The 54,367-nt window shown below is 68.3% G+C and carries 55 protein-coding genes and 12 pseudogenes; 32 read left to right on the top strand and 35 right to left on the bottom strand.

Features of this window, described 5'->3' with window-relative positions; translation table 11 throughout:
- Positions 1-121: 121 nt before the first annotated feature.
- From M2157_RS01165 to M2157_RS01155, 3 genes and pseudogenes are all read right to left on the bottom strand, one after another.
- Positions 122-223: pseudogene (locus M2157_RS01165) on the bottom strand (GNAT family N-acetyltransferase); the annotation flags it as partial.
- A gap of 202 nt (positions 224-425) precedes the next feature.
- Entirely contained in the window at positions 426-659 is a 234-nt protein-coding gene (locus M2157_RS01160; RefSeq protein ID WP_280859908.1) for a hypothetical protein, read from the bottom strand.
- 340 nt (positions 660-999) lie between these two features.
- A complete protein-coding gene (locus M2157_RS01155) occupies positions 1,000-1,434 on the bottom strand; it encodes an Rrf2 family transcriptional regulator (RefSeq protein ID WP_280859907.1) in 435 nt (144 codons plus the stop codon).
- A 128-nt stretch (positions 1,435-1,562) separates the two neighbouring features.
- Here M2157_RS01155 and M2157_RS01150 point away from each other — a divergent pair, with 128 nt between their 5' ends.
- Both M2157_RS01150 and M2157_RS01145 read left to right on the top strand, forming a co-directional pair.
- Positions 1,563-2,312: an SDR family oxidoreductase gene (locus M2157_RS01150; protein WP_280859906.1), complete on the top strand. Its 750-nt coding sequence runs from the start codon at positions 1,563-1,565 to the stop codon at positions 2,310-2,312.
- A 416-nt stretch (positions 2,313-2,728) separates the two neighbouring features.
- Positions 2,729-2,935 (top strand): annotated as a pseudogene (locus tag M2157_RS01145) (helix-turn-helix domain-containing protein); the annotation flags it as partial.
- A 113-nt stretch (positions 2,936-3,048) separates the two neighbouring features.
- On the opposite strand, the gene M2157_RS01140 reads toward M2157_RS01145, so the two are convergent.
- A complete protein-coding gene (locus M2157_RS01140; protein WP_280864087.1) occupies positions 3,049-4,182 on the bottom strand; it encodes an extracellular solute-binding protein in 1,134 nt (377 codons plus the stop codon).
- Between the two features lie 114 nt (positions 4,183-4,296).
- Between M2157_RS01140 and M2157_RS01135 the strand changes: the two genes are divergently transcribed.
- Positions 4,297-4,803: a MarR family winged helix-turn-helix transcriptional regulator gene (locus M2157_RS01135; RefSeq protein WP_280859904.1), complete on the top strand. Its 507-nt coding sequence runs from the start codon at positions 4,297-4,299 to the stop codon at positions 4,801-4,803.
- A 132-nt stretch (positions 4,804-4,935) separates the two neighbouring features.
- On the opposite strand, the gene M2157_RS01130 is transcribed toward M2157_RS01135, so the two are convergent.
- Positions 4,936-5,753, bottom strand: a protein-coding gene (locus M2157_RS01130) for an IS5 family transposase (protein ID WP_280864086.1) whose coding sequence is annotated in 2 segments (ribosomal slippage) — positions 4,936-5,402 and positions 5,402-5,753 — 819 coding nt in all. Because the reading frame shifts where the segments join, the coding sequence is not laid out codon by codon here.
- A 453-nt stretch (positions 5,754-6,206) separates the two neighbouring features.
- On the opposite strand from M2157_RS01130, the gene M2157_RS01125 reads away from it, so the two are divergent.
- Positions 6,207-6,386 carry a hypothetical protein gene (locus M2157_RS01125; protein ID WP_280864085.1) on the top strand — a complete coding sequence of 60 codons (180 nt, stop codon included), beginning with the start codon at positions 6,207-6,209 and terminating at the stop codon, positions 6,384-6,386.
- A gap of 44 nt (positions 6,387-6,430) precedes the next feature.
- On the opposite strand, the gene M2157_RS01120 is transcribed toward M2157_RS01125, so the two are convergent.
- Complete coding sequence (locus tag M2157_RS01120) at positions 6,431-7,801, bottom strand: APC family permease (RefSeq protein ID WP_280864084.1); 1,371 nt, start codon at positions 7,799-7,801, stop codon at positions 6,431-6,433.
- Entirely contained in the window at positions 7,798-8,676 is an 879-nt protein-coding gene (locus M2157_RS01115) for a carbon-nitrogen hydrolase family protein (protein WP_280864083.1), read from the bottom strand. The genes M2157_RS01120 and M2157_RS01115 overlap by 4 nt, the downstream gene beginning before the upstream one ends.
- 193 nt (positions 8,677-8,869) lie before the next feature.
- Here M2157_RS01115 and M2157_RS01110 point away from each other — a divergent pair, with 193 nt between their 5' ends.
- Complete coding sequence (locus M2157_RS01110; protein ID WP_280859901.1) at positions 8,870-9,766, top strand: LysR family transcriptional regulator; 897 nt, start codon at positions 8,870-8,872, stop codon at positions 9,764-9,766.
- A 207-nt stretch (positions 9,767-9,973) separates the two neighbouring features.
- Entirely contained in the window at positions 9,974-11,899 is a 1,926-nt protein-coding gene (locus M2157_RS01105; RefSeq protein ID WP_280864082.1) for a hypothetical protein, read from the top strand.
- 342 nt (positions 11,900-12,241) lie between these two features.
- On the opposite strand, the gene M2157_RS01100 is transcribed toward M2157_RS01105, so the two are convergent.
- The 6 genes from M2157_RS01100 to M2157_RS01075 all read right to left on the bottom strand — a co-directional run bounded on the left by M2157_RS01100 (position 12,242) and on the right by M2157_RS01075 (position 16,313).
- The gene (locus M2157_RS01100; RefSeq protein ID WP_280864081.1) at positions 12,242-12,958 is read right to left on the bottom strand and encodes a UbiX family flavin prenyltransferase; all 717 of its coding nucleotides are present in this window, start codon (positions 12,956-12,958) and stop codon (positions 12,242-12,244) included.
- Between the two features lie 89 nt (positions 12,959-13,047).
- Entirely contained in the window at positions 13,048-13,242 is a 195-nt protein-coding gene (locus tag M2157_RS01095; RefSeq protein ID WP_280864080.1) for a hypothetical protein, read from the bottom strand.
- Positions 13,243-13,405: 163 nt separating this feature from the next.
- Positions 13,406-14,644, bottom strand: coding sequence for an aminotransferase class I/II-fold pyridoxal phosphate-dependent enzyme (locus M2157_RS01090; protein ID WP_280864079.1), 1,239 nt, complete (start codon positions 14,642-14,644; stop codon positions 13,406-13,408).
- A gap of 82 nt (positions 14,645-14,726) precedes the next feature.
- Positions 14,727-15,032 (bottom strand): hypothetical protein, encoded by a 306-nt coding sequence (locus M2157_RS01085; protein ID WP_280859817.1) that lies wholly within the window; start codon positions 15,030-15,032, stop codon positions 14,727-14,729.
- 278 nt (positions 15,033-15,310) lie between these two features.
- Positions 15,311-15,715: a hypothetical protein gene (locus M2157_RS01080; RefSeq protein WP_280864078.1), complete on the bottom strand. Its 405-nt coding sequence runs from the start codon at positions 15,713-15,715 to the stop codon at positions 15,311-15,313.
- A complete protein-coding gene (locus M2157_RS01075; RefSeq protein ID WP_280864077.1) occupies positions 15,708-16,313 on the bottom strand; it encodes an XRE family transcriptional regulator in 606 nt (201 codons plus the stop codon). The genes M2157_RS01080 and M2157_RS01075 overlap by 8 nt, the downstream gene beginning before the upstream one ends.
- A gap of 153 nt (positions 16,314-16,466) precedes the next feature.
- Here M2157_RS01075 and M2157_RS01070 point away from each other — a divergent pair.
- The 3 pseudogenes from M2157_RS01070 to M2157_RS01060 form a co-directional block, all read left to right on the top strand.
- A pseudogene (locus tag M2157_RS01070) lies at positions 16,467-16,853 on the top strand (pyruvate dehydrogenase); the annotation flags it as partial.
- A 351-nt stretch (positions 16,854-17,204) separates the two neighbouring features.
- Positions 17,205-17,694: pseudogene (locus M2157_RS01065) on the top strand (XRE family transcriptional regulator); the annotation flags it as partial.
- Positions 17,695-18,293: 599 nt separating this feature from the next.
- Positions 18,294-18,619: pseudogene (locus M2157_RS01060) on the top strand (ATP-binding protein); the annotation flags it as partial.
- A 14-nt stretch (positions 18,620-18,633) separates the two neighbouring features.
- Here the strand turns inward: M2157_RS01060 and M2157_RS01055 are convergent.
- The 3 genes from M2157_RS01055 to M2157_RS01045 all read right to left on the bottom strand — a co-directional run bounded on the left by M2157_RS01055 (position 18,634) and on the right by M2157_RS01045 (position 20,935).
- On the bottom strand, positions 18,634-19,017 hold the full coding sequence (locus tag M2157_RS01055) for a nuclear transport factor 2 family protein (protein WP_280864076.1): 384 nt from the start codon (positions 19,015-19,017) through the stop codon (positions 18,634-18,636).
- Positions 19,018-19,703: 686 nt separating this feature from the next.
- Entirely contained in the window at positions 19,704-20,465 is a 762-nt protein-coding gene (locus M2157_RS01050; protein WP_280864075.1) for a metallophosphoesterase family protein, read from the bottom strand.
- A 71-nt stretch (positions 20,466-20,536) separates the two neighbouring features.
- Entirely contained in the window at positions 20,537-20,935 is a 399-nt protein-coding gene (locus M2157_RS01045; protein ID WP_280864074.1) for a hypothetical protein, read from the bottom strand.
- 144 nt (positions 20,936-21,079) lie between these two features.
- On the opposite strand from M2157_RS01045, the gene M2157_RS01040 reads away from it, so the two are divergent.
- From M2157_RS01040 to M2157_RS01025, 4 genes and pseudogenes are all read left to right on the top strand, one after another.
- Complete coding sequence (locus M2157_RS01040; protein ID WP_280864073.1) at positions 21,080-21,271, top strand: hypothetical protein; 192 nt, start codon at positions 21,080-21,082, stop codon at positions 21,269-21,271.
- Between the two features lie 354 nt (positions 21,272-21,625).
- Complete coding sequence (locus tag M2157_RS01035; RefSeq protein ID WP_280859898.1) at positions 21,626-22,030, top strand: hypothetical protein; 405 nt, start codon at positions 21,626-21,628, stop codon at positions 22,028-22,030.
- Positions 22,031-22,107: 77 nt separating this feature from the next.
- Complete coding sequence (locus tag M2157_RS01030) at positions 22,108-23,016, top strand: MerR family transcriptional regulator (RefSeq protein WP_280864072.1); 909 nt, start codon at positions 22,108-22,110, stop codon at positions 23,014-23,016.
- Positions 23,003-23,223 (top strand): annotated as a pseudogene (locus M2157_RS01025) (hypothetical protein); the annotation flags it as partial. The gene M2157_RS01030 and the pseudogene M2157_RS01025, both read left to right, overlap by 14 nt.
- A gap of 385 nt (positions 23,224-23,608) precedes the next feature.
- On the opposite strand, the gene M2157_RS01020 reads toward M2157_RS01025, so the two are convergent.
- Positions 23,609-23,917, bottom strand: a complete 309-nt coding sequence (locus tag M2157_RS01020; protein WP_280864071.1) for a DUF4429 domain-containing protein — start codon at positions 23,915-23,917, stop codon at positions 23,609-23,611.
- A 198-nt stretch (positions 23,918-24,115) separates the two neighbouring features.
- Between M2157_RS01020 and M2157_RS01015 the strand changes: the two genes are divergently transcribed.
- Together M2157_RS01015 and M2157_RS01010 are read left to right on the top strand one after the other, a co-directional pair.
- Positions 24,116-24,613, top strand: coding sequence for a hypothetical protein (locus tag M2157_RS01015; protein ID WP_280864070.1), 498 nt, complete (start codon positions 24,116-24,118; stop codon positions 24,611-24,613).
- A gap of 438 nt (positions 24,614-25,051) precedes the next feature.
- Entirely contained in the window at positions 25,052-26,038 is a 987-nt protein-coding gene (locus tag M2157_RS01010) for a cellulase family glycosylhydrolase (protein WP_280859895.1), read from the top strand.
- 113 nt (positions 26,039-26,151) lie between these two features.
- On the opposite strand, the pseudogene M2157_RS01005 reads toward M2157_RS01010, so the two are convergent.
- Positions 26,152-26,711, bottom strand: a pseudogene (locus tag M2157_RS01005) (enolase C-terminal domain-like protein); the annotation flags it as partial.
- A gap of 217 nt (positions 26,712-26,928) precedes the next feature.
- Positions 26,929-27,927, bottom strand: a complete 999-nt coding sequence (locus tag M2157_RS01000; protein ID WP_280859894.1) for a hypothetical protein — start codon at positions 27,925-27,927, stop codon at positions 26,929-26,931.
- 346 nt (positions 27,928-28,273) lie between these two features.
- On the opposite strand from M2157_RS01000, the gene M2157_RS00995 reads away from it, so the two are divergent.
- Positions 28,274-29,086, top strand: a complete 813-nt coding sequence (locus M2157_RS00995; RefSeq protein ID WP_280859893.1) for a G1 family glutamic endopeptidase — start codon at positions 28,274-28,276, stop codon at positions 29,084-29,086.
- Between the two features lie 240 nt (positions 29,087-29,326).
- On the opposite strand, the gene M2157_RS00990 is transcribed toward M2157_RS00995, so the two are convergent.
- On the bottom strand, positions 29,327-29,575 hold the full coding sequence (locus tag M2157_RS00990; protein ID WP_280859892.1) for a hypothetical protein: 249 nt from the start codon (positions 29,573-29,575) through the stop codon (positions 29,327-29,329).
- A gap of 451 nt (positions 29,576-30,026) precedes the next feature.
- Between M2157_RS00990 and M2157_RS00985 the strand changes: the two genes are divergently transcribed.
- The 5 genes and pseudogenes from M2157_RS00985 to M2157_RS00965 all read left to right on the top strand — a co-directional run bounded on the left by M2157_RS00985 (position 30,027) and on the right by M2157_RS00965 (position 31,921).
- On the top strand, positions 30,027-30,560 hold the full coding sequence (locus tag M2157_RS00985) for an RNA polymerase sigma factor (RefSeq protein WP_280864069.1): 534 nt from the start codon (positions 30,027-30,029) through the stop codon (positions 30,558-30,560).
- Positions 30,557-31,054, top strand: coding sequence for a transmembrane transport protein (locus tag M2157_RS00980; RefSeq protein ID WP_280864068.1), 498 nt, complete (start codon positions 30,557-30,559; stop codon positions 31,052-31,054). Before M2157_RS00985 ends, M2157_RS00980 begins: the two co-directional genes overlap by 4 nt.
- Before the next feature lie 51 nt (positions 31,055-31,105).
- The gene (locus M2157_RS00975) at positions 31,106-31,243 is read left to right on the top strand and encodes a hypothetical protein (RefSeq protein ID WP_280864067.1); all 138 of its coding nucleotides are present in this window, start codon (positions 31,106-31,108) and stop codon (positions 31,241-31,243) included.
- 39 nt (positions 31,244-31,282) lie between these two features.
- A pseudogene (locus M2157_RS00970) lies at positions 31,283-31,660 on the top strand (transposase); the annotation flags it as partial.
- Between the two features lie 60 nt (positions 31,661-31,720).
- The gene (locus M2157_RS00965; protein ID WP_280868147.1) at positions 31,721-31,921 is read left to right on the top strand and encodes an HAD family hydrolase; all 201 of its coding nucleotides are present in this window, start codon (positions 31,721-31,723) and stop codon (positions 31,919-31,921) included.
- 3 nt (positions 31,922-31,924) lie between these two features.
- Here the strand turns inward: M2157_RS00965 and M2157_RS00960 are convergent, their stop codons facing one another.
- Complete coding sequence (locus M2157_RS00960; protein ID WP_280864066.1) at positions 31,925-32,536, bottom strand: dihydrofolate reductase family protein; 612 nt, start codon at positions 32,534-32,536, stop codon at positions 31,925-31,927.
- 73 nt (positions 32,537-32,609) lie between these two features.
- Positions 32,610-33,452, bottom strand: a complete 843-nt coding sequence (locus tag M2157_RS00955; protein WP_280864065.1) for a helix-turn-helix transcriptional regulator — start codon at positions 33,450-33,452, stop codon at positions 32,610-32,612.
- A 269-nt stretch (positions 33,453-33,721) separates the two neighbouring features.
- On the opposite strand from M2157_RS00955, the gene M2157_RS00950 reads away from it, so the two are divergent.
- From M2157_RS00950 to ugpC, 4 genes and pseudogenes are all read left to right on the top strand, one after another.
- Entirely contained in the window at positions 33,722-34,993 is a 1,272-nt protein-coding gene (locus M2157_RS00950; RefSeq protein ID WP_280864064.1) for an ABC transporter substrate-binding protein, read from the top strand.
- Positions 34,990-35,944: pseudogene (locus M2157_RS00945) on the top strand (sugar ABC transporter permease). The gene M2157_RS00950 and the pseudogene M2157_RS00945 overlap by 4 nt, the downstream one beginning before the upstream one ends.
- Positions 35,944-36,777, top strand: coding sequence for a carbohydrate ABC transporter permease (locus M2157_RS00940; RefSeq protein WP_280864062.1), 834 nt, complete (start codon positions 35,944-35,946; stop codon positions 36,775-36,777). Before M2157_RS00945 ends, M2157_RS00940 begins: the two are co-directional and overlap by 1 nt.
- A gap of 90 nt (positions 36,778-36,867) precedes the next feature.
- Entirely contained in the window at positions 36,868-38,055 is a 1,188-nt protein-coding gene (ugpC, locus tag M2157_RS00935; protein WP_280864061.1) for a sn-glycerol-3-phosphate ABC transporter ATP-binding protein UgpC, read from the top strand.
- 348 nt (positions 38,056-38,403) lie between these two features.
- Here ugpC and M2157_RS00930 read toward each other — a convergent pair whose 3' ends face one another.
- Positions 38,404-38,916: a helix-turn-helix transcriptional regulator gene (locus M2157_RS00930; protein ID WP_280864060.1), complete on the bottom strand. Its 513-nt coding sequence runs from the start codon at positions 38,914-38,916 to the stop codon at positions 38,404-38,406.
- A 1,050-nt stretch (positions 38,917-39,966) separates the two neighbouring features.
- Here M2157_RS00930 and M2157_RS00925 point away from each other — a divergent pair.
- Complete coding sequence (locus M2157_RS00925) at positions 39,967-42,141, top strand: bifunctional polysaccharide deacetylase/glycosyltransferase family 2 protein (protein ID WP_280864059.1); 2,175 nt, start codon at positions 39,967-39,969, stop codon at positions 42,139-42,141.
- A gap of 292 nt (positions 42,142-42,433) precedes the next feature.
- Complete coding sequence (locus M2157_RS00920) at positions 42,434-43,951, top strand: hypothetical protein (protein WP_280864058.1); 1,518 nt, start codon at positions 42,434-42,436, stop codon at positions 43,949-43,951.
- 312 nt (positions 43,952-44,263) lie between these two features.
- Here M2157_RS00920 and M2157_RS00915 read toward each other — a convergent pair whose 3' ends face one another.
- The 3 genes from M2157_RS00915 to M2157_RS00905 all read right to left on the bottom strand — a co-directional run bounded on the left by M2157_RS00915 (position 44,264) and on the right by M2157_RS00905 (position 47,009).
- Positions 44,264-45,136 (bottom strand): transposase, encoded by an 873-nt coding sequence (locus M2157_RS00915; protein WP_280864057.1) that lies wholly within the window; start codon positions 45,134-45,136, stop codon positions 44,264-44,266.
- A 572-nt stretch (positions 45,137-45,708) separates the two neighbouring features.
- On the bottom strand, positions 45,709-46,137 hold the full coding sequence (locus tag M2157_RS00910) for a nucleoside deaminase (protein WP_280863670.1): 429 nt from the start codon (positions 46,135-46,137) through the stop codon (positions 45,709-45,711).
- On the bottom strand, positions 46,134-47,009 hold the full coding sequence (locus M2157_RS00905) for a TIGR03619 family F420-dependent LLM class oxidoreductase (protein WP_280864056.1): 876 nt from the start codon (positions 47,007-47,009) through the stop codon (positions 46,134-46,136). Before M2157_RS00905 ends, M2157_RS00910 begins: the two co-directional genes overlap by 4 nt.
- A 95-nt stretch (positions 47,010-47,104) precedes the next feature.
- Here M2157_RS00905 and M2157_RS00900 point away from each other — a divergent pair, with 95 nt between their 5' ends.
- The gene (locus tag M2157_RS00900) at positions 47,105-47,575 is read left to right on the top strand and encodes an Lrp/AsnC family transcriptional regulator (RefSeq protein WP_280859877.1); all 471 of its coding nucleotides are present in this window, start codon (positions 47,105-47,107) and stop codon (positions 47,573-47,575) included.
- A 57-nt stretch (positions 47,576-47,632) separates the two neighbouring features.
- Positions 47,633-48,089, top strand: a pseudogene (locus M2157_RS00895) (terminal protein); the annotation flags it as partial.
- A 76-nt stretch (positions 48,090-48,165) separates the two neighbouring features.
- Here M2157_RS00895 and M2157_RS00890 read toward each other — a convergent pair.
- From M2157_RS00890 to M2157_RS00880, 3 genes are all read right to left on the bottom strand, one after another.
- Positions 48,166-48,348: a hypothetical protein gene (locus M2157_RS00890; protein WP_280864055.1), complete on the bottom strand. Its 183-nt coding sequence runs from the start codon at positions 48,346-48,348 to the stop codon at positions 48,166-48,168.
- Positions 48,349-48,402: 54 nt separating this feature from the next.
- The gene (locus M2157_RS00885; RefSeq protein ID WP_280864054.1) at positions 48,403-48,801 is read right to left on the bottom strand and encodes a nuclear transport factor 2 family protein; all 399 of its coding nucleotides are present in this window, start codon (positions 48,799-48,801) and stop codon (positions 48,403-48,405) included.
- 81 nt (positions 48,802-48,882) lie between these two features.
- Positions 48,883-49,506, bottom strand: a complete 624-nt coding sequence (locus tag M2157_RS00880; protein WP_280864053.1) for an NAD(P)H-binding protein — start codon at positions 49,504-49,506, stop codon at positions 48,883-48,885.
- A gap of 105 nt (positions 49,507-49,611) precedes the next feature.
- Here M2157_RS00880 and M2157_RS00875 point away from each other — a divergent pair, with 105 nt between their 5' ends.
- Positions 49,612-49,995, top strand: a complete 384-nt coding sequence (locus tag M2157_RS00875; protein ID WP_280859872.1) for a helix-turn-helix domain-containing protein — start codon at positions 49,612-49,614, stop codon at positions 49,993-49,995.
- A gap of 18 nt (positions 49,996-50,013) precedes the next feature.
- Here the strand turns inward: M2157_RS00875 and M2157_RS00870 are convergent, their stop codons facing one another.
- From M2157_RS00870 to M2157_RS00860, 3 genes are all read right to left on the bottom strand, one after another.
- On the bottom strand, positions 50,014-50,298 hold the full coding sequence (locus M2157_RS00870) for a hypothetical protein (protein WP_280864052.1): 285 nt from the start codon (positions 50,296-50,298) through the stop codon (positions 50,014-50,016).
- A gap of 264 nt (positions 50,299-50,562) precedes the next feature.
- Positions 50,563-51,402 carry an NAD(P)H-binding protein gene (locus M2157_RS00865; RefSeq protein WP_280864051.1) on the bottom strand — a complete coding sequence of 280 codons (840 nt, stop codon included), beginning with the start codon at positions 51,400-51,402 and terminating at the stop codon, positions 50,563-50,565.
- Complete coding sequence (locus M2157_RS00860) at positions 51,399-51,827, bottom strand: nuclear transport factor 2 family protein (protein ID WP_280864050.1); 429 nt, start codon at positions 51,825-51,827, stop codon at positions 51,399-51,401. Before M2157_RS00860 ends, M2157_RS00865 begins: the two co-directional genes overlap by 4 nt.
- A 91-nt stretch (positions 51,828-51,918) precedes the next feature.
- On the opposite strand from M2157_RS00860, the gene M2157_RS00855 reads away from it, so the two are divergent.
- Positions 51,919-52,521, top strand: coding sequence for a helix-turn-helix domain-containing protein (locus M2157_RS00855; RefSeq protein WP_280864049.1), 603 nt, complete (start codon positions 51,919-51,921; stop codon positions 52,519-52,521).
- Between the two features lie 28 nt (positions 52,522-52,549).
- Here M2157_RS00855 and M2157_RS00850 read toward each other — a convergent pair whose 3' ends face one another.
- Positions 52,550-52,690 carry a hypothetical protein gene (locus tag M2157_RS00850; RefSeq protein WP_280859867.1) on the bottom strand — a complete coding sequence of 47 codons (141 nt, stop codon included), beginning with the start codon at positions 52,688-52,690 and terminating at the stop codon, positions 52,550-52,552.
- Positions 52,691-52,941: 251 nt separating this feature from the next.
- On the opposite strand from M2157_RS00850, the gene M2157_RS00845 reads away from it, so the two are divergent.
- Positions 52,942-53,673, top strand: a complete 732-nt coding sequence (locus tag M2157_RS00845; RefSeq protein WP_280859866.1) for a DUF4232 domain-containing protein — start codon at positions 52,942-52,944, stop codon at positions 53,671-53,673.
- A gap of 42 nt (positions 53,674-53,715) precedes the next feature.
- Here M2157_RS00845 and M2157_RS00840 read toward each other — a convergent pair.
- Together M2157_RS00840 and M2157_RS00835 are read right to left on the bottom strand one after the other, a co-directional pair.
- Positions 53,716-54,027: pseudogene (locus M2157_RS00840) on the bottom strand (transposase); the annotation flags it as partial.
- Position 54,028: 1 nt separating this feature from the next.
- Positions 54,029-54,174, bottom strand: a pseudogene (locus M2157_RS00835) (transposase); the annotation flags it as partial.
- Between the last annotated feature and the right edge of the window lie 193 nt (positions 54,175-54,367).

The following is a 54,367-nucleotide window of genomic DNA, read 5'->3' as shown; positions in this document are numbered from 1 at the left end:
CAGTCACATCGCCGACGGACGGAAGTTCACCGGGAACCTTCACACCTCAGCACGGGAACCCCACACAACACGAGCCACGTTTCCGCAGGTCAGCGAATCCCGTCGTTAGCCCAGCTGAGCCGCCCTGCCACGGGGTCCCTGCCACCCAGGCGATCTCGGAGATATGACCGTGGCCGGAGGGGCTGATCGTCGCCTGGACGGTGCCCATGAGGCATGCCTCGTCAGGCCCGGTGCGTAACGATGCCCCCGACCAGGACCCCGATCGTGGCGGACAGCGCCCCAGCGGCTGTTGTCACCAGTGTGTCCAGCAGTGCCACCCCAGGCCCCATATTCCCCATCGCTCGAACAAAGGCGGATCGAACTTACTGGTGACCAGCCACTGATGACAATGCTCAACTGCGGGGCGCATGAGCCAGAGCGGCGGGTCACGCGAGCAGGATCATGATCGTGACGTTGCGGATGCGGTCGGCGGCGAGGTTCACAGCCAACGCTACGTCGAATGCCCGGCTGCGAGGGGTGGGCCGTGGCAGCTGATCGGTCGGGTGCGCCATCTGCCCGGCCAGTCCGCACAGTCGGTCCTTGATCGGCACGTTCACCGTCCGCTCATTCTCGCCGTCGTCGCGGCCTTGCGGCATCCACCTGGTGATCAGGCGGGCCACATCCGTGGACTACATCGCAGGGATGCCAGCGGTCAGCCTCGTCCCGACGCGGTACGGGGAATGCCTCCCGCGGCGGACGCACATGCCCGGCGGCGCCCGTAGCGTCGACCAGGCCATTTGGGGCCATCAGGGAGACGACCATGACCACACCGTTGATCGAACTGCGCGATGTGAGCCGCCACATCGGTCACGCCGGACCAGAGCACTTCAACAAGATCAAGTGACGAGTTCGTAGGAAACGGCTGATGCTGCAACGGTCTTCGGCGCGACTGGATGCCAGGCTGTTCGCCGGCTTGGGTTCAGACAGGGATCTTGGTGATGTCAGGGCGTAACGGAGAGGCTAGTGAGGTGCCGCGAGTACGTCCCGGAGTACGTTCTCGAGCGTGACGCGGGCCAGCTCGTGTCTCAGGGTCTCCTCGATGCCCTCGTAAATGCTCTGCATTGCCGGCTGGATGCCGTGACCCACCACGCATTCCTGGTCGGGGGTGGTGCGGTGCATTGCGAACAGCGGGCCGGGTTCCACTGCCTCGTACACGTCGAGCAGGGTCATCGACTCCAGCTCGCGTGCCAGCGACCAGCCTGCGCCCGCGCCCCGCCGGGAGTCCACGAGCCCGGCCCTGCGCAGCTCGCCGAGCAGCCGTCTGATCACCACTGGGTTGGTGTTCGCGCTGGTCGCGATCTGCTCGGAGGTGGCGACCTCATGGCCCTGGCGCTGGTAGAGGCCGATCCAGGCCAGCGCGTGGGCGGCGATGGTCAGCCTGCTGTTGGCGCTCATGGACTCCTCCTCTCGGCTGCAACGCTTCATGTTACGACAGCTTTGTCGTAACAGTGAATGTTGCAACAGCCTGTCGTAACAATTAACGTTGCGACAGCCGGAAAGGGTCAATCAACGAGGTGAGAAGAATGAGCAAGCCACTCACGGGCAAAGTCGCCCTGGTCACCGGGGGGTCGCGCGGACTGGGAGCCGCGACCGTACGACTGCTGGCCGAGCAGGGCGCCGACGTCGCCTTCACCTACGTCAGCTCCGAGACACAGGCGCAGGCCGTCGTCGACGAGGTGCACGGCAAGGGAGTCAAGGCCGTCGCTCTCCAGTCCGACCAGGCGGACACGAGTCAGGCGCCGGCGCTGATCGACGACGTGGTCGCGCACTTCGGCGGTCTGGACATCCTCGTCAACAACGCGGCGATCTCCGTGGCCGGCACAGTGGACGACCCGGACGCCGACACCGCCGCACTGGACCGGATGCACGCCACCAACTACCTCGGCGTGATCGCCGTCATCCGGGCCGCCTCCCGAGTGCTGCGCACGGGCGGCCGCATCATCACGGTGAGTTCCGGACTGGGCTCCCGGGTCGGAGCCCCCGGCCTTGCCGACTACTCGGCGACCAAGTCCGGGATCGAGAGGTACACCATGGGCGTCGCACGCGACCTCGGGCCCCGCAACATCACGGCCAACGTCGTAGAGGCCGGACTGATGGAGGGCGGCATGCAACCGCCGGACCCCGAGACCCTCAATGCCCTGGTCAGCTCGCTGTCCCTGCAACGCATGGGGCACCCTGACGAAATCGCAGCGGCCATCGCCTTCCTGGCGAGCCCCGCCGCGTCGTACGTCACGGGCGCGGTGCTGGACGCCCACGGCGGTTACAACGCCTGAACCCGAACCCCTGCCGCACGCCCCGAAGGGCATCGCGCCTTCGGGGCGCGCACCGCCAACGACCCGCGCGTGCGTGGACACGCCTCAAGAAGCCCGGATCGTGATCGTGTTACGACCTCGAAGTGGTCAACTCTCGAAATTCTTCGGGGGTTGACTCAACGATGGGTGCCGTGCCAGGGGGCGGGGAGGATGCCTGGACGGTGCGGCGGAACTCGCGTGTGGGATAGGGCCTTTTCGGTGGTCGGGGTGGGCTGTCGGGTCTGTCCTACCTGGATACCCCGGCCTTTGGGCCGGGGAGGAGTCGAAGCTTCTGCGGGGCAGGGCAGGGGTAGCCGGTTCGCCGCCGGGGCGGACCGGCGTCCACCGCCCAGCGTTCGACATCCGCCGCTTGCACCGGAGCTGATGGGTTGTGAGGTATAGCGGAGCAGGTCAAGCGGGCGTTCAGGTACCGCTTTTACCCCACCGGCGAGCAGGCGGCCGAGCTGTCGCGCACGTTCGGCTGTGTCCGCCTCGTCTACAACAAGGCGCTGGAGGAGCGCACCCGTACCTGGTACAGCGAGCAGCGCCGCATCTCTTATGTGCAGTCCTCCGCCGCGCTCACGGAGTGGAAGAAGACCGAGGAACGGCGACACTTGGACCCCCTGTCGTACAACGTCAACAGCTTATGAGCCGCCGGAGCTGGGCCCGCCGTTGCTGTCGTGGCGGACCCGCTCGCGGGACTCGTGTATCGAGTGGGTCAGAAGGCGCCGGGGTAGCGGCCGAGGGTGCCCTGGGGGTCGCCGGGGTCCGCTCCCTTGACCTGGCCGAAGTAGAGCTCGACCTGGGATCGGAAGCGTTCGACGGCGTCACGGTCCGCCATGAACTGCGCAAAGGCCTTCGGATTGGTGTTCTTGTACGACGCCAACGGCTTGAGTCCGACCGGGGGTGCGACGTCCTTGCGGACGGACCAGGTCCACGTCGCGATGGCGTGCTCTTGGGTGGACTTGGAGTTCAGCCAGCCCAGGAACAACTTGGCGCCGGCCTTGTGCGGGGCGTTCTTGAAGATGCCACCGCGCTGGGTCCAGGTGTTGAAGCGCTCGGAGTCCGAGAAGACCTGGGTGCCGTTCGGGCGGGCGTCGCCGCCGACGGCGATGGAGGCGAGGTAGTCGCCGCTCGCCACGCCGGCCGCGGAGCCGGGAACACCGCGTATCAGTTTGGGGTTCTGCTCGACCAGCTTGGCCAGGTAGTCCCAGCCGTACTCGTCGACGATCTGCTTGTAGCCGAACAGTACGGCGTCGTCGTCGTTCGGGTAGGTCAGGATCAGCTTGTTCTTGTACGCGGGCTTGAGCAGGTCGGTGCCCTTGAAGTCACCGGGCTTCACCGGGAGTTGCTTGGTGTTGACGATGTAGGAGAAGGCGCCGTAGAAGACGCCGGTGTAGTAGCCGTCCTTGTCCTTGGCGTTGGTGAAGACCTTGTCCCACCCGACCGGCTTGTACTTCAGCAGGTCGCCGTGCTTCTTCCAGCGGTCGAAGTCCTGGGAGGTCTGCAGGACGGCCGCGTCGGCGACGAGCTTGCCGGTGGCAAGCTGGTTGTCGATGCGGGCGTCGTGGTACTTGCTCAGGTCGGTGACCAGGTTGAGCCTCACGTCCGGGAACTGCTGCTGGAACGCGGCGGCCAGCGCGTCCCACTGGCCGGGCATGTCGCCGCCCATGTAGACGGTGACCTTGCCGCCCTCAGCCTTGGCCTGCCGGTAGAGGGCGTTCAGCTGGTCTTGTTCACCCACGAAAGGGTGCCGGTGGGCGGCGGTGTCGGCCATGGCGGTCGTGGAAACGGCGGTAAGGGTCAGGGCGGTGGCGATGGCCGCGCCGATCAGCTTGGTTTTTTGCTTCATGGCGATGTGGTGCCTCTCAAGAACGAGCAAGGTTTGAGCTTTCAAACGTTGCGTTGAGATGCACGTTACGCCAATGGTTTGAAGATTCAAACGAAGTCTGGCTAGAGTGTGACCATGCCCACGACGCCCCGCTGGCTCGACCCCGAGGAACGACGAGCCTGGCTCGCCTACATCGATTTCTCCACCCTGCTGTCCGACCATCTGAACCGCCAACTACGCAGGGAAGCGGGCGTGACGCATGCCGACTACACCCTGCTCGCCCACCTGTCATCCGTCCCGGACCAGACCCTGACCATGTCCGAACTGGCCGAGCGGGTGAGGATCACCCGCAGCCGGCTCACCCACGCCGTGACCCGCCTCCAGCAATCCGGTTACGTGGACCGCCGCGACGACCCCGTCAACCGACGCAACCAGCTCGCCCTGCTCACCCCACAGGGGCGCGAGCTACTGGAGCGTGCGGCTCCCGGCCATGTCGAGGCCGTACGCCGCGCCGTCTTCGACGCGCTGACCCCGGAGCAGGTACGCCAGTTCGCGGAGATCGGCGAGGCGATCAACACCGCACTGCAGGGCGCGGACGCCACCGAGGACGACCAGGAGCCGCTGCCCTGGCGCCGCCGGTAGGGCCGGCGCGAACGCCGCCTCCTCGTGAGGTGATCGCCCCTGTCCCGTGAAAGTGAAGCCAAGCGGCAGGGCGGGGTTTCGCAGCGTGCCCAGGGTGTAGCTGTCGATGGTCAAAGCCAGGGCTAAGAAGTCCTAACAAAGGCGTTGGACGTGGCGGTGGGTGATCAGGCAGACGGCGAGGCCGAGGAAGGCTTCGTGAATGTCGTCGCGTCGTTCCCATCGGATGCGTAGTCGGCGGAAGCCGTGGAGCCAGGAGATGGTGCGTTCGACGACCCAGCGGAAGGTGCCCAGGCCGGTGCCGTGCGGTTGTCCCCGTTCGGCGATCGCCGGCCGGATGCCGCGTTCACGCAGGAGGCGCCGGTATTTGTCGTGGTCGTATCCGCGGTCGGCGAAGAGCATGTCGGGCCGTCGGCGCGGCCTGCCGACAGCCCCGGCGACGGGCGGAACCTTGTCGAGCAGGGGCAGGAGCTGGGTGACGTCGTTGCGGTTTCCGCCGGTCAGTGACACCGCGAGCGGGATGCCCTGGCCGTCGGTGAGGACGTGGTGCTTGCTGCCCGGCCGTGCGCGGTCGACCGGGCTGGGACCGCTTTTGGGCCCCGGCGGGCGGCCCGGACGTGGGACGAGTCGATCACCGCCCTCGACCAGTCCAGCTGGTTCTTCGACCGTAGCTTCTTCAGCAGGACTGCATGCAACTGGTCCCAGACGCCGGCCTCGTTCCAGGCGGCCAGCCGCCGCCAGCACGTCATGCCCGAACCGAAGCCCAACTCCTGGGGAAGGTACTCCCACTGAATGCCGGTATGCAGCACGAACAAGATCCCGCACAGAGCCTGCCGGTCCGGCACTCTCGGCCGGCCCTCGACCTGCTTCGGCCCCGGCTCCGGCAGCAACGGCTCGATGAGCGACCACAGTTCATCCGAGACGATCCACGGCCGCGACTGTCTCTTCCCCACGACCACACCAGCGATCAGACCCGCCCACAGTCACATGACCAACAACTTTTGTTAGAGACCGTAAGGTCTCCGACGAGTCCGGCCGCACGATCCGGCAGGTGATCGTGGACATCCCGTCCGGGGTGCGGGCCGAACCGGAACAGGGCCGGGAGGAACAGCGCCGCGGGCCGCACTGCCCATGGCGGGAGCCGCCGCAGGCTGGTGGCGGGGCTGTTCGTCCGGGTCGTCCAGTCAGGCGTTGACGGCCTTGAGGAGCACGGACGACAGCATCTCGGGCGCCGAAGGGACCGGGGAGTGACCGGTCTCGAGCGTGTGCTGCTCAGGGGGTGCCGGGAGCCACGGTGTCCAGCCGCCCGATGAAGGCGTCCTGAGCGGCGACCGGGACAGTGCGGTCGAGGGTGCACCGGATCCCCGTACGCGACTCCGCCACGATCACAGCTTGGCGCACCGGTCTTGTCGCGGCCCTGGGGACTGATCTGCCGGCCGTGCCTGCCCCCGGACGGCGACGCGGTGCTGGGCATCATCGGCGCGGGCACGCAAGCTGAACTCGTGCTGCGCGGGCTCCATGAGCTGCGGCAACACCGCCAGGTCCTCGTGCACGACATCGACTCGCACCACGCTACCGGCCGGTGACGGCGTCGCGACACCGCACGACGAGCCGGAGCGAGGGAGGCGAGCTATGCGGTGACTCTGTCCGTGGCCTCGGTGTCGTCGTCGAAGGTCATCTCCGGTGCGGGCCGACGGAAGCCCTTGGTCAGGAGGGCCAGGTAGACGACGCCGATCGCCAGCCAGACGCCGCCGATCTGGAGAGCGACGTCACCGAGCTTCGTAAGCAGGTAGAGGGAAACGCCGGCGCCGATGGCCGGCATCACCAGGTACGAGAAGAGGTTGGGGGTGCGGCCGTGTCTGCGCTCGCGGACCAGGTGGGCGATCACGCAGACATTCACCAGGGTGAAGCCGAGGAAGGCGCCGAAGTTGATGAATGACGTGGCTGTGGTCAGGTCGAGTTTCATGGCGATGACACCGGCGGCTGCGGTCAGCAGCAGGTTCAACACCGGCGTGCCCGTCTTCCCCGACAGGTTGCCGAAGACGGCCCTGGGCAGTGCGCCGTCGCGTCCCATGACGTACATGAGGCGGGCGGCGGAGGCTTGCAGGGCGATACAGGAGGCGATGGATCCGGCGATGGTGACGAAGTTGATGATCTCGGCGTACGTCTCGCCGCCGACCTGGACCTTCAGGTGGTAGGCGGCCGCGTCGACGTCGGCGAACTTCGCGCCGGGGTGGACCAGTTGCATCACGAAGGACAGCACGATGAAGATCGCACCGGCGGCGATGACGCAGCCGATGATGCCGCGGCCGATCGTCCTCGCCCCGCCCCTGGCCTCCTCGCCCAGCGTGGAGACGGCGTCGAAGCCGAGGAAGGAGTATGCGGCGATGGCAGCGGCCGCCGTGACCGCGCCGATCGAAGTGCCGGAGTTCCACAGGGCGTCCGTGGCGGGGACGGAGGTGCCGTGCTTGCCGAGGAAGACGACACACAGGGTGGCGAAGAGGACCAGCGACCCCAGAGCGATGAACATCAGGACCTTGTTGACGCGGTCCGCGAGCTTCATGCCGAAGACGTTGACGGCGGTGGTGATGCCCACCGAGGCGATCAGCCAGATCCACTTGGGTATCTCAGGGAACTGGGCGTTGAAGTAGATCGCCGTGATCAGCCAGCCGACCATCGGGATGAAGAAGTAGTCGAGCAGCATCGCCCAGCCGGACAGGAAACCGATGCGGCTGTCCAGCATCTTGCGGGCGTAGGTGTAGACCGACCCCGCGCCCGGCACGGCGCGCGCCATCTTCGCGTAACTCAGCCCGGTGAGCAGCATCGCGAGGGTGGCGACGGCAAACGCGGTCGGGGCCGTGCCGCCGCTGGTGGCGGCGACCACGCCGAACATCGTGACGACGATGCCGGGTGAGATGTAGGCGAGGCCGAACAGGACGACGGAGAGGAGGCTCAGGTCGCCCTTCAGCCTCATGCTGTTCTCTGTGGTCTCGCTGTTCATCGTGGTGGCTCCTCGGTGGTGTGGGCGGGGTTCCAGGTGGCGGGGTCGATGCGGCCCCCGTACAGCGGGAGCTCGAGGGCTGGGTCGCCGGGGCGGAATTGGTCCCAGATCCGGTTGAGACCGGCGGTGCCGTAGCGGCGGACGTTGGTGACCTCGTCGAGGTCGATGACGTCGGTGAGGGTCGTGTCGCCGGCATCGACGGTTTCGGCGCGTACCGTGCCCTGTGGATCGATGACGAGGCTGCGGCCGATCCCGGATGGGGCCGCGGAGTTGACGCTGGCGACGAAGACCTGATTGGTGATGGCGTTGGCGCGGTTGAGGACGACTTCCTGCGCGCGGTCGCTCGTCGGCGTGCGGACCACGTTGACGATCAGGTCTGCGCCCATCCAGGCCAGGTGGCGGGATATCTCCGGGAACCAGGTGTCGTAGCAGATGGACAGTCCGATGCGGCCGACCCCGGCGAGGTCGACGACCTCGAATCGGTTGCCGGGTGTGGTCGTCTCGTACGGGCGCCACGGGCAGATCTTGCGGTACGCGGCGAGGCGCTCACCCCGTGGTGAATAGACCGGTGTCGTGTTGTGGACGCGGTCGCCGGTGCTTCGCTCGTAGACGCTGCCGGGTACGAGCCAGATGCCCAGGTCCCCCGCGAGCTCGGCGAAGGCCGCATCCCGTTTGCCGTCGAGCGGCTCGGCGGCGTTCTCCGGGGTGGCCGGGATGCCGGGGGCGCTCTCGCCCAGGTGCAGTTCGGGGTAGACGACGAGGGCGCCGGGTGCGTGCAGTTTCACGCGCCGCTCCACGTCGGCGGCAAAGCCTGCGAGGTCGTCGGCCGGGCGGCCGGGCGCCTGGGCGAGGATCAGGGGCAGGGGGCGGGCCATGCGGGAACACCAGCCAATCGAAGGAACTGTTCGAGGAGAAGTCGACGGAGATTCGGGCGCCGATAACCAGAAATTCCGGTGGGACAAGAATGCGGCTGGTCGGCCATAGCCTCAAATACTTGTGAGGGGTGGTTACCATGCCTTTGAGGCATGAAGGCGTCATGCCGCCTCCATCTCCCGAGGGACCACCGCCATGGAAATCCGAGTGCTGCGCTACTTCCTGACCATCGTCGAGACCGGTTCGGTCACCAAGGCCGCCGAGGTGGTCCGCGTCGCCCAGCCCTCGCTGTCGCGCCAACTGCGCGGCCTGGAAGGGACCTTGGGGATGACACTCTTCGACCGCGGCGGCAAGCAGATGGTCCTGACGGCGGCCGGCCGGCGCTTCCTTCCCCTGGCCCGCGACCTGGTCGCCCGCGCGGACGCCGCCGAGTCCGCAGTCGGTGCGCTGGCTGCCGGTCGTGCCATGCGGATCACCGTGGCGGCGCCGCCCACCACCATCACCGACGTGATCGCGCCGTTCCTGGCCACCTGGGGGCCGGAGGATCCGCTCGTCACCGTGCAGGCGGAGAGTCCGGCACATGCGTACCAGGCCCTTGCGAGGGGCGCCGATGTAGCCATCTCCTCGGCACCTCCGAGGAGCCGTTTCGCCGGGCTCCCGGTGGCCCGCCTGCCGCTGTGGGCCTACGTCCGTGCCGACCATGCCTGGGCGGACCGGGACCGCGTCACCATCAGGGAACTTGCCGCGGAGCCCCTCATCGTCCTCACCCCGGCGCACGGCACCCGCCGCATCCTGGACCATGCCGTGCAGGATGCGGACGCCTCGTACGACATCGTGCTCGAATGCGACACCCCGCACGTCGCACAGGCCATGGCGGCTTCGGGCCATGGTGTCGCGGTGGTCTCCGACGATCCCCGCTTCGACCTGCACCCGCTGCTGATCCTCGACAGCACGGGCGAACCGCTGCAGATCCACCTGCACGCGGCGTGGGACGCCGGCCACTATGCGCTGCGCAGCATCGAGGCATTCGCGGCCGGGTTGTCACGTTTTTGTGTCGAGCGGTACGGGCCACAGGTCGCCGCCCGCCTGTGAACTGCAGCGACGACTACAGACCACGGCCCTCACCAGGACACGAGGCGTGACCGCACGCCGACCCGACGTCCGACAGGCCAAGGAGAGCTGGAGGTATGCCCGGCAGGCAGCCTGACCAGATCGGGCAGGCATTGGACGGCGGCCCCAGCGCGCCCCACCATGCGGCGATATCCCGCATCAGCTGCCAGCCCGAGAGGACCTCGGACCATGCCGAGACCGTTCCATGTCCGACGGCTACGCCGTGCCGCCGCCACTGCCGCCGTGCTCGCGGGGCTGTTCGCCGTCCCGCTGCCGACGATGGCGGCGCCCGCCGCAGCCGCACCCGTACCGGGTGATCCGCTCACCGGAAGCGGTGCGGTGAACCGAACCGAACTCACCGCCGGCCAACTCGCCGGGGGTACTGCCACGGACACCGTGCCCGACAGTGCCTTCGCCCTGCCGGCGCAAGCAGCGCCACCCACCCACAGCTTCGAAGGCACCCTCACCCTCGACGGCCTCTCCACCGCCGGCGGATTCCGCGCACTGAAGGACCCGAACGGATACGGAGACGCAGCAGCCACCCGGCACCTACCGCCGGTCGACATCGCGCTCGTGCAGAACGGCAGCCATCTCGTCCCGGCGAAGCGCGGGCTGCAGTACACGGGGAACCAGGCGTGGAACCTGGCGGTGGGACCCGGCCGCGCGTGGAACGAGGACGGCGACGGCCAACGCACCCGCGCCTCCCTGCCGTTCGCGCTTGTCGAGCGCAACGCCAACTGCGTGCACAACGGCGCCCTGACGTTCCTCTTCGACCACACATCGATCTCCGAAGTCCGCTACCAGATCACCACGGAGACCTGCGCGTACTTCCAGTTCGACATGTGGGGCCAGGTACCGGCCGACTACCGGCCCGGCCCCGTCGACGGCGCCGAGAACCTGCGCGACGCGTACGCCTCCGAGGTCGGGGACCAGCTCCCGACCAAGCCCATCTCGGCGCTGGCCACCGACTACCCGGACAGTGGGGTGGACGTGGCGAAGTTCGGCTCCGGCATCACGCCGTCCGCGCTGAGCACCTTCGGCTTCTACTTCGGCGGAGTCCACTACGTGGGCAACTGTCGGACCCGGCAAGGTGAGTACCCGTTCTGCGGCCAGATGCTGCTGCCTTCGTACTCGACCGCGAAGTCGGCGTTCGCGGGAACCGCCATGCTGCGTCTGGCGCAGCGATACGGCCCGGCCGTGGCCCAGGAGAAACTCTCCGACCAAATCCCCGAGACCGCCGGCAACACCGCCTGGAGCGGCATCACCCTCGACCACACCCTCGACATGGCCACCGGGAACTACACCTCGCCCGGCTACGAGACCGACGAATCGGGCCGCACCATGGCGGACTTCTTCGCGGCCGAGCCCTACGCCGACAAGATGCGACACGCCCTGTCCTTCCCGCGCAAGGCCAGCCCCGGCAGCAAGTGGGTCTACCACACCTCGGACACCTTCCTCGCCAGCCGCGCGATGAACAACTACCTGCAGGACAAGGCCGGTTCGGACGCCGACATCTTCGACATGCTCCGTGACGACGTGCTCGAACCCATCGGCGTCGGGCCCGACTCCCTCGTCTCCTCCCGCACCGACAACAGCCCCGGCGGGGCACCCTTCGGCGGCTACGGCATGTTCTGGACGCAGGACTCCGTCGCCCGGTTCGCGAAATTCCTCAACAACGACCACGGCGCAGTCAACGGCACGCAGATACTCGACCCGACACTGCTCGCGGCCACCATGCAACGCTCACCGCAGGACCGGGGCATGACCACCACCGGCACCAAGCCCATGAAGTACCAGAACGGCTTTTGGGGCGCCGAGTTCACCTCCGCCGACAACCCCGCCTACAGCAGCCCCTTCTACGTACCATTCATGTCGGGATACGGCGGCATCACCGTCGCGATGATGCCGAACGGCGCCACCTACTACTACTTCAGCGACAACAACGAGTTCAGTTGGAACGCCGCCGTCGCCGAAGCCGACAAGCTAGCGCCCATGCCCGGCGCGGCAGTTACTGCGGGTAGACCCCATCAAACGCACCCTTGTCGGCCTGGGATCGCTTCGCCTGACTATGACCGTTGCCGGGGTGTCCCACCCGAACCCTTCCAGGTTCGATAGGAGACTCCGGCCAGCCGACAGCCGCTGAGGGGCAGGAGCGTGCCTGGGTGCCTCACCGGGGCGGGATCGCGATCAGGCAATGACGCACCCAGGCTCTACTGACAGGTCCCACGCTAGGGGCCCATCAGAATCTGCGACCGCCGCTGGCGAAGACCTATTCAGACGCGCCATCCGGTCGACCCATGAGGCGGCGTTGACACTGCTGCCCTGACCGAGCCGAGTGGACACCACCAGCACCTGCACCTGGTACCCACGTCTTGGTGTCGCGCTTGCCGTAGGCGTAGGCGACGGTGAGGCCATGCATACGGCCCACGACCGCCGCCGTGCGGGGATTGGCCACCGTCACATCAGCGGGGAAACCCCCGCAGGCCTTGAACCGGTTGACGTGCCATGTGCCGTCCGCGCCGTGGTCGTCACACCATCTCGGGGTCGGCCAAGCGCTACCGGAGTCGGCACGTCGGAGTCGGGAGGCGTGCGTCGGTCACCGCGGCGTGCGGTGGCGGGTCCCTGCCAGCGCACGGCCCGTTCGCTGTCCAGGCCGAGCTGGTCCATGACCCGGGCGACCAGGTGGTCGACGATGTCGTCCACGGTCGCGGGCTTGTTGTAGAAGGCCGGCATGGGCGGCAGGATCGTCACCCCCATCCGGGAGAGGGCCAGCATGTTCTCCAGGTGGATGGTCGACAGTGGGGTCTCCCGTACGCCGAGCACCAAGGGACGCCGTTCTTTGAGGATGACGTCCGCGGCCCGCGAGACGAGGTCGCTGCCGTAGCCGGCCCGTATCGCGGCGAGCGTCTTGGCGCTGCACGGCAAGATCACCATGCCGTCGGTGCGGAACGAGCCGCTGGATATGGAGGCCGCCTGGTCATCTGGGCCGTGGACGACATCGGCGAGGTCAGCGACCTGCCGCGCCGACCAGCCGGTCTCCAGCTCGATGGTCGCTCGCGCCCAGCGGCTCGTTACCAGGTGTGTCTCCACGTCCGGTTGGCCGGCGAGTTCCTGCAGCAACCGGATGCCCAGGATGGCTCCCGTGGCACCCGTCATTCCCACGATCAATCGCATGCAACTGCCCTTTCGTATGCGCGGACCGGGCCCCGTTCTGTGCGGCTGGCACCGCCCATTCAGGACGCGGCCCGGCGGATCCGGCGGTCTCAGTGCTGGTGCCTGGCCAGAACCTTGGCGCGCACCGCGGAGGGGTAGGCGTGCGCGAAGTCGCTCAGTGCTTCGCGTTCGGCCGGGGCGGGGAGCAGGGCGTCGTGTACGACCTTGGTGGCGCGGCCTGCCTTGCGCTCTTCCTTGGTGTAGCAGGTGAGCAGCGAAAGAATGGGGCCGTCCTCGAAGCGCACCGTGCGGTCAACGGGAGCACAGCGCAAAGCCCGCCGCGAATACGAGAACCGCGTCTGTACCCGCGGGGTGCGGTCGGCCTCGTTGTTCTCGCGGGCAGGCAGCGCTTGGTCTTTCGGGGTTGGTCATGGTTCGGGTGCTGCTGGGGCGACGGACACTGGCAGTTCAGCGGGCCGGACCGTAGGCGGTGGTGAGGGCTGCTTCGAGGTCGGCGATCAGGTCCTCCCGGGACTCGAGACCGATGGCGAGCCTGATCAGGCCGTGCTCCTGGAAGACCGGAGCGAACGCGGCAGAGGGGCCGTCGGGGTACTGCTCGTAGGCAACGAGAGTCTCGTCGTGCCCCAAGGAGACCGCGGAGGTGATGACGCGCAGATCGTTGACGAATCGCAGGCGGTTCTCGTGCGTGTCGGCGAGGGCGAACGAGACGATTCCGCCGAACCCGCCGGTGAACTGGGTGGCCGCTGCGGCGTGCTGACCGTGGCCGGCCAGCCCCGGGTAGGCGACGTGGGCGACGCGTGGGTCTGCGTCGAGGAACTCGGCGACGGCGTGGGCGTTTTCGCACTGCCGCTGGAGTCGCAGCGGCAGGGTGGTCGAGCCGCGCATGATGAGCCAGGCGTTGAACGGTGAGATGGCGCCGCCGACGTGGAACATGGCACCGGTGCGCATCTCCTCGACGAAGGCGCGGTCCCCGATCACGACGCCGCCCATCGCGTCGCCGTGGCCGTTGTAGTACTTGGTGAGCGAGTGCATGACGAGGTCCGCACCGTGGTCGAGCGGACGCATGAGGGGCGGCGGTGTGAAGGTGGAGTCGATGGTTAGCAGGGCCCCTGCGTCGTGGGCGATCTGTGCCAGGGCCGGGACGTCGGCGACGCGGAGGTCGGGGTTGGCGATGACCTCGGTGTGGACGAGCCGGGTGTTGGGTCGTACGGCGGTGCGGACGGCCTCGAGGTCGGTGATGTCCACGAAGTCGACCTCGATGCCGAGCTTGGCCGGGAACAGGTTCTCGAAGAGTCCTGCGACGCGCATGTAGACGACGTTGGAGATGATGGCGTGGTCGCCGGGGTTGAGGAGGGTGAAGAACGCGGCGTGCAGGGCGGCCATGCCCGTGCCGAACACCGCGGCGGCCTCGCCGTGCTCGAGCTTGGCGAGCTTCTCCTCGAGGCCCCGCTGGTTCGCTCCGTGCTCGCGCGTGTAGACGAGGCCCTCGAAGCCGGGGTCATCGATCGTGGTCGGATCCGTGGGCAGGCGGTAGGAGTTCGCCATGATGATCGGGGTGCGGATCGCGCCCGTGGTCTCGTCGGCCTGGTTGCCGCCGTGCACGGACCACGTGTTGCCCGTCAGGCTGTCGTAGTCGTGCTTGTCCGGCCGGGTGAAGGGTTTGCGGGTGCTCTCGTCGGTGGTCATGGTCTGCCCTCAAGTTCATGGGTGGGTGCGTGCGATGACAGGCCCGATTCAGTCGTGGGGCCTTCGTGTGGGACAGGGACCGTCAGGCGGGCAGCCGGCCGTCCCCGTAGGTGGCTCGTATGTCGCTGACGACGATGCGGTAGCCGTCGTACCAGCGCTGCACCTGACCCTTGGCCTCTCGGTGCTGCGGGAATCGGCCCAGCTGCGCCACCGACTCCGGGTCGGTGAAGTAATAGATCGCGTTGACTACGTCTCCGTCGGGCGCCACCCACTTCTCGACCCTGTCGAATCCGGGCAGGCTGCGCGCGTACTCGTCGATCTCCTGGTCGAGGCGGTGGAAGTCGTCGTCGTAGGTGCCGGGCTTGAAGATGAACTGGCAGCAGATCACGGGTGTGCTCCTGGGGGCTCAGACTGCGGGGGGTGGTGAGGACGTGGGTGGCGACTCGGACGTCGGGGCCGATGCGCTGCAGATGGCCGGTGAGGTCGTCGCCGGCCGCGGCGGGCGCGCCGTCGGACATCGGTGCGAGGGCGTCGAGGATGAACAGAGCGGACGTGGTGTCCGGGCCGAGCTGTGGACGTCGCCAGGGCGCCAGTTCCAGCGGCGGCACGTCACGCCCTGGTCGTCGCACCCGGCCCCGTGGCACGGATCAGCCGTGGCGGACCGGCCTACCCGTCGAGGTCCTTGCCTCCCGGCGGTACCGGGTGGATGACGCTGATCGCGTTGTAGATGTCGGTGAGCCCGTTGACCCGCGGACGACCAGTACTGGCGCGACGCAGGAGCGCTTCGAGGCTGTTGCGGATGCGCTGCGGCTCGACGCCGAAAGCGCGGTAGACCTCGTGCCACGCGGCGACATGGGGAACCTCTTCGGCGGGGCCGTTCGCCAGGGGGTCGCTCGTCGCGGCTTCGGCTCGAGCGAGCGAGGGGTGCTCCTCGGCGTCGTCACCCTGGTGGACCGGGGCGATGCCGTCGACCGCGATGAGGAGGGCGAGGTAGTCCGGCCGGAGGGTGGTCACGGCGGAGCCGATCCGTGCTCCGGCGAGGAAGACCTCGAGGCTTGGCTGGTCAGTCATGGCTCGCCTCCGACTTCCCGCCGGCGCCGACACCGGGCTCGAACACCGTGAGGGAGAAGCGCGCTCCCTCGGACCCCTCGTTCGCGTAGGAGTGGGCGACGTCGCTGGCGAAGGAGATGGCGTCACCGGCCTCCAGGACCTCCGTCTGGCCGGCGACCTGGATGGTGACCGTGCCCTCGTGCACCTGGAGGATCTCCTTGGTCCCCCGGACATGCGCCTCGCTGTCGTGCCTGTCCCCGGGGGCGAGGGTCCAGTCCCACAGCTCCAGCACGTCCGGCGGTGCGGTGCCGGCCAGAAGGACCCCACGACCACCGCCCGGGCCGGTCCACAGTGCGGCGCCGGCGCCGCTGCGCACGACCTTCACCGGTTTCGTCTGCGGGACTGCCACGAGTGCCTGCAGGCCGATGCCGAGCGCGTCGCTGATGCGCAGCAGGGTCGTCACGCTGGGGTTCGCGGTGCCCTGCTCGACGTTGATGATCATGCGACGGCTCACGCCGGCCACGTCCGCGAGCCGGTCGAGCGTCCACTCGCGACCCTGACGCTCGGCGCGCACCTTGGCGCCGATCGCCGCCGACAACTCGCTAGCGTTGCTGTTCATGGAGTGCATCATAGTGCATTCTTAGTGCAACACAATGATGATCCGGGAGCGCCCTGCATGACCGCCACTCCGACCAGCCCCACGACCGGCACCGGCCGCGGTCCCGGCCGCCGCGGCGGCCTCAAAGCGCAGTCGACAGATGATGCGGACGTACTGCGCTCTGTCTCCCGGCGCATTCTCTGGCTCTCGGCCGCCATCGTCGACGCAGCAAACCGGGGCCGGCCCAACAGCAGTGGGGTCAAGGTCGGCGGACACCAGGCGTCCTCAGCCTCGATGGTCGACATCAGGGTCGCGCTGTGGTTCCACTGCCTCGGCCGCTCCGACCGTTTCTCGGTCAAGTCGCATGCCTCCCCGGTCCTGCACGCGATCAACTATCTGCTCGGTGACCTCGACCCCGCCTACCTGACGACACTGCGCGCAAAAGGCGGGCTGCAGAGCTATCCCAGCCGGCTGAAGGACCCAGACACCGTCGACTTCTCCACCGGCTCGGTCGGTATCGGGGCCACAGCGGCACTGTGGGCAGCCGTCGCGCACCGCTACACCCGCTCCCACTTTCCGGACACCCCGACCCGGCCATTGTCCCCGCCGACAACTCTCCGCGCCCGCTCGCCCGCCTGCCGACGCCCCCCTCGCGATGGTGGGGCCGCGGCAGGCGGGCGAGCGGGCGCGATATGGAGTGCGGTATCGCTTCAAGACGGATGCCGTCTCTTTCACGGTGGACATCGAAGCGCTGGCCATCACACCTGGAATCGTGGACAAGCGCGGTGGACGGGGGTCCGGGCCGAACGCAGGGTCCGGTCGGGGCTTGTCCGCCCGACGTGCTCGCACCTCTTCCAAGAAGGATTTCGCCGATGGAACCATGATCACCTCGCGTCCTCGCGGTCCAACTCCCGCGCCCACCTCAGCCAGTCCTCACTGAGCGGCATCGAGAACGGCCAGCGCCGCCTCCCACTGGATCACCTGGTCACCCTCGCCCGCGCCCTGGACACCACGCTCGATCAACTCGTGGAGACCGCCAACGACGACGTCGTCACCAGCCCGACGATCGACAGCGCCCCGGATGCGCTGGACCATCAAGGCCGACCCCGGGATGAGCGTGGTGCGCCAGCGCATGACCGAACCGCCCCCCGAGAACCCGACGCGGATGCGCGCCCACCCGGGGCGCGAATGGCTCGTCGTCCTGTCCGGCACGGCGATCCTCATGCTCGGCCACCGCCGCTTCCGGCTCGAGACCAACCAGGCCGCCGAGTTCCCCACCATGATCCCGCACGCGATCGGCGCTGACGGCGGGCCCTGCGAGATCCTCGGCATCTTCGACCGCGATGCCCGCCGCGGACACCAAAGCGACAGCGGCGACGAAGCCCAGGGCGCTCCCGAGTGACCGTGAAGCCGCGCGACGGCCTTCCCTGGCGGTGACATCTTGCGCGTCGGGCAGCGCCCTCGACCATCTCCTTGCGTAAATGGGGACGTCGCCCGGCAGCCGTTGACGAGACGCAAGAACGGCTGGGAGGGCAAAGCTGCGGAGCCGTCAGTTCGCGAACGAGCAGCAGTCCAGAAAGAGGCATCTGCACCAGCAGGTGGCACGCCGGTACTGGATCAAGCGCCGCCGACGGCATGGCGGCCGAGGCCGCAGCGTTGCGCCAGGGCCGGCAAGAGCGCGCGACCCGGCGGTCCGGGACGGCGGCCTGCGCACCGGAGAGGGCCGCGCTGCGGACCGCGGTCTGAGCCGTCCGCATGCCGTACATCCCGCCGGTTCACCAGATCTCCTGCGGGCACAGACCGCCACGACAGAATCGGATACATCGGCCGATATCACGAGCACATTTGCCAACTGCGGTAACAGACTGGCCAGTTCAACGGAGCACGGTCACAGGAGGCCCGTTATGCGGACGGGCCGCCCGCGTCACCGAGATGATCTCCGGCTACGAGAATCTTGCCAGAGCCACATTCACGGGTACGCCGACACCTGGTGAACGAGTGGTCGAAGCCGCCGACGACAAGCAGCTCGGCGAGACCATCGCCCGCTAGGGACGCGTCGACATGCTGGAAATCGACGAACTCGGCCTCGAACTCGACAGCTGCGGCGCGGAGATGCTCTTCCAGGTTCTGACCGAGCCGAGGAGAAGAACAGCATCGCCATCGCCTCCAACGAGGCGTTCACCGGATGGTCAAAGACGTTCACCGATCCGCGGCTCCGCGCGGCCATCGTGGACCGGCTCACCTTCAACCCCTCCCTGATCGAGACCGGAACGGATTCCTACCGGCTGGCCCGCACCAAGGCGAGCAAGACCAACAGTTTGGGATGAGCGACTGCCAACGATCAGGAGCTGAGATGCTCATGCAGCACCTTCAACTTGCCGTCCCTACGCACGATGACGTTGGTGCCCCGGCCCTGGCCAGAGCGGAGTTCACCGTTCACGACGCCGGTCCAGGCGAACAGATAGCGACACACCGCGACATCAGCGGTGAGCACAGGCCACTCCAGTTCACGCACTTCATAAACTTCGTCGAGGATCTTCGCGAACGTCTTCTCGATCGCGGAGCGGATCTCCTCGATGCCCCGATGCGAGCCGTCCGAGAACCAGTACACGGCGTCCTCGGCGATGAACGGCACGACACGTGAGATGTCGTGGCTGTTGTTGGCCCGTTCGTACTCGCCCATGAACGCGGCGAGCTCAGATTCCAGAGATGTCCGATCCGTCATGCGGCCATCATGCCGACGCTCTCGCGCGGCCGTCACTCTTCCCTCGCCGCTTCAAGTGGTCCCAAACGCGTCAGTGCCGCTGCAGGACGCACACGGGGCAGGTGAAGTCCGCGTCGGCGGGAAGCCGCGCGCCCCAGGTTCGATGCGTCGCGCGCGGCCTTCCGACCGTCGGCCATCGAGCGTCACTTCGACGATGCTGTTCGGGCAGTTGTCCAAGACACAGCCGAGGGCGGTCTCTTCGACCTGGTCGATGGTGCGCTGCCAGCGGGTTTTGACTGTGATCCAGTCGGCGGCATAGGCGCAGCGGTAGCTGGCGGCGGGTGGCTGCCAGGTGGCCGGGTCCTGGTCGGCCTTTGAGCGGTTGGACGTGGCGGAGACCGCGATCAGGGTGCGGTCGGCTCGGAGGTGGTTGGCGTACGCCTCGCGATCCTTGGGCGTCCAGGCGGCGGCGCTGGAGTCTCAGGCCTCGGCGAGCGGGGCCAGGTGGTCGATGCCGAGGGCGCGGGCCGCGGTGAAGAAGGTGTCGTCGTAGGGCGAGTACCAGGACGCGGCGGTGAGATGGCGGCCGGCGCACTGCTCGGGGGTGATGACGGCTTCCGCGGGGAGGACTTGGCACTCGGGGTTGGAGGCGTCGTTGATCGTGTAGTGGGTGTTCGGCTGCCCGTTGTCGTGTGTGGGGGCGGGTGTTACGGGCTGTGGTTGCGTCCGTCCCGTGGTGCGAAGGCTGCGAGGGCGTCGGCGTCGGTCGCGCGAGCGTGCAGGAAGTAGTTGGCCCATTCGGTGATGTCGGGGTAGGACGAGTCCTGGCTGAGCTGAGTGGCTGCGGCCTCGAGGTCGAAGTGCGTGGTGCGGAGTTCGACGCCCGGGCCCAGCAGGGCCCAGTGTGCTCCGGTTCGTCCGTAGGGCATGCCGATGCTGCCGGGGTTGATCACGAGCCGGCCGTGGGCGAGGCGGACGAACGGCATATGGGTGTGGCCGCAGACCACGGTGCGGATGTCGGTGTCGAGTCCGCTGAAGACTTCCTTCCAGCGGTCGATGCGGGAGTCGACCAGGACGACCTCCTCGTCGTCGCGTGGGGTGGCATGGCAGAACAGCACCTTTCCCAGACCCTTCACGGACAGGGAGAGGGATCGTGGAAGTGAGCTGAGGAGGTCGAGGTGGTCCTCGCGGAGTTGTTCGGCGGCCCAGGGGGCGATCGGGTCGGGGATCGTGTCGCGTTGTCCCCAGCGGTATTCGAGGAGTTCTCGGTCGGCGTTGCCGCTGATCCAGATGACGCGGTCGCCGAGACTGGTCAGGAGGTCGAGGACCTGGGTCGGTTGTGGGCCGGCGGTGATGTCGCCGGTGAGCACGAAGTAGTCGGCGGTGCTGACGTCTGGTTCGGCGAGTACTGCCTCCAGGGCCGGCAGGACTCCGTGGATGTCGGACAGGACGGCTACTCGGTTCAGCATGGTCACCACTGTGGGGTGAAGGCAGCCGAGTGGTGTGACCTTTCGCCCGGCGCGTAGTTCAAGGAGGGCGTTCAGCGTGTGTGGTCGCCGGGTGGTCGGGTATGGCGAGTCATCACACCGGCGGCCGCACCGGTGGCGGCCAGGAGCACGGCGGCCGCGCCGAGCGCGTGTCCGGCCGCGGTGCGGGGGCCTCCGGTCGTACTGAGGTAGGTCCCGCCGACGAGGGCGATACCGAAGGTTCCGCCGAGTTGTTGGACGGCGTTGAGCAGTCCCGCCGCAGATCCGGTTTCCTGTGGCCCGACGGCTCCCAGCGCGGTGGTGAAGAACGGCGGCGTGAACAGTCCGGTGCCCAGCCCCGCCAGCGCAAGGGCGAACGGGAGGGCCGTTGGGTAGGCGTCGGGGGCGGCGGCGCGGTAGGCGAGCGCGGCTGCGGCCAGTCCGCCGGCGAGGGTGGCGATGCCAGCGTGCATGACGCGGTCACCGTACCGGGGGGCAGGCGGCTTCCGGCGGCCCACGAGGCGACGGCCAGTCCCGTGGACCAGGGCAGGAAGGTGAGTCCGGCGGTGAGCGGCCCCTCGTGGAGCCCGAGCTCCAGGTGGAGGACGACGGTGATCATGACGCCGTTCATCACAGCGAAGAACAGCGTGGACGTGGCCAGTGCGGCGGGAAAGGAGCGGCCGCGCAGCAGGGCGGGTTCGATCAGCGGAGCTTTACCACGGCGGGCGGTGCGGCGCTGCTGGGCGACGAACACCGTCAGGACGGCGGCGCCGCACGAGGCGGTCGCCCAGGCGGCAGGCCCGGGGTGACTGGTGGCGAGCGGGCACACCAGCAGGGCGGTGCCCAACATGGCCAGTGCGGTGCCGGCCGGTTCGAGGCGGGGGCGGACGGGGGGCGGTCCTCGCGCAGCCAGGGTGTGGCCGCCAGGACGGCGGCGGCGAGGGGAAGGTTGACGAGGAAGACGGTGCGCCAGGAGGCGCCGAGCAGGTCGGCGTGGGTGAGGACACCGCCGAGCGCGGGGCCGGCGACGGCGGACAGCCCCATGACGGGACCAATCGTGCCATCGTTGGATTGGCCAGTGCCCTCATCCGCTACCGCCGGTGTGCACAGGGCGGACCGTGAAAGCGGCAGGGAAGAGGCTGACGAGGACGGGAGGAGCAGAAATGAACGCGGTGTGGGCGGCGACGGCACTGGAGACCGGCTGGTTCTCAGGGCTTGAACGGCACTCGAATGTCCAGGACCTTGAGGCTCACATCAAGGCCCTCGGAACCGGCCTCGGCCAGGGCTACCTTGAGATCCGGCGGCCAGACGGCGAACTCCCCTACTTGGCTCTGGGCTTCAAAGGAGATCACGCTGTCCTCCATCTCTTCGACAACTCTGGCGGAGTGTCTCTTCGTGTAGGCGATGATTCCGCGGCACTGAGCGCCGAGGTCGAAGTGGTGATCATGGACGAGCTATACGCGTTCACGGCAGACGTCGCACTGTCCATGGATCATGCCTGGGACATCGTTCACGACTTCATCCAGACAGGGACGCCTGGTGAACTGAGTGATTGGTACGAGTTGTAGGCAGGGCTCCATTGCCAACTGCGACATCTTCTGAGGCGCTTGAGTCTCCAGCCGCCGGAGGGTTCAGGATCTTACTCATGGACGATGAACGCCCCGACGTGCTCACCATTGGCCGGCTCGCGCACCGCACCGGACTTCCGGTACGTACCCTGCGCTTCTGGTCGGACGAGGGGGCGGTGCCGCCTGTGGGCCGTTCCGCGGGCGGCTACCGGTTGTACGACGCCGAGTCCGTGGCCCGCGTCGAGCTGGTTCGCACCCTGCGCGAGCTGGGCCTCGGGCTCGACGACGTGTGCCGTGTCCTGAGCGGCCGCACCACGCTCGCCGGGGTCGCCGACGCGCATGTGGCCGCGCTCGACGCGCAGATCCGCTCCCTCAAGGTGAGCCGGGCCGTCCTGTCCACCGTGGCGAAACGGGGTTCGACCGTTGAGGAGACAGCACTGATGAACCGGTTGGCGCGGCTTTCCGCCGCCGAGCGCAAGCAGATCGTCGACGAGTTCAAGGAGGAGGTGTTCGGCGGCCTCGACGACCCGCGCCTGCGCGACCGCATGCGCGCCTTCAGCATCGAATTGCCCGACGATCCCACACCTGAGCAGGTCGACGCCTGGATCGAATTGGCCGAATTGGTTCGGGACCCTGGGTTCCGCGCCCGGTTGCGCACATGGATGGAGCTCAACACGCCCATACCGGGGCAGGGCCGTCCCCCCGGGGCGTCCATCTGGTGGGCCAGGCAGATCGTGCAGACCGTCGCGGAGGTCAGAAAAGGCGGGGTTGCTCCCGAGGGGCCGGCAGCGGCCGAGGTGCTGTCCGAGCTGTTCGGTGACGCCGATCAGGCCGCCGTGATGCGCAGCCTGGAGGCCGGGATCGAGGCGAGAGCGGAGCATTACCGCAGGCTCGTCGCCCGTGTGCGCGGGCAGAATTCGTCGCCCGACGCGACCGAGGAGCTGGAATGGCTGGCGCGGGCTCTGCGCGCTGCGGACTGGACCTGACCTGGTGCTCGACCTCGGTACGGGGCAGGTCGCCGACCTTGCGGTGCCGCTCGACCGGGACGAGCTGATCGCCTACGGGCCGCGGCTGTCCGACAACGGCGCCACCCGGCTGGGGACGGCAGCGTTGGTCCGGAGGCCGGACCCGGACACGGCACGCGCCATCCCGACCCCGGACCGGAACGCCGACTCTGGGTGCACAACTGGCAGAGTCTTGCGTATGTACGGCACCGCCGGGTCCGTACGCGCCCAGAACGTGCAACGCCAGCGGCAGTCGATCCCCGCCACCTATTTCCACGCTGATCATCGAGGTCTGCTCGCTTCCTGTCCGATACTGCGCGTACCGGACAGGCCAGCAGCCAGACCCGAAGCAACCGGGCGTGGTTCGTACGGTGCGCGTCACGCCTGTATCGCCTGCAGGGGTATGGAGATTCCCGGTGAACCTCTGTACGCCGGCGTCGTCGGTTCGGGTGGTCACGGCCGGTTCCTAGATTGCGAACCGGCTGGTGGCGAAGACGTTGAGCGTGGTGAGGAAGACGCGAAGGGTGCTGGAACGCCCCGATCGAAGCGCCCACCGATCCGTCTGGGAGAGATTTTAGCCGCGCGCCTGCTCGACGGCAGCGAGCAGCTGGCTCGCTTCGGCGTTGGCGGACTTCCAGAACGACAGCCTGTGGCGGTCAGCGGCGGTCGGACGCCTGTTGCGTCCCTCCTGGTCGACTAGTGACCCCGGCACGTTGAACTGCAGGTATCCGTTGAAGAACGTAGTCGCGGACTTGAAGCGGGTTCCTGTCACGTCGGCTGCCCGGAACCGTGTGGTTGTGGCCGCTGCCCCAGCCTGCCTTTTCGTGATGGTGACCCAGTCGCCGTCGAAGTTGATCGATCCCTGTATGCCTTTGACGTCCAAGTCGGCCCCTGGGGTGTTGAGTTGCTGTGGGAGCAATGGCAGCACGGTTCAGGGTGGAGCACAAAGGTGTCGGCAGATGAGTCGTCCAGGCCCCGGCCTCAGCATCGGGATCCGGGCGGCTCGTACACGACCGAACGCACCGTCACAGCACGGCCACTTCAACGGCATTCGACCGCTCAGACCTCCATCATCGGCGCCATGAGAAATGCCCTTACCGTGATCTCCGCCGTCCTCCTCCTTGGCGGGGCCGTCGCGTGCAGCAACAGCGCATCTGACTCCACCGCCGGGAGAAAGACCGACGCTGCAGCGAGCAAGCCGGTCAGCGCGGGCAGCGCCCTTTCTCGTGTTGCCTCTGAGGTGCCGCAGGCCAAGCTCTCGGGCACTGTGACAGCCGCCAATGACCCGAATCACCTTCTCGGTCGGCCGAACCAGTACACCTCGAAGGTCACTTTCACCGACACCCGCATCAAAGCCGCCGACGTGAGCGGCACCGACAAGGGCGCCCTCGAACGCGGGGGAGCGATCGAAGTGTTCGCCGACCCGTCGGACGCGAAGGCCCGCGCCGACTACATCCACACCGTCACCAAGTCGATGTCGGCCCTCGCCGAGTACGACTACGTCCACGGCACGGTCCTCGTGCGCGTCTCGCACTACCAAGCCGCCGAGTACAGAGTCGCCGCGAACAGGCTCGGGTGAGAATCTGTGAAGCGTCCCCTCCTCACCTTACGAGTTGGTCACTGCGCTCACCGTTTTCGGCACCAACGCCAGCGACACTCAGCCAGCCTCCACGCACGAGTCCCGGGGGCCGTCGCACACCGGGCACACTTCCAACTGTGGAGACCTCGCACCCAGCGAACTTCTTGCGGGACCTGGCCGCCGATGAACACCGGCTTATTGGTCGGCCAGGTCGGGTGTTCGGCGTCCCCGGCAAGGCGTTCGGGGTCCACCTCGGCGAGCCCCCATTGGTCGCCCGCCCCAACCCGCCGCTGTCACACGGGGCACGGCTCCTGACAGGCGCTTGACACTGAATCGATGGAGGATCAGCATTCAGGAACCTCCCCGTCTTCGACTCGGTAGCCCCACGTCAGGACGGATGTTTACGTAAACATCGAGCAATCGAACAATGGAGTTCGTGTGAATCGCCTCCGCTCTCGCGCCCGTCTGCGCGCCTTCCTGATCGCAGCACTCCTCGCGCCACTGCTGACGGTCTCCCATGGCGCATCCGCCGCCACCAACTCCTTCCGCGGAGTCAACTGGGCGGACAGCCGCGACAATTACGTGGACGGCTGGGTGATACCGACCGGCCTCACGGCCGGGGACAGCTACGACAGCGTCCGCTCCAAGGCCGACGGCATCATCAGTGGCTTCCAGCAGCAGCTCGGCGCGAACACCGTGCGGCTGCCGATCAACCCGCAGAGCGTCAACTCGGACTGGTGGGGGCGGTACAAGGGCGCCGCCGACTCGGCCCTGTCCCACGGCATGAAGGTCATCTTCGGCTACTGGGAAGCGAACAAGGACGGCAAAGTCGATGACATGAACGCATGGAACACCATGTGGGACAAGGTCATCAGCGACTACGGCAGCAACGGCAACGTCTACTTCGAACCGATGAACGAGCCATTCGGTTACAGCCTGAACGACTGGGTGTCGCTCTGCTCGTCGTGGCTGTCCCGGCATTCGAGCACCCCCCGCGGGCGGGTCCTCATCAGCGGCACCGGTTACAACGACAACGTCACGGGTGTCGGAGCGGCCAGCGCCCTGAACGGCACACTGCTGTCGCTGCACTTCTACGGATACTGGGCCTCGGACACGACCCGCTCGGCGTGGACCACCAACCTGAGCAACCGTCTCGGCTCGTACTCGTCCCGCACCATCATCGACGAGGCCGGTGCCCCGATGACGACCGGGCTGAACTACTACGGCGGGAACCAGGACGGCAACACCTTCACCGCGTACTTCGCCGCCACCACGGACCTGACGAGGTCCCGTCAGATGGGCGTCGTCTACTGGCCCGGCCTGCGCTCGGACGACAGCTATTCGATCACCCGGCAGAGCGGCAGCGGGCTGGCGGTGAACAACTCCTCGGGCGTGGCACAACTGCGTTGGGGCTGGGGCCTGTAACCGGACAGACGGCCGAGGGGGCTTTCCGCCCCACCTGGACGTTCTTCGTCACGACTGTGGGCCCGACGGATGCCGCACTCGGCGGCCGTCGGGGCCGTAACTTCCTCCTGGTGTTACCAGCGCGGCACGGCGGGCGTCTCCCATCCCGGCTCGGCGACCCGCATCGCCGCCGCGTCGTCCTGCTCGCGCAGCGAACCGTCGTCGTCCAGCAAGCGCCGGTGGAGGAAGGCGAGTTCCTCGCGGTCGAGTTCGACACCCAGGCCCGGGCGCGTCCGAGACCTTCGCGGACCGGTCCTCGAAGGTCAGCCGCTCTGTGAGTATGTCCTCGGACTGCCAGGGGCAATGGGAGTCGCAGGCGTGGTGCAGGCCCGGGACGGTGGACGCGACGTGGGTCATGGCGGCCGGCGAGATTCCCAGGTGGGTGTTGGAGTGCATGGACAGCCCGACGCCGAAGGTGCGGCAGATGGCGGCGAGTTGCTGGGTGTTGCGCAGCCCGCCCCAGTAGCGGTGGTCGCAGAGCACCACCTGGACGGCATCGGGTGAACGCCTCCTTGATCTCGGCGAAGGTCGTCATGCACATGTTGGTGGCGAGGGGAACGTTCGTCCTGGCGGCGCCCTCGGCCAGGGCCGGTGTACCGAGCGCCGGGTCCTCCAGATATTCGAGGATGTCTCCTGGGCGGCGGCACAGCCCGAAGCCGCCCAGGAGTAGACGCCGTTGCGGTACCTCAACTCGGCGCGGCAGCCTCCGGGCTGCCGCTCGGCGGCGGGCTGGGTGAGTTGGCGGCGCGGCACAACTGTGGGGCCTGCACCGCGAGGTCACGCTCATCGCCACATCTCACCGGGGCTCCTCGGCGAAGAACGACGGCAGCCGCTCCGGCACCTCCGTGGACTCACGGTGTGCGAGGCAGCGACGGAAGCGGCGGTGATTCGTCGTGGGTCCAACGGATGCCGAAGCGGCACGGCCCGGTCTCCAGGGCCACCGCATGAACCGAGCCGGCCGCGTCCAGCCGCAGGAGCCGCTCGGTGGGGAACGTGCTCTCCTCGTTGACCCGGTACGAGTGGCATGAGGTCGGCAGGGCGGCCGGGTCGAAGCGCGCCTGGAGTACGTACTCGCGCATCGGCACGTGCAGCGTGGCCTCGACGAACGTGGTGTGCGGGCGGGGAGAGGGGAACTCCAGCGTGTACTCGACGATGATCGTCTCACCCTGAGCGAGGGGACGTTCGAAGAGCAACTCGGCAGCGAACAGGCCGCTGTCGCTGCGGGTCACCACCGCGCCCGGACGGCACGGGGGTGAGACATGGATCTCCGGCGGCGCACCGGGCCCGTCTGCCTGGTAGAGCGTCACCTTGCGGTCAGGTCCGTCACGGTCCGCGCGCAGCAGCTGACGGGTCCACTTGCGGCTGACGCGGCTGAACGCGTCCAGCTCTATCCGGCTGTGGGTGCTGATTCTGGTCAGGTGGGCGTCCCAGCGGGTCTCGACATCCCCCAGCGCATGCTTGGCGTTGCGTGGCCAGACGTCCTCCAGGGCCCGTCGGCCCCGGCCGGCGGGAAGCCAACGGCCGCGCGGACGGGGCGGTCCCAGCAGGGAGAGAAGGCCGCCGTCCGGCACGGCCAGCAGGAGTTCCAGGGCGCGCAGCGCCTCCAGGGAACGCGGGCGTTCCGGGCGGTACCGGCCGGACTGCCAGGAGCTGAGCGAGGCGAGGCTGATCTCCATGCCCATTCGGCGCAGCCGGTCCTGTATTCGCTCCAGGCTCAGTCCGCTGGCGCTGATGGCCGCGCGCAGTGCCTCGTGGAAGGGCCCGGACCGCAGCAGGGGCGCGATCTGCGGCGAAGGAACGGTGGGGCGCTGACCTGCTGGGCGAGCAGCCGCCGGGGGTCCGGGATGCATGGAGGAACCTGCCTTCCTTCCACCAGCTGTCGTGACATGCACGCTTCGCACGCAGTTAAAGCCGGGTGATCAGCACAGGTCAACCAAGGCAGGGCCAAGGTGACCCTGCAGAGCTCTCAACAGGCCGGTGCTGGCAGCGGTTGGCCTCCAAGGGGGCCGTTCCGGTCGCTCAAAACCCGCAAATCTAAAGAACCTTGGTCTCTTGCCGACGGTCTGGCACACGGGTCACGCTGTGTCCGCAGACCGGTGATCACGGGCCCGGCACCCGGTCGGCGTCATCCGCACGGCATGACTCTTCTCCACCGACCCTCCTCCCCCCAACCCCGGAAAGAAAGTGCTCATCGCCATGCAAGAAAACGCTTTCACCAGCCACCGTTCGACCACCCGCCTGCTGGCCGTCGGCGCCGCCGCGCTGGCCGTCGGCGCGCTGACCGTCACCAGCGCCGAGGCCGCGCCGTCGGTCGGACGGGTCAGCTCCTCCCTCGCGGCACACGAGTCGCACGCCCTGCACGGGCTGAAGTCCGCGGGCACGGCGTCCAACACCACCGTCACCTCCGGCAACTGGTCGGGCTACGCCGCCGTCGGATCGGCCGGCGCCTACAAGTCCGTGTCGTCGACGTGGGTGCAGCCCAGCGTCACTTGCACGTCAACCAACACCTACTCCTCCTACTGGGTGGGCCTCGACGGTTACAGCAACTCGGCCCTGGAGCAGACCGGCACCGAGGCCGACTGCATCAACGGCCAGGCCGTCTACGGCGCGTGGTGGGAGGTGCTGCCGGCCGCCGAGTCCGCGTACTCGGTGAACGTCCTGCCGGGCGACCACATGTCCGCCTCGGTGACCGACAACGCCAACGGCACCTTCACCATGACGCTGACGGACAGTACCCAGGGATGGACGAAGTCGACCACGCACGCCGGCAGCTCCGGCTACCAGGACAGCTCTGCCGAGGTGATCGCCGAGGCCACGTCCGTCAACGGCAGAATCGCGAAGCTGTCCAACTTCGGCACCGTCGGCTTCAGCGGCTCGAAGGCCAACGGCACCACACTGCCCAGCAGCTCGAACGAGATCATCATGGGTGGCAAGTCCGGCGACGTCCTGGCCCAGCCGAGCGCCCTGTCGAGCGGCGCCTTCTCCGACACCTGGATGAACTACTCCTGACCCGGTAGGCGACGTGCGGCGGTATCGGACGGAGGACCCGTCCGGTACCGCCGTACCCCCGTGTGCGACCTCTCGGCGTGGGGTCGGTAATGGTGAGAGTCGGTGGTGCTGGTCTGGTGGTGTGCTGTGTCGGCGCTGGTCAGTGGGGTGTTGGGGCCGGTCGGGCACTGTCATGACGTGAGAGGTCGCGGGTGGGTGTTGCTGTCGAGGGCTCTAGGCGGCAGACGCGTGCTCGGTGCCCTACGGGTACGCCGCCCACCCCTGCTTCAGGACCGGGTTGATGACCACCCGTCCGCTGGCGAGATCCCGCAGGGACCATCCGCCCGGCGGCGGCTGCCCGAGCCAGGACACGATTCCCTCCTGCAGACCGGGGTCCGCCGCGACGACGACATCCTCCAGTTCGTCGGCCGAGGCGATCGCCGTGGGCACCGCCGTGTCCGGCAGGAGGACGCGGAAGTCGGGGAAGTTGACCAGGTGGTACGGCTCCATGGTCACCACAATCCCGAACCTCGGACGGTCGTGCGGAATGTGCGCGAACGCCGGGGGCCGGTCCTCGATGAGCTTCGCGGACTTGTTGATCTGGCTGAACGCCTTGGCCAGCTTTCGGAAGGCCCCCGTCGGACCTGCGGCGGTCGGGGCAGGGGTGCCGGTGAGGCGGACCAGAGCGCCGTTGCGTGCCGCGTCGTGAATGAGGGCCTCGCGCTCCTGCGGGGTGGCGACGTGGGCGTCGTGCAGGAACAGGACGTCTCAGGGGCCGAGGGCAAACTCGGCTGGGCACTGCCCCGGCGAGATACGGGCCTTGCGGCGTTCGTCGAGCCACTGGGTGAGCGGAGATCCCTCTTCCGACCGGCGCTTCGACTCGATTCTCAGGATTCCGTGAACCTTTCCGCTCGGAATGCCGACTGTCTGTCTGACGGACGGTGCAGAGCAGGGAGGTGTGGTGGGCAACGACGGGTTGCTGGTGGTGCGCTGCCAGCTTGGGGAGCGGGAGGCGTTCCGCGAACTGGTGGGCATGTGGCACCCCTCGCTGTGGCGCTATGTCCGGGGCATGGTCGGCTCTCCGCACCTAGCGGACGATCTTGCTCAGGAGGCGTGGGTCGCTGTGGTGCGCGGTCTGCCCCGGCTGCGGCAGCCGGAGCGGTTCGCCCCCTGGCTGTTCACCATCGCCCGGCGCACGGTCACTGACCATCTGCGGCAGACGTACAAGGCTCCGGAGACGGCCATGGAGGAAGCCACGACGGTCGTCGCCGACGACGAGCTCAGCGGCGTACTCACCACGATGCAGATCGAGGCGGGTCTTGCTGCTCTGCCGCCCATGGAGCGCGAGGTGCTGATCCTCTTCCACCTGGAGGACCTGCCACTGGCTTCCTGCGCGGAGGTGCTCGGCGTACCGGCCGGCACGGTCAAGAGCAGGCTGCACCGCGCCCGGCGCATGCTGCGCAACCACCTTGCCGAGAAGGGATACGAAGCATGAGCGAGCAGAACCGCGCAGCGCAGCGGGCCGTGCCCGAGCAACTGGAGCGCATGCTGGCCACGGAGGTGTCACTGCGGTCCCGGCTGCGCCACGTGGCAGTGGGCCTGGCCGGGGGATGCGGCGCGGCCATGATCGCGGTGCTGTGGGCCACCGAGTCGAATGCTCTGCCGACGCGTACTCAGGCCGCCTTCGCCGGACTGATCGCCATCGGGCTGGCCTGGGCCGTCTTCGCCGGCTGGGTGCTGAGCAGGCGTCGGCCGCTGTTCGCCCGGGACCGGGTGCTGTCCGCCCGGATCACACTGGCGGCGACCGTGGTGACCGCCCTGGCCGGGGTGGCGCTGGCTGCAGTCCGCGGCAGCACCGCCGACCTGGTGGCCACCGCCGCGGGCGGGGCCGTCTTCATCGCCGCCGCGGTGCTCGCCCTGGTACGGGCGCGGCGCCGTCGACGCGAACTACTGCGACTGCGGGATGCCTTGCGACAAGACGCCCCCTGAACAGCCGAATTCGCCCAAGCCAAGATCACCCAGATCATCAGGGAGACAGACATGGACAACGAGACTCCTCCGATCGGCCCGCTGGCCCTCGCGCTCCACCGCCGCGGTGCAAGCAAGTGCACCGTCCTGGTCGTCGCGGCCCTGGCCTGTACCGCCCTGCTGATCGGCGTCGGCCTGCTCCTGACCTGAGCTTGTAGAGTGACACAGGGCAGCTGGCAGAGGTCGGGGATGGCTCGCAGGGAACTCACAGACGATGGGTGGGAGTTATTCGAGCCGTTCCTGCCGATAGACACGTCCGGCCCGTAGCCGGAGCAGCTGCGGGAGCAGTTCGAGGGCGTGATCTGGAAGTTCCGCTCGGGTGCCCAATGGCGGGGCATGCCGCCGGAGTTCGGGGTCTGGCAGACCGTCTACGACTGCTTCGTCCGGCGGCGTGACGCAGGCGTCCTCCTGGCGCTGACGGACGGGATGATCGCCGATGCGGCCCAGTGGGGTCAGACGAACTTGTCCCTGGTCAGCGTGGACTCCACGGTCGCCAGGACTCATCACGACGCCGCGGGTATGCGAGTCGAGGAGGAGGTCGTGTCGTCCCTGGAGAAGGCCGCCGAGGCGTCAAAGGGGGCCGTCGCCGATGGTTCCCCACCACCCCTGCTGACCAGCCAATACAATATGCGCAGCCTCATTGTTCGCGAGGACTACGAACTCGCGAAGCCGCACCCGGAGCCGTACCTGGCCGGGCTGAAACGCTTCGGCGCCGCCACGGAAGAGACCCTGGTCGTGGAGGATTCAGTACTGCCACCGCCTCATCGAGGGGCTCGTCGCCAAGACCGGGCTCGACCTCCGACCGCCGTGACCTCAGTCCGTCAATGATCTCTAGCGGCGTACCTTGAACCTCAGGTGCAGCACCCTGTCGCCCTGGAGGACCACGTGCGGATCCTCCAGCAGGTGCTGCCCGTCGATGCCGCCGAAGTAGCGTCGGCCCGATCCGAACACCACCGGGACCACGTCCATCGCTACCTCGTCCACGAGACCGGCCGCGAGGATTTGGGCGCCCGCGTCGCCGGCGTTCAAGGCGACGATCCGGTCCCCGGCGAGTTCCTTGGCCTTGCCGATCGCGGCCGTCGCGCCTTCGACGAAATGGTAGGACGCCTCGGGGTGCCATCCCTCGGGCTTGGGCCGGTGGGACACCACGACCACGTGATCGCCCGCGGGTGGTTTGCCCTCCCAGCCGTTCACCTGGTCGAAGAGGTTGCGGCCCATCACGATCGTGCCGATCGACTCCCACATCGACCGGACGTAGTCTGCCGACGCCCGCGAGACCTTGATGCCACTTCCGGCTCCGGAATGGTCGTACTGCTTGTCCCCGCCTGTGATGATCGGGACGTCCCCGCTGAAGTACCACTCGTGAAGGGACCCGACCTCGCCCTTGTCGTCGGCGATGAAGCCGTCCACCGACACCACGCTGTGCATGATCACCGTGCCCACGGGCCCTCCTCGGAGTCTTCTTGCGGGTTCGCGGCAATCCTTTCGCGCCGATGGGATCCGGGCATGTAAGAAATCAATCGGCGGGCATCGGGCCGCTGTCCTGCGGGCCTCGCCGCTCGGTGGGAAATCGACGCAGCAGGGTCAGGTACTCCGTCGGGGTGTGGCCGGTGAAGTCCTTGAACTCCCTGCTGAAGTGGGCATGGTCGAAGTAGCCCGCCGTCTGGGCGAGCGTCGACCAGTCGACCGGGCGCAGGGCGTCCACGGACACGATCAGCCGCGCAAAGCGGTAGATCCGCCCCATCCGCTTGGGAGTGACGCCGACATGAGCCTTGAACAGGTTGGCCAGATGATTGCCACTGACCCGGGCGGCATCGGCCAGCGCACCGACCGGGATCGTGCCGTGCGAGGTCTCCAGGCGCCCGCCTGTGTGCTGGACCAGGCCGAGGCCGCGCGCCGGGGTCTCGGCGAGTCGCGACCTCAGCTCCTCCTCCAGTACCCGCAATGTCTCGGCGGCCGACGATGCGTCGCCGACCCGGTTTCGGATCCGTTCCACAGAGCGTGGCCAGACGGTATTCACCGGCGCCCACCGGTCACGCAGCTCGGTCGCCGGCATGTCGATGAACGGTGACATCCCCCAGGGTTTGAAGTGCACCCCGACGAGCCGCACCCGTGTGGGGTACTCGAAGAGGAAGCGCCTGGTCCATACGCCCATGAACCACCCGTCGGTGAACACAGCGGGCGGCACCGAAGGGTCGGAGTCCCACAGCCGGACAGGTCCGTCCAGGTGTAGGAACAGGTGGGCCGACGGCATCGGCGGGACGTTCATCAGGCGGTGGTGCGGCACCCCGGTCAGACAGTAGATGTCGTCGATGAAACGGTCGAGCGGCGGAGCGGGCACCCGGCCGACGTATTCCATGGACCCAGTGTGGCCGCCCGAGCGTTCAGTTCGCCAGGGCGGTGTCGCCGGCCCTGCCATCGATCGTCTCCCCGCCTTAACCCCAGCCATTGAAGACCTCTAGTCGACCATTGGGGTATTTGATGCCATTTGCGCTTGATCTTCCCTTTTGGGGTCTCTAGTGTCCCCCGGTAGAAACGCCGCGAGGTCGAGTCTCCGGTGCCATCGTCCGGAAACGAGGTGTGGAGCGCGTGCACGCTAGGTGTGGCTGCCAGCCCCTTTCGGGCCATGTGGGACCTCCCAGAGGGACTCGATGGCTGCGGGCGTTCGCCGTACTGCCGTTGCTGGCGTCGGTGCTCGTCGCTTGTGGCAGTGACGAGGGCTCCGGTAGGCCGACCCTGAACTGGTACAACTTCCCCGACGACTCCGGTGCGCTCCAGAAGGCGGCCGACCGGTGCAGCCAGGCGTCGGGCGGCCGCTACCGGATCAGCTACAACAAGCTCCCGCGTGCGGCGGACGGCCAGCGCCAGCAGCTTGTCCGCAGACTCGCCGCCGAGGACGACTCGCTCGACATCCTGGGCCTGGACGTCACCTGGGCGGCGGAGTTCGCCGAGGCGCGCTGGATCCGGGAATGGAGGGGGACGGCGAGACGGCGGGCCGTCGAGGGCACCCTGCGCGTACCGCTGCAGACCGCGACCTGGAAAGGCAAGCTGTACGCCGTCCCGTACAACACCAACACCCAGCTCCTGTGGTACCGCAAGGACCTGGTGCCAACCCCACCGAGGACCTGGGCCGAAATGCTGGAGATGGCCGGCGTCCTCGCCCGCCAGGGCAAGCCGCACTTCGTGGAGATCCAGGGCGCCCAGTACGAGGGCCTGACCGTCTGGTTCAACACGCTGATCAACAGTGCGGGCGGCTCCATCCTCGACGCGAGCGCGACCGAGCCGTCCCTCGGCCCTCCCGCGGTGCGGGCCGCCGAGATCATGCGTGATCTGGCGAAGTCCCCGGCCGCGGACCCCTCCCTCTCCAACCAGATGGAGGACCAGAACCGCCTCGCCATGGAGTCGGGGGCAGCGGCGTTCGAGCTCAACTACCCGTTCGTCTATCCGTCGATGAAGGCGAACAACCCCGCCTTGTTCAAGAACTTCCGCTGGGCGCCGTACCCTCGGGTCGACGCGAACCGCCCGGCACGGCCCACCATCGGCGGCATCGATCTGGCGGTGAGCGCCTACTCGCGCCACCCCGACCTGGCCTTCGAGGCGGCGTTGTGCCTGCGTAACCGGGAGAACCAGCTCACCGCCGCGCTGGAGGGCGGACTGCCGCCCACGCTGCGCGGCCTGTACGACGAGTCGGCGTTCATGAAGGCGTACCCGTTCTCGCGGGAGGTGCTGGCCTCCCTGCAAGCGGCGAGCGTACGGCCGCTGACTCCGGCCTACCAGAACATCTCGATCGCGGTCTCCCACACGCTGTCCCCGCCGTCGGGGATCAAGCCGGTGAGCTCGATCGAGACCATCAGGGATCAGATCGACGATGCCCTGCGATCGGAGGGTGTGATCCCGTGAGCATGCAAGCCGAGCCGGCCGGGGCGCCGGTACCCCCCGAGGCAGAACAGACACGGCAGGACAAGGCGGCGCTCTCGGTGTGGCGCCCGGCAGGAGCGGCGGCTCGGCTGGCTGCTGTGCGCACCCGCCGTCGTCGTGATGCTCGCCGTGACCGCGTATCCCATCGGCTACGCCCTCTACCTGTCCCTCCAGCGGTACGACCTGCGCTTTCCGGGGCAGGCGAAGTTCGTGGGCCTGAGCAACTACGGGGCCGTGTTGACCTCCCCGTTCTGGTGGGACGCGTTCTGGGTGACGCTGTTCATCACCGCCGTGTCCGTGGCCATCGAACTCATCCTCGGCATGTGCCTCGCCCTGGTCATGCACCGTACGATCTTCGCGCGCGGCGTCGTCCGCACATCGGTCCTCATCCCGTACGGCATCGTCACCGTGGTCGCCGCCTTCTCGTGGCAGTACGCCTGGACCCCGGACCTCGGCTACCTCGCCGAACTGCTGCCCGCGGGTGACGCCCCGCTGACCGAGCAGTGGCCCGCACTGTGGCTGATCGTCCTCGCGGAGGTGTGGAAGACGACCCCGTTCATGGCTTTGCTGCTGCTCGCCGGCCTCGCGCTGGTCCCCGAGGAGACTTTGAGGGCGGCCATGGTGGACGGCGCCAGCCCGTGGCAGCGCTTCACCAAGGTCATGCTGCCGCTGATGAAGCCGGCCATCCTGGTGGCACTGCTCTTTCGCACCCTGGACGCGTTCCGCATCTTCGACAACATCTACGTCCTGACCGCCGGAGCCCAGGGAACCGGCTCCGTGTCGATCCTCGGGTACGACAACCTGTTCACCGCGCTGAACCTGGGCATCGGGTCGGCGATCTCGGTCCTGATCTTCATCTGCGTCGGGATCATCGCCTTCACGTTCGTCAAGCTGTTCGGCGCTGCCGCACCCGGCGCGGAGGTGAAGCGCTGATGGCCGCCGTAGGCAAGACGCACGCCGCCCGATGGACCGTCGTGAACGTCGTGGTGGTGCTGTACGCCCTGTTCCCGGTGTGGTGGATCGCCGCGCTGTCGTTCAAGGATCCCAGCACCCTCACCGACGGCGACTACATCCCGAGGGACTGGACCTGGGAAAACTACCGGGGCATCTTCGATACCTCCGAGTTCACCCGGGCGCTGATCAACTCCATCGGCATCGCCCTCATCGCCACGGTGATCGCGGTGGCGCTGGGCACCATGGCCGCCTACGCGGTGGCCAGGCTGCGCTTCCCCGGCAAACGGGTGCTCATCGGCATGTCGCTGCTGATCGCCATGTTCCCCCCGATCTCCCTGGTGTCACCGCTGTTCAACATCGAGCGGATCATCGGGATCTTCGACACCTGGGTCGGGCTGATCATCCCGTACATGACCTTCTCGCTGCCGCTGGCGATCTACACCCTGTCGGCGTTCTTCCGGGAGATCCCCTGGGATCTGGAGAAGGCCGCCAAGGTGGACGGGGCAACACCCGCGCAGGCATTCCGGCTGGTCATCGTGCCGTTGGCCGCGCCGGGCGTGTTCACCACAGCCATTCTCGTGTTCATCTTCTGCTGGAACGACTTCCTGTTCGCGATCTCGCTGACTTCCACCGAGTCCGCGCGTACGGTGCCCGCCGCGATCGCGTTCTTCACCGGGAGCTCGCAGTTCCAGCAACCCACTGGGTCGATCGCCGCCGCCGCTGTGGTCATCACCATCCCGATCATCATTTTCGTCCTGTTCTTCCAGCGGCGGATCGTCGCCGGACTGACCTCCGGGGCAGTCAAGGGGTGATCGGACCGGCCGCGGCAGGTACGCCGCCGGCCCGAGACACCGACCGCGATACCCAGACCCGGAAGGCATGTAGGCAAGGAGGCACCACCCATGGCCGAGATCATCCTTGAGGGAGTCACCAAGCGCTTTCCCGATGGAGCCCTCGCCGTGAAGGACGTGGACCTCGAGATCGCCGACGGCGAGTTCGTGATCCTGGTCGGTCCGTCGGGATGCGGAAAGTCCACCACCCTGAACATGATCGCCGGACTTGAGGACATCACGGAGGGCACGCTGCGCATCGGAGACCGAGTCGTCAACGACCTGGCTCCCAAGGAACGCGACGTCGCCATGGTGTTCCAGAGCTATGCCCTGTACCCGCACATGAGCGTCGGGGAGAACATGGGCTTTCCGCTGCGCCTGGCCAAGGTGGACAAGGCCACCATCGACGCCAAGGTGGCGGAAGCCGCCCGGATCCTCGACCTGACCGAGCACCTGGACCGCAAGCCCGCCAACCTCTCTGGCGGTCAGCGCCAGCGGGTGGCCATGGGACGGGCGATCGTCCGTGATCCCAAGGCGTTCTTGATGGACGAGCCCCTGTCCAACCTGGACGCCAAACTCCGGGTACAGATGCGCACCCAGATCTCCCGGCTGCAGCGGCGCCTCGCCACGACCACCGTGTACGTCACCCACGACCAGACCGAGGCGATGACGCTCGGCGACCGGGTCGTGGTCATGAGGCAGGGCCTGGTCCAGCAGATCGGCACACCCGCCGAGTTGTACGACCGCCCGCGCAACATCTTCGTCGCGGGCTTCATCGGCTCCCCGGCGATGAACTTCCTGAATGCCACCCTGGAGGACGATGTCCTGCGCTCGCCCGTGGGTGACCTTCCCCTCGACGACCGCACGAGACAGGCGCTGGAACGGCAGAACGCCCCCCGCGAGGTCATCCTCGGGCTTCGGCCGGAGGCATTCGAGGACGTGGCCCTGACGCACGACCGTGACCGAACGGGCCCGGTCTTCACCACCACCGTGGAGGTACTGGAGTCGCTGGGCTCCGACGTGTACGTCTACTTCACCGCGGAGGGCGGTCCCGCGACGAGCGCCGAGCTGGAGGAGCTGGCAACGGACTCGGGCATGCGCGACACCGGCGCCGACGCCAGTCACCTCGTGGCCCGCCTGGACGCCGCCACGCGTGCCCGGGAGGGGGAACCCGTGGAGCTGCAGGTCGACGTGGCCAAGGCCCACGTTTTCGACCCGGGGAACGGAGTCAACCTTACGCATCCGGCGAGGGCGGACTGACGATGCGCCACACGGGGCGCGATGCGCATCCATGTACCCGGCGACTCACGAGGCTGCTGGTATGTGCCGACTGCGCGGGCGTCCCGGAAACGGGTGTCCCGGAGGAGACGGGTGGAACGTCAGGCGCCACCGGCGGCCGGTCGTCGACCACCACAGGACGCCGGCGCTCCGCGCCAACTTCCGGGGCACCCTGGGCAGGCAGCCCTGCCTCTGGGCTGGGCCGACTGACACCGTGCGTGCCACCGGGGTGAGAGCCCGTGCCGTACGAAACAGGACAGGCCGCCCGGCACGCCGTGCTCAGGCTGCGCTGCGTCGGCGCGTCCCTGCGCGTCCCTGCGCGTCGCGTGCTCAGCCTGCTCCGGTGACCATGGCGCAGCCGCTGGGGGAGTGGCGGTGGGCGCGCTCTGGGAGGTGCGAGTGAGCCGTCGCCGACTGTGGGACTCTCCTCGCCCTCTCGACGTACGTCGCCGAGACGACGGGGTCAGCGGTCCTCGCCTCGCATGTCATCGTCGGCGCTCCAGTCGGCACCGTCTGACGCCAGGGCTGAGTTGGTCCCCGGAACGGACCATCTCGACCAGCGCCGCGGTTCACTGGCCGGCTACGCCGTTTCGTCGGGCGTACCGAGCCGGTTCCGCCCGGTTGGTCAAGCTTTCGCAGCACCGCCGCGACGTGGTGTTCGACGGTCCGGGTGGACAGGCACAGCACCTGCGCGATCTCGGAGTTGCGCAGTCCATCGCCAAGCAGGGTGAGCACTTCCCGCTCGCGGGCACGCAGCCCGTCGGGGCCGGCGGTCCGCGTCGAGCGGCTCGGAATGTCGCGCTCCTCGAGTCGGCGCAAGCGTGTGGCGGTGATGTCGCGCATCGGCCGCGCGCCCAGGCGATCGAAGTTCGGCGATCTCGCCGCGCTTCATGACACCACTAGCAGCGGCCGCCGGCGGGTGGCCGTGAGCCACAGCGCTGTGGCCTCCGCACGCTTGCGCAGTGCCGGCATAGCGAGCAGAGCAGCCAGAGCGCCCACCAGGAGCCCTGCCAGCACGTCGTGGGGGTGGTGCTCGCGCGTCGTCGGCTTCTTGCCGGTGGGTGCGGTGGAAGGGTTGTAGACACGCTCTCTTGCGGGTCACGCCCAGCGGCGACGTACGCTGACTCTTATGGCCCTTAATGCCCGTATATCACAGCATATGCGAAGTGCGGTGGCTACCGCGGACAGGCCGGTGTTCGTCGATTCCAGCGGTCATCGCGCACGGTTGTTTCGGCGCACCGGATACGGGTTGGCCGCTTTGGCTTCCACTTATGTGGTTGTGCTGGGGCTGAGCCTGCTGGGAGCGACGCCGTTCGCGCCCGGGGTCCTTTTGCCAGTCCCCGGCGTCTCCGGCGTCTCCGGTGGGCCTGCCGCGCCTGCCGTGCCGGGACCGGGAGCCCTTGGCCAGATGCCGCCGCTGTCCGGCGGCGCGCCGGGAGTGGGGGGCCGGATGGCCGGCGACTCGGGCTTTGCGATGGGTCCCAGCGCGCTGCTGGTCCCGGGGTTCACCACGGTGACCGGCGGCCCGCCCGGTGTTCTCCCCCCGCCTGTGCCCGGGACGTCGCCGTTCATCAGTGCACCGGTGCCCCCCGCTACGGCGGGACCAGCAGCTCCCCAGGGACCACGTGTCCCAGATGCGCCGCAGGCCCCAGACGCATCGGAAGCGCCGGAATCACCTGTGCCACCACCGGACCCGTCCCCGGCTCCCGATGCTCCTTCGCCAGTACCGGCTCCGGACACCGGCACCCCGCCCGCTGCGCCGCTGCCCCAGCCCGCGCCGGAAACGCCGCTGCCCACACCGTCGGCGGCCACCCCCCAAGCGCCGTCCGAGGGGCCGCCTGAGGGCTCCAGCAGCGTCCCGCCCTCCGGCGTACCGGCGGCCCAGGCCCCCTGATGCGGGCCAGCCGTCACCGGTCGGCCGACCGCCCATCGCTTCGGCCCGGTGCGGGGCGCAGCCGAGCGCCCCGGCTGTCCCGGCACCGCTTCCGCATCGTCGTTCCGCTGGCCCTGCTGATGCTTCTCCTCTCGGTGCTTCTGGTCGAGGGGTACACCACCCGAGGCTTCACCGGTGATCAGCAAGGGCGCGCCGACCGGCCGGCCACCCGCGTTCCGAGGGAGGTCGTGGACGGCGGCCCGATCGTCGACACCACCGGTGATCACCTGCGCACCTTCCGCGTGCCGAGGAAGACCATCGTGCTGACCTTCGACGACGGCCCCGATCCCACCTGGACGCCGCGCATCAGGGCCACACTCGACCGTTTCGGCGTACCCGCCACCTTCTTCGTCACCGGGCAGAACGCGGCCCGCTACCGTGGCGTGCTGCGCGATGTGATCAGGTCCGGCCACGAGATCGGCGTACACACCTTCTCCCACCCCGACCTGGCCGCCCAGTCCGCCGGCGCTGTCGACCGTGAACTGGCGTTGACCCAACTGGCCATCGCCGGAGCGGGCGGCCTCAACAGCTCGGTCATGCGGATGCCCTACTCCGCGACCACCTCCGCCCTGGACGACCCGGCATGGTCTGTGGCGCGGCGCCTGGGAGACAAGGGGTACCTTCTGGCCTTCATCGACCAGGACACCAGGGACTGGGAGCGGCCGGGCGCCCGGGCGATCGTCGAAGCGGCCATGCCAGACGTACCGGGCAAGGGCGCGGTCATCCTCCTGCACGACGCGGGCGGGGACAGGTCTCAGACGGTCGAAGCCATAGAGACACTGATTCCCCGTCTCACCGCGCAGGGCTATCGCTTCACCACCCTCGCTGACGTCGTCGGCGCCGACAGCCTCACCCGCCCCGCCGACGGCCTGGACCAGTGGAAGGGCAGGGTTTTCGTGGCGGCCGTGGCCGTGTGCGGGACGGCGGTGCCCGTCATCAGCGCGCTGCTGTGGGCGGTCGGATCGCTTGTGCTCGCACGGTGCGCGCTGCTCGTCTTTCTGGCCCATCGCCACGCGCGTCGGCGCTCGCACCCACGGGCCGCCCCGGGCCGGCCCGTCACCGAACCGGTGAGCGTCGTCATCCCGGCCTACAACGAGGGACTGTGCATCGCCAAGACACTCCGCTCCCTCGCCGCGAGCGACCATCCCGTGGAGATCATCGTTGTGGACGACGGTTCCGACGACGGTACCGCCGACATCGCGGAAGCACTCGCCATCGCAAACGTCACCGTCATCCGCCGGCCCAACGGCGGCAAGCCGTTCGCTCTCAACACCGGCATCCTGCTGGCCTCCCACGACCTCATCGTCATGATGGACGCCGACACGGTCTTCGACTCCTCGACCGTTGGCCGCCTCGTCCAGCCGTTCGCCGCCCCCCGCGTCGGGGCCGTCGCCGGGAACGCCAAGGTCGGCAACCGCCGGCGTCTGCTCGGCCGCTGGCAGCACATCGAGTACGTCATGGGTTTCAATCTCGACCGCCGCATGTACGATCTGCTGCGCTGCCTGCCCACTGTTCCCGGCGCCGTGGGGGCCTTCCGCGCTACGGCCCTGCGCGAAGCCGGGATGATGAGCGGCGACACCCTCGCCGAGGACACCGACATCACCATGGCTCTCCACCGGGCCGGGTGGGAGGTCGGCTACGCGCAGGACGCGCACGCCTGGACCGAGGCACCGGGCTCGTTGCGGGAGCTGTGGCGCCAGCGCTACCGGTGGAGCTACGGCACGATGCAGGCCGCGTGGAAGCACCGTCACGCACTGTTCGAGTCAGGTCATGCGGGACACTTCGGCCGTCTGGGCCTGCCGTTGCTGGCCGTCTTCCAGATCCTCACCCCCCTCCTGGCCCCACTGATTGACATCCTGACCCTCTACGGTCTGGTGTTCCAAAACCGGCTCGGCACGCTGCTGGCCTGGACTGCCGTGCTGGCGGTACAGGCGCTGTGCGCCCTCTACGCGTTCCGTCTCGACGGCGAGAGGGTGCGACCTCTGTGGGCGCTTCCCCTGCAGCAGGTGGTCTACCGCCAGTTGATGTATCTGGTCCTCATCCAGGCGTGCCTCACCGCGATCAACGGATACCGTCTGCCCTGGCAGCGGCTCAAGCGCACCGGAGACGTGATGCTTCCTCCTCAGCCGTCCTGACGCTCGGAGGGGGGCTTGTCGGTGTACCGGGCGGCGCCTGGCCTGGTGTGTTGCCGGTTCGCATGGGTCCGCGTTGGCTGAGGTATTCGGGGGCTCTGACCGCAGTTTGTCGTGCATCCGTCGGCGGGGGCGGATGCGGAGCCTGGCGGTGTGCCGCGTACCGTCAGGGTACGCATGATGAGCAAGGCTTTCGCGACGTGGTCCGAAGCCCTGCGGACGGAGCCGCCGGTCAGCGCCGACGAGGGAGCCATCGGGCGGCCCGGTCCAGGAGGCGAGGTGGCAGGATGACGCGGTGTCCGACTCTCTCCGTGAACTGTGGCTGCGCGGCATCGCCTTCAACGCGGCGGCGCCCGCCGACGTGCTGATACGTCTCCTGGATGAAGCGGCCGGTGAGGCCGGCTTGCTGATGTGCGAGGGCCGGGACCTGCCCGGCGCCGTCATCGACGCGGCCCTGCGCCACCCGGTCGAGCGGATCCGCCGTGCCCTCGCCCGCAACCTGCACGTCGAACCGGCGCGACTCGCTCCCTTGGCATCGGACCCATCGGGACTCGTCCGTGCGTATCTCGCCGGCGGCACCAGGCTCCAGCCCCGGTGGGTCCGGCCCCTGCCGGCCGACATCCTCGTCACCTTCCTGACCGCCCAGGACGGAGGCGAGGACGGCAGGGTCACCGAAAAGGAGATCGCCGGCGAGCTCTGGTCCTCCCGGCAGGTCCCTCTGTCCTTCCCGCGGGACATGGCCGGTCACGACCACCCCGCACTCCGTCTGTACGCCGCCTTCCAGTGGCAGTCGCTCACCGCTGCGCAGCGCCATGCCCTGCTCGACGACCCAGACCCCGCCGTACGGGAAGCAGCCAGGAGGGGCAGCCGGCAGTTGGACCCGGAGGCGGTGGAGGCCGAGCTGCCGCCCATCGGATCACGAAACGCGGTGTTCGTGCTCAGCACCTGTGCCCTGTCACCCGCGGTCGTCGAACAGTGCTTCGCGGCCGACGAGGTAGCCCCGCTGGCCCGGAACCGCCATACCCCGGCCGACGCCCTCGCCCGGCTCGCCCGCCACCCCGATGCAGAGATCCGCGGGCTGGTCGCCACCCGTCCCGACCTGGGACCGGAGGCGGCGCAGCTGAGGCAGGATCCGGACGAGGACGTGCGGATGCGTGCCCGCCTCCAGCCCTCCATCCGTACCTGGGCCGAATTCCAGGAGGTCCAGAAGGTCGTCGATCATGGGCCCGACTGCACCTGCCCGATCACGCAGCCGGCCACCGAGCCGTCGCCGGACTGGTACGCCACCTGCGCTGCGTCCGAGGAACCGATGCTCCGCCGGGTCGCGGCAAGCTGGCCCGGCCTGTCGGCGGAACTCGTCGAGACCCTCGCGCAGGACGACGACGAGGAGGTGAGGATCCGGCTGGCCTGCCACCACCCGCTCGCTCCACCGCACCTCCTCCTGGACGTCTTCGTGACCCGCCCGGCCCACCGTCCGCACCTGCTGACGCTGCCCGCGTTCCCCCGCACCGGCCGGACCCACCTCATCGCCCACCCGGACCCCGAGATGCGCGCCCTGGCCGCAGCCGACCCCACCCTGCCCGAACCTCCGTTGGGAGACCCCGACGATGCAGTACGCCGGGCAGCCGCCGCCAACCCGACCCTGACACCGGAGACCCTGGAAACCCTCCTCACCGACCTCCGCACCGCACAGGGCGCCGCGGCCAACCCGTCCCTCCCCGTCCACCGCATGCACGCACTCCTCGACCAATGCCTGAACGGCGCCGTCACCGCGCCGACGGCGGCCCGACGCCGAGAGACGACACCCACGTAGCGATCACGGGCATGGCGACCTCCGTCGGCCATCGACTGACGCCAACACGCCGGGCGTGTGTTTCCGAATCCGTCGCCTGCACCGTCACTACGAACGCAAGGCCGGCCACTTCCTGGCGTACGCCGGCATTGCCGCCGCCCTGCTCCGCTACCGCAGGATGGTGGCCTGACCGGCGCGGACGGCAGGCTGGCATGATCCATAACGCATTCGGACGATCCTGCCCTGTCGCTGGCCTGTTGCTCAGCCTCGATCCACACCAACGAGGTATTTGATGACCGACTACCTGGCTGCCACCAGGCGAAGTCGGCACGCTCACGTGAGCCGTCGAGCTCGGCCAGGCGTGATAACCGGCGGCAGCAACAACGAGGTGATTTCGGCGAGGCCAGCCTCCCCGGCGTCCTTCGCCCCGGCAGCATGCTCCAGGGCGTCCAGACCCGCATGACCGGCGGGCAGTTCCTCCACGCGCAATTCTGCAGACGCTGACGGCCGGAAGCCATCGGCCGTGACATAGGCGAGTGCGGCAGGCCCAAGAACCTCACCGGTCGGGAGAACTTTCCCGACCGCATCCGCCTTCGCCACCTGGGCGAGCGCGGCATCGAGCCGGTCGATGACTATCTGCAGCGCATCGATGATCTCCAGCCGGTCGGCCACCGCTCGGCGGGCGCTGTCCGGCAGCGGCAACGCATCCAGCCATTGACGGCCTACTCCGTTCCAGCAGCTGGTGCCCCGGTCGCAGCCGTGATCGGCCAGGACAGCGTGGATGCGGTTGCGCAACAGCGTTCGCAGCCGCACGAGTTGGGCACGGTGGCGCGGTACGGCCCGCTGCTCGCGGACATCGGACGGGGCGATCCACGCCTCGGGCAGCAGATCTGTCCGCAACAGGTGAGCCAGGGTGGCCGCGTCGACCTTGTCGTTCTTCAGCCGGGCCGAGGCGATCGCCTTGCACTGCAAGGGGTGGGCCAGGTGCGGCTCGAAGCCGTAGTCCTGAAGCAGCTCGATCAACCAGCCCCAGCCGAATGTGGCCTCGAACGCCACCTGCGTGCCCACCGGCAGGTCCCCGATCACTCCCAGCACTGTCTCGCGCCCGTTGGGGACGTTGCGGTTCACCGCCGTCCGGCCGCCCTCGTCCATTACGGCGATCTGCGACCGGCGGCGGTGCACATCGATTCCGACGTAAGCCTGCATCGCGGGCCTCCTGACCCGGACTCGGCTCCCCCACGGACAAGGGTGCTCCGAACGCACCACGAGGGGAAGCCCCAGCCCTCATAGGCTCAGGCCAGCGCGCTGGCGAACCCTGACGCCAGCGTCGCGGCCATCTGCTGCTCGGGTGCCTGGTGCCGGTGGTGCTTTCAGGCTCGGAGGGCTCGGGGCGTACCGCAGGAGGCTTGCCATGCCCCGAACGATCTGGTCCGGAGCGATCAGCTTCGGTCTCGTGACTTCTCTGAACTAGCAACTGGGCCATCTGAAGCACGTCGGCCTTGGCTTCGACGTGAATATGGTGATGCACCGCCTGCCCCCACCGATTCAGCCAAGGAGGTGGGCTCGCGTCACGGCAATGCGAATGGTTTGGGGACGTCATTCCAAGGTGCCTGTCGGTCACCGTCACATAGGATCGAGCAGCTATTGCACGCAATAAAGAACACTCGGGTAGGTGGCCAGAAAAGCCCAGAAGAATGAAAAAGGGTGTGGCTCCTTTGGAGGGACGAGCGTTCCCAGGTGCGTTCCGCTGGTGGCGGGCTCCGCCCTGAGCCGGGCGGTCAGCGGTAGTAGGGCTCGACCGCAGCCCGTACCTCGTCGAGCAGCGCGGGGCCGTCCTGTGGCACGGGCGGTCGGCTGCTGCCCGGCCTGATGTCCAGGAGCTGTTCGTTGGACAGGGCGAACACCACTCGCCGCAGTCCTGCCCATTGGATGACGGCCTCGCACATCCCGCACGGCTGGCAGCTGGTGTACATGGTGGTGCCTGCCGCCGTCTGCGCGTCGAGTTCTCTTGCGGCCCACCTCGCCAATTTGAGTTCCGGGTGTGCGGTGACGTCGTTGTCGGTGAGGGTGGTGTTGTGCTCCTCGGCCAGGATCGTCCCGTCCGGTCCTGCCAACAGAGATCCAAAGGGCGGGTTGCCGCTCGCGCGTGCCTTGGCCGCGAGAGAGATGGCCTGTCGGAGGAGGGTGTGGTCGTCGGGTGTGGTCATGACTGCTCCCTCGTGGTGCGGGGTGGGATGTTGGGCGGGAGAAGGTGCGCGGCCACGGTGGCGAGGGCTTGCCAGGCCGCCTGCGGGTGACATGTCGTGTGGGGGTCGCCCTGGTAGGTGTCGAGGACGACGGACTCGGCGCCCAGCAGCCGCAGTTGGTCGAGGTCGTCCATGATCTGGTCGATGGTGCCCTCACCGGCGAGCCGTCCCGCTCCGTCGACCGGTTCCTTGGTGAGTCGCAGGGCGATGCGGGGAGCCAGGGCGGGCACGGGCAAGTGTTGCTCGTCCGTGTACGTCTGCAGCCTGCCTGCGGCTTCGCGCAGCCACGGCATGGTGGGGTGCAGCGGATGCCATGCGTCTCCGAGTCGTACGGCCCGGCGCAGCCCCGCGTCGCTGTTGCCGCCGACCCACACCGGGATCCGGCGGTCTCCGTATGAGGCGGTGTCCTTCCAGGCGGCCCGGATGTCCCGCAGGTGGCTGTCGGTCAGCTGTCCGCGCTGTGAGAACGGGATGTCGAGGGCGGTGAACTCCTGCCGCGCCCAGCCCACTCCCACGCCGAGGATCAGCCGGCCGCCGCTCAGCTCATTCAGATTGGCCGCCATTCGGGCGGTGAGCAGCGGGTGCCGGTAGGGAGCGATGAGGACTGTTGTGCCGAGCTGGATACGGGTGGTGAGGCCGGCCAGCCAGGACAAGGTGGTGAAGGGCTCGTAGAAGGGTGCCGGGTAGCGCTCGGCGACATCCTCCGTAATGGCTATGTGGTCCGAGATCATCAGTAGGTCGAAGCCCAGGCCCTCCACGGTCTGGGCCCAGCTTCGCAACACTCCGGGGTCGGTGCCCGGGCCGAAATTGGGGACGTTCACTCCGATCTTCACAGGGCCCAACCCTAGGCAGGGCGTATGGGTCGCCAGAAGGGATTCCCGCCTGTTCAGAGGCGGTTCGGCCGTGGATCCGCCGGTAGAATGGGCGTATGACCGAGAGTCTCGACGTGACGGACTGGGCGATCCTGGCAGAAGTCCAACGGGACGGCCGGATCCCGTTCACCGAGCTGGCGCGGCGGGTGAACCTGAGCGCCTCGGCAACCAAGGAGCGGGTGCGTCGGCTCGAGGAGGCTGGGGTGATCACTGGGTACCGGGCGGAGGTGAACCCGGAGCGGACCGGTTACCCGGTGATGGCGGTGGTCCGGCTCAAGTACCCGGGGCCGGGAACCCGGCACCAGCCGCTGCGCCGGCTGCTGGAAGAGCGCCCGGAGATCCTGGAGTGCCTGCGCACCACCGGAGACGACTGCTACGTCATGAAGGTGGTGGCCACGTCGATGGCCCACCTGGAGGAGATCGTCGACGAGCTGGCCGAGTTCGGGAGCACCACCACCAACCTCGTCCTCAGCCGGACGCTCCCGTTGCGCGGCCCGGGGGTGCCGCGGGCGAACACCGTCAGGTAGCGCTGACGGGGCGCGGAGGCCACTCCATCGCCGGGGCCGGGCCTGAATTCCTCTGCGCGCGCGAAGCATTCCACGAAGGCCCTGGCCGAACTACTTGGCGCGTCTCGACCCGCACGGTGCAGCGCTACCACGCCGGACAGCAGACGAAGCCTCAGAAGCGCCTGCAGGCCACGCTGGTGGAGGAGGCTGAATCTCAGTGGCAACCACAGGTCAGAGCACAAGCACGGGAGCGCGCCGCGACCTCCAGCGGCATGATGGTGGAGGTGACGGCCTACTTCGGATTCACCTGCACAGGTAGCTCGGACGACGGCCGCGAGCGCACATCACCACGCCGATCTCGCCCACCTACGCCGCGCAGATCCTCCAACTTCAGGAGGCCGGTGCGACGGAGGATGATCCGCATCCGATCGTCGCGGAGGCGATCACCGAGTCGTATTTCACGGAGTGGGGCACCCGCACCGACGGCCTCAGAGCGGATTTCACGCACGTACGGTCGATAGATTTTGAGTTCTGACCATGAGGAATTAATGGCCTGCTGTAAACCGTATTTGAGCCGAAGCGCGATAGTTGTCACATAGGCAGGCTTGTTGTCACCGGCCGGACTGCAAGCCCATATGACGGCCTAGCTCCAGCAGCGGTTCGCTATGGGGATGTGAGGGCATCTTCGGGGTGCCGGCCGGCATCGCCTCGTAGGCTTTGCGCAGTCCGCTGTAGCCGGTGCTGGCCGAACCCTGGAAGTACAGGGCCCCGATGGGCTCGTACAGCGCGAGCACGCCGTCGGTGTCCCCGGCCTCGGCGCGCTCGAGCCGCAGCCGGCCCAGATCCTTCTAGGCCTGCGCCGGGTTCTGGGAGAACATGTACTTGTGGATGCGCCACCCGTCCGGGGTGCGACGCAGCACGAACAGCTCGCGGAAGTAGGCCTGGGAGCGAGTGCCGTCGGCCACGGCAATCACCGTGACGGGCTGCTCGGATCGGACGATCGCGATCTCGTCGTAGACCTCGGTCGAGACCACCTTCACGTTGACCTCCATCCCGATGGCGGCGAAGGTGCTGGCGTAGAAGGAGTCAATGGCGTCGCGGCCGCGCAGGCTGGGCAAGTTCTCGGGGATGATCTCGGCCTCGTCGGCGTAGAGCCGCAAGATCGTGTCAGTGTCCTTGATCTGCAGCGCTTGCATGTACGCCTCGACTACGCCGACCGCGTCGGCGGTGCTGTTGTTGTTCGTCATGTGGTGCTCCTCTGATATTTGGTTGGCAACCCACACCACACGTGCCGGTGACGTGCCAACTTTTCCGTTTGTGTGAGCCGGTCAGTACGCGACGTGGACGAGGCGGCGGGTGAGCTCGCCCCGCTGCAACTCGTCGACGAGAGCGACGGCGTAGTCCTCGGTGCTGATGTGGCTGTTGCCCTCGCCGTCGCTGAGCAGTTGGTGATCGCCTGTCCGGTACGCGCCCGTGCGCTCGCCAGGCGTGATCACCGCGGGCGGGGAGAGGTAGGTCCATTCCAGGTCGTCGGCGTTGTCCCGGACCAGCTCGAACAGCGCCACCTGGGCGCGAACCGGCGGCAGGAGGTCCTCGGGGAACCCGGGGGTGTCGACGACCCGTACACCGGGGGAGACCTCCAGGATGCCCGCGCCGCCCACCACCACCAGGCGGCGCACCCCGGCCCTGCGTACGCCGTCCAGTACGCCGCGGCCCACCTCCAGCAGTGACTCGGTGGCCTCGATGCCGGCTCGTGGCGGTGACACCGCCAGGACCGCCGCGTCGTGGCCGGCCGCCAGGCGCGCGACGGTGTCGGCGTCGCTCGCGTCCGCCGCGAGGGTGCCGTCCTTCCCGCTGCGCGTGACACCCGTCACCTCGTGGCCCCGCTTGCCCGCCTCGGCAGCGATCCGGCTGCCGATCATCCCGGTGGCTCCGAACAGCAAGATGCGCATCTCATGACCTCCTGGTAGTCATCGCGTGTGCCGCGCACACGCCTTCACCGGGAAGGTATCAATGGGATACTGGTTACTTCAAAGATACTGAAGTACCCTTTGGATATGGTGAAAGAAGCTGCCGACGACTCCGAGATCTGCTGCCCGTCCCGGCTGGTGCTCGACCGCATCGGTGACAAATGGTCGGTGCTGATCGTGCTGAACCTGGGCGACGGCCCCAAGCGGTTCAGCGAACTGCGGGAGGTGCTTCACCACGTGACGCCCAAGGTCCTCACCTACACACTGCGGGGGATGGAACGCGACGGCCTGCTCACCCGCACGGTCTTCGCCGAGGTCCCGCCCCGCGTGGAGTACGAACTGACCCCGCTGGGCCACTCCCTGCGGCCCGTCATGGAGCCGATCACCACCTGGGCCGAGGAACACGTCGACGAGGTCCTGTCCTTGCGCAAGGCCCACGACACCCGCTCCGCGGACGAGTTCGCGGGCTGATCACCAAGCGGTTGGTTGTCACCGCCGATGCGAACGATTGTCGATCGCCTCGGCCAGGAGCCTGGCGTGGTCTTCGAGCAGCGGCTTGAGGGCGCCGTAGTAGGGCTGGTAGTCCGTTGTGCGGAGCCAGTTCACCCCATTGTTCTGCAGCCGGCCGCGCATCAGGTTCGCGACCCGCGCGCTCATCGGCGTCTCCTTCAGCCGCATGTTGACGTGCGTCGCGGTGCGGTGCAGGTCGTGCAGGGCCCGACGCCGGGGGCTCAGGCTCTGGTACAAGGCCGGCGTGAGCGGCGGTGCGGGCACGAAGGTGCCGCGGATCTTCCGCCACTGCTGCCAGCCCTCCCATCGGGTGCGGTCCGGCGGCGGACCGGCCCGAAGGAACGGGCGTCGGCGTACGGCCGATCACCGGGAACCCTTACACCCCCACACGGGATCCTTACCCGGCAGAGGCCGCGTTTCAGCAGCTCAGCGCATTTCGTCGGTTGGCCCTGGAGCGGGTGGCGCACCCCCGGGGCCGGCACGTCTCCGCCCCGGGGGCGCGGGTGTCCTCCTCGGACGCCCGGCTCCTCAAAGCAATTCCCGCTCGACGAAGGCACGGAAGCTGCGCGGTGGGCGGCCGGTGAGGCGCTCGACGGTGTCGGTGGTGCGGTCCTCCGCTCCCTCGGCGATGGCGAGGTCCATGCCGGCGAGCAACTCGGCGAACTCAGCTGGCATCCCGGCGGCCAGGCGGTCGCGCATCTGCTCGTAGGTCAGCTGCCGATGGGTGACGCTCCGGCCCGTGACCTCGGTGAGGACCGCTGCGATGTCGCCGTAGCTCAACGTCTGCGGCCCGGTGATGACCAGATCGGTGTTGGGGGCCTGAGGGGTGGTCAGGGCGTGCACGGCGACCGCGGCGATGTCGTCGGCGTCCACGAACCCGACACGGCCCTCGCCGGTCGCGGTCAGCAGGGTTCCGTCCTTGCGGATGCTCTGCGCGTGCGGGTGGTCGCCGGTGAAGTTCTGCATGAACCATGAGGGCCGCAGGACCGCCCACGCGTCGAACAGGCCGGGAAGGGCCTGGTGGACCTGCCCTACAGCTGGACCTCCGGAGGGGATCGCCGACGCGCTGAGCAGCACCACGCGGCGCACCCCGGCCGCGCGGCCCCGCCGGAGGAAGGGCAGCATGACGGCGGCCGGCTCCCGGGAACCGAGCGGCGGGATGAGATACAGGCGGTCCACACCGTCGAGGGCTTCGTCGAACGTCGCAGGGTCGTTCCAGTCGAAACGGACGGCCTGAGCGCCGCCCACGTTGGTGGCATGCCGGCCGGCGGCCTTGACAGGGTGCCCAGCCGCCACGAGCCGGGAGACGACCCGGCTGCCGGTGGTGCCGGTGGCTCCGATGATCAGGGTCGTACCGGGGGTGCTCATCGGCTGCTCCGCGTGAAGTCGCTCATGGAGCCCTGGAGCACCAAGAGCGGGTTCCAGTAGTCGCGGTAGCGGGTGATCCTGCCGTCCTCGACGGTCACCACGGCGATGTACGTCATGTCGTAGGGGCTGCCGGTCTCCACGAGCCGGCCCACAGCGCGCATCTCGACCACGATGGTCTGCGCAGCGGTGGTCTGGTGTATCTCCACGTAGGGGAAGTCGTGGAGGTCGATGTGGTCGGGGTAGCCGCGCATGTAGTCGGCGATCGCGGCTTTGCCCTCCAGCCGCTTGGGCCAGCCGTCGGGCGCGAATGGGAACTCGAAGACCCCGTTGTCGTCCCAGAGGTCGATCCAGGCGGCGATGTCCTTGTCGAGCAGCAGTTTCAGGCCGTGGCGGTACAGGTCCGCCGGTGCCGTGTGCGTGGTCATGAGTACTCCGTCCCGTAAGATGCGGACCGTGGGTCCGGTTCGTTGCGACGATACGGACCCGGGGTCCGTTTTGCAATCGGAGGAAAACCGCATGCCCGAACGCAGGCCACGCAAGGACGCAGTGCGCAACCGGGCGGCCGTCCTCGCGGCGGCCGACAGCCTCTTCGCCCGCTGCGAGAGCCCGGAGGCCGTCACCATGGCCGACATCGCGGCAGCGGCCGGCGTCGGCAAAGGGACGCTCTTCCGCGCCTTCGGTGATCGCACCGGCCTGATCCAGGCGCTGTACGCGGAACGACTCGAACCGGTCAGGAACGCCGTCGAAGAGGGGCCGCCGCCCCTGGGCCCCGCCGCCCCGCCGCTGGAGCGCGTACCCGCCCTGCTCGACGCGCTCCTGTGCTTCAAGCTGGACAACCGCCACCTCGCCCTGGCCCTGGAGGAGACCGGCAGCGGCAGCCCTTACCAGGCCGAACACTACGAACGGTGGCACAGCACGCTTCAAGCCGTACTGGAACGGATCCCCGGTCTCACCGACAGCGCCTTCACCGCTCACGCACTGCTGGCCGCCACCCGCGCCGACCTCGTCGAACACCTCGTCGGCCACCAGCACATGCCCCGGGAGCAACTGCGGGCAGACCTCGTGGCCTTCACCGCCAGAATCCTTCAGCCGCCTGCGGCGATGGGAGCAGCGGGCTGAGCACCCAGGACCGTGAGGCATCAGCAACTCACGTGGTGGCTTCCGTCTCGGCATCGGCGAGCAGTCCGAAACTCGGGTAGTACTTGCGCTGGTTGGACCGGATCATCCCGCTGGGTGAGGCGACCCCGGTCAGTTCGCGGGCGCGGGCGGCGAACGCGCGGGAGGACATGACGGGTGGGCCTTCGCTTCGGCACCATGTCTTGTACGCGGCGTGAGCTGCAACCCGCCATATTTGGGCCGGTCCTCTTCAGCAGTGGCTCTCATGGGCGAGGAGCCATGGTCACGCCAGGGCTGCCGGTTCGTGCGAGGGCTGTAACAAACGCGGGACGACGGTCACCCGGCTCCCCCGAGTGGCGAGACTAGCCATGTCGCGTACACATCGACCGCCTCCGGGTCGGTCACGGGGGAAGAGGAAACGGCATGCACTCGAAGACGGCCGGAGCCGGTTCATCGCGTCGGGGACTGCGCGGCGCCGTCCTGGGCGCGACCATGGTCGCGGCTCTGTTGACGGCCACCGCCTGCCAACCCTCCGGGGGTGACGACAAGGCAGCCGCATCGCCGACCGCCGCCGCCTCGGCCGGGGGGAGTGCGTCGGCGAGCACGGAGCCCTCGGGCGGCTCCGGGACCGGCAGCAGCAGCACGAGGGGCGCGGGGACCGGGGACAGCGGCGAGACAGGCGGCGGGAACGGCACCGCGTATGCCGACTGCGAGGTCACCGGGCTCAACACCGCGGTCGAGCTTCAGGACGGTTCCGGGGAGACCCCCCGCCACTTCCTGCTGACCGTCACCAACAGCACCAGGACGCCGTGCGTCCTCAACGACGCGCCGCAGGTGCGGCTCAAGGCCGGCAACGACGCCCCGATCGTCGATACGCTCGGAGAGCCGGACACCGAACCCGTCGTCGTCGAGGGAGGCGGCAAGGCGTACGCAGGCCTGTACGTCTTCGGGAACGACGAGGGCGGCGAGGCGGAGTACGACCAGTCCGACCGTTTCACCGCCACCCTGGTCGCCGGCGAGGGCACCGAACTGAGCGGCACGCTCATCTTCGACCTGCCCGACGGTCTCGACACCGTCTCCGTCGACGACGCGGCGCGGGTGAACGGCTGGGCCGGCACCGAGGGACTGGCGATGCGCCCGATCATCCAGCTCTGAGAAGCGGCCAACGAGAAGGTGCCCGACGCGCTAGCTTGATCTTTAACCTGTTGGACGCGGTCGTGGGGTGGTTGGCGTCTTCGTTCCGTGCCGGGGCGGCCGGCCCTGGGTGTGCGGCAGCCGGGGTGGGGCAGCCCTGCGCAGGACGCGGTCGGATCGCATCCTGGCCAGCACCTGGACCGGCAGGTCTCTGAGGAGGAAGCCGAGGCGGGGTGCGTCGTATCCGGCGTCCGCGACGACAGGGGTGTCCGGGTCGCGCGTCTGCCGCTGCCCGGCCGTGATCAGCCGCTGAAGCAGATCGCGCAGCTGCCGGGCGGTGACGGTGGCGGTGTCGTCGCCGGGGACCAGGCGGAGTGAAGTGCGCCAGCGCCTGACGGTTGCCGTCCTCACCCAACCGGGCCGCCATCGGCTCACCGACTTGCGCCGCCCGTCCAGCAGCAGCCCGCGCCCACACGCCTGCCCCCACCGCCGCTGATCCGCACTGAAGAACCCGTCGAACAACCCCGCCGCGAACGCCTCCGAGTCCTCCCGGACCGATGACGATTGCCGTGGCGAGTTCGACTTCCCGCGCCCGAAGCCGGGCGATCTCCGCCGCGTCCTGAGGTTCCCAGCCAGGGGAGGCGGGTCGGGACGACGACGGCCGCCAGGCGTTCTCGTGCCTCTCCCACGCTTTCAGCAGTTCGACCGACCACGG

The sequence above is a fragment of the Streptomyces sp. SAI-127 genome (genome assembly GCF_029894425.1).
In the GTDB taxonomy this organism is placed as follows: domain Bacteria; phylum Actinomycetota; class Actinomycetes; order Streptomycetales; family Streptomycetaceae; genus Streptomyces.
The sequence above is the reverse complement of the archived record's forward strand: the minus strand, read 5'-3'. Positions and strand labels throughout refer to the sequence as shown.

What these genes read in the sequence shown, in the direction of transcription:
- M2157_RS01155 (WP_280859907.1), bottom strand. Translation starts at nt 1,434, where the DNA reads ATGAGCGCCAACAGCAGGCTGACCATCGCCGCCCACGCGCTGGCCTGG.
- M2157_RS01150 (WP_280859906.1), top strand. Translation starts at nt 1,563, where the DNA reads ATGAGCAAGCCACTCACGGGCAAAGTCGCCCTGGTCACCGGGGGGTCG.
- M2157_RS01140 (WP_280864087.1), bottom strand. Translation starts at nt 4,182, where the DNA reads ATGAAGCAAAAAACCAAGCTGATCGGCGCGGCCATCGCCACCGCCCTG.
- M2157_RS01135 (WP_280859904.1), top strand. Translation starts at nt 4,297, where the DNA reads ATGCCCACGACGCCCCGCTGGCTCGACCCCGAGGAACGACGAGCCTGG.
- M2157_RS01120 (WP_280864084.1), bottom strand. Translation starts at nt 7,801, where the DNA reads ATGAACAGCGAGACCACAGAGAACAGCATGAGGCTGAAGGGCGACCTG.
- M2157_RS01115 (WP_280864083.1), bottom strand. Translation starts at nt 8,676, where the DNA reads ATGGCCCGCCCCCTGCCCCTGATCCTCGCCCAGGCGCCCGGCCGCCCG.
- M2157_RS01110 (WP_280859901.1), top strand. Translation starts at nt 8,870, where the DNA reads ATGGAAATCCGAGTGCTGCGCTACTTCCTGACCATCGTCGAGACCGGT.
- M2157_RS01105 (WP_280864082.1), top strand. Translation starts at nt 9,974, where the DNA reads ATGCCGAGACCGTTCCATGTCCGACGGCTACGCCGTGCCGCCGCCACT.
- M2157_RS01100 (WP_280864081.1), bottom strand. Translation starts at nt 12,958, where the DNA reads ATGCGATTGATCGTGGGAATGACGGGTGCCACGGGAGCCATCCTGGGC.
- M2157_RS01090 (WP_280864079.1), bottom strand. Translation starts at nt 14,644, where the DNA reads ATGACCACCGACGAGAGCACCCGCAAACCCTTCACCCGGCCGGACAAG.
- M2157_RS01080 (WP_280864078.1), bottom strand. Translation starts at nt 15,715, where the DNA reads ATGACTGACCAGCCAAGCCTCGAGGTCTTCCTCGCCGGAGCACGGATC.
- M2157_RS01075 (WP_280864077.1), bottom strand. Translation starts at nt 16,313, where the DNA reads ATGAACAGCAACGCTAGCGAGTTGTCGGCGGCGATCGGCGCCAAGGTG.
- M2157_RS01055 (WP_280864076.1), bottom strand. Translation starts at nt 19,017, where the DNA reads ATGACGGATCGGACATCTCTGGAATCTGAGCTCGCCGCGTTCATGGGC.
- M2157_RS01050 (WP_280864075.1), bottom strand. Translation starts at nt 20,465, where the DNA reads ATGCTGAACCGAGTAGCCGTCCTGTCCGACATCCACGGAGTCCTGCCG.
- M2157_RS01045 (WP_280864074.1), bottom strand. Translation starts at nt 20,935, where the DNA reads ATGCACGCTGGCATCGCCACCCTCGCCGGCGGACTGGCCGCAGCCGCG.
- M2157_RS01040 (WP_280864073.1), top strand. Translation starts at nt 21,080, where the DNA reads ATGACGCCGTTCATCACAGCGAAGAACAGCGTGGACGTGGCCAGTGCG.
- M2157_RS01035 (WP_280859898.1), top strand. Translation starts at nt 21,626, where the DNA reads ATGAACGCGGTGTGGGCGGCGACGGCACTGGAGACCGGCTGGTTCTCA.
- M2157_RS01030 (WP_280864072.1), top strand. Translation starts at nt 22,108, where the DNA reads ATGGACGATGAACGCCCCGACGTGCTCACCATTGGCCGGCTCGCGCAC.
- M2157_RS01015 (WP_280864070.1), top strand. Translation starts at nt 24,116, where the DNA reads ATGAGAAATGCCCTTACCGTGATCTCCGCCGTCCTCCTCCTTGGCGGG.
- M2157_RS01000 (WP_280859894.1), bottom strand. Translation starts at nt 27,927, where the DNA reads ATGCATCCCGGACCCCCGGCGGCTGCTCGCCCAGCAGGTCAGCGCCCC.
- M2157_RS00995 (WP_280859893.1), top strand. Translation starts at nt 28,274, where the DNA reads ATGCAAGAAAACGCTTTCACCAGCCACCGTTCGACCACCCGCCTGCTG.
- M2157_RS00990 (WP_280859892.1), bottom strand. Translation starts at nt 29,575, where the DNA reads ATGGAGCCGTACCACCTGGTCAACTTCCCCGACTTCCGCGTCCTCCTG.
- M2157_RS00980 (WP_280864068.1), top strand. Translation starts at nt 30,557, where the DNA reads ATGAGCGAGCAGAACCGCGCAGCGCAGCGGGCCGTGCCCGAGCAACTG.
- M2157_RS00975 (WP_280864067.1), top strand. Translation starts at nt 31,106, where the DNA reads ATGGACAACGAGACTCCTCCGATCGGCCCGCTGGCCCTCGCGCTCCAC.
- M2157_RS00965 (WP_280868147.1), top strand. Translation starts at nt 31,721, where the DNA reads ATGCGCAGCCTCATTGTTCGCGAGGACTACGAACTCGCGAAGCCGCAC.
- M2157_RS00955 (WP_280864065.1), bottom strand. Translation starts at nt 33,452, where the DNA reads ATGGAATACGTCGGCCGGGTGCCCGCTCCGCCGCTCGACCGTTTCATC.
- M2157_RS00940 (WP_280864062.1), top strand. Translation starts at nt 35,944, where the DNA reads ATGGCCGCCGTAGGCAAGACGCACGCCGCCCGATGGACCGTCGTGAAC.
- ugpC (WP_280864061.1), top strand. Translation starts at nt 36,868, where the DNA reads ATGGCCGAGATCATCCTTGAGGGAGTCACCAAGCGCTTTCCCGATGGA.
- M2157_RS00930 (WP_280864060.1), bottom strand. Translation starts at nt 38,916, where the DNA reads ATGCGCGACATCACCGCCACACGCTTGCGCCGACTCGAGGAGCGCGAC.
- M2157_RS00925 (WP_280864059.1), top strand. Translation starts at nt 39,967, where the DNA reads ATGCGGGCCAGCCGTCACCGGTCGGCCGACCGCCCATCGCTTCGGCCC.
- M2157_RS00915 (WP_280864057.1), bottom strand. Translation starts at nt 45,136, where the DNA reads ATGCAGGCTTACGTCGGAATCGATGTGCACCGCCGCCGGTCGCAGATC.
- M2157_RS00910 (WP_280863670.1), bottom strand. Translation starts at nt 46,137, where the DNA reads ATGACCACACCCGACGACCACACCCTCCTCCGACAGGCCATCTCTCTC.
- M2157_RS00900 (WP_280859877.1), top strand. Translation starts at nt 47,105, where the DNA reads ATGACCGAGAGTCTCGACGTGACGGACTGGGCGATCCTGGCAGAAGTC.
- M2157_RS00885 (WP_280864054.1), bottom strand. Translation starts at nt 48,801, where the DNA reads ATGACGAACAACAACAGCACCGCCGACGCGGTCGGCGTAGTCGAGGCG.
- M2157_RS00880 (WP_280864053.1), bottom strand. Translation starts at nt 49,506, where the DNA reads ATGCGCATCTTGCTGTTCGGAGCCACCGGGATGATCGGCAGCCGGATC.
- M2157_RS00875 (WP_280859872.1), top strand. Translation starts at nt 49,612, where the DNA reads ATGGTGAAAGAAGCTGCCGACGACTCCGAGATCTGCTGCCCGTCCCGG.
- M2157_RS00865 (WP_280864051.1), bottom strand. Translation starts at nt 51,402, where the DNA reads ATGAGCACCCCCGGTACGACCCTGATCATCGGAGCCACCGGCACCACC.
- M2157_RS00860 (WP_280864050.1), bottom strand. Translation starts at nt 51,827, where the DNA reads ATGACCACGCACACGGCACCGGCGGACCTGTACCGCCACGGCCTGAAA.
- M2157_RS00855 (WP_280864049.1), top strand. Translation starts at nt 51,919, where the DNA reads ATGCCCGAACGCAGGCCACGCAAGGACGCAGTGCGCAACCGGGCGGCC.
- M2157_RS00850 (WP_280859867.1), bottom strand. Translation starts at nt 52,690, where the DNA reads ATGTCCTCCCGCGCGTTCGCCGCCCGCGCCCGCGAACTGACCGGGGTC.
- M2157_RS00845 (WP_280859866.1), top strand. Translation starts at nt 52,942, where the DNA reads ATGCACTCGAAGACGGCCGGAGCCGGTTCATCGCGTCGGGGACTGCGC.